This is a genomic window from Actinomyces sp. oral taxon 180 str. F0310, assembly GCF_000185285.1.
Taxonomy (GTDB): domain Bacteria; phylum Actinomycetota; class Actinomycetes; order Actinomycetales; family Actinomycetaceae; genus Pauljensenia.
Genome location: NZ_GL622194.1, coordinates 454029 through 510513, shown reverse-complemented (window position 1 = coordinate 510513; position 56485 = coordinate 454029). Strand labels below are relative to the sequence as shown.

The 56485-nt window shown below is 66.6% G+C and carries 57 protein-coding genes and 1 tRNA gene (1 of these 58 running past the window's edge); 47 read left to right on the top strand and 11 right to left on the bottom strand.

The genetic code is table 11. The features are described from left to right. A protein-coding gene (locus HMPREF9006_RS02280) for an HAD-IIB family hydrolase (RefSeq protein WP_009211919.1) crosses the window boundary here: on the top strand, positions 1–722 show its 3' portion. Its footprint begins 25 nt before the window's first position; the window shows 722 of its 747 coding nt (coding positions 26–747); its start codon lies beyond the left edge, outside the window; the stop codon is at positions 720–722. Between the two features lie 76 nt (positions 723–798). On the opposite strand, the gene HMPREF9006_RS02275 is transcribed toward HMPREF9006_RS02280, so the two are convergent. The 4 genes from HMPREF9006_RS02275 to HMPREF9006_RS02260 form a co-directional block, all read right to left on the bottom strand. Further along, positions 799–1668 carry a TrmH family RNA methyltransferase gene (locus tag HMPREF9006_RS02275; protein ID WP_009211918.1) on the bottom strand — a complete coding sequence of 290 codons (870 nt, stop codon included), beginning with the start codon at positions 1666–1668 and terminating at the stop codon, positions 799–801. Between the two features lie 10 nt (positions 1669–1678). Continuing rightward, complete coding sequence (locus tag HMPREF9006_RS02270; protein WP_009211917.1) at positions 1679–2743, bottom strand: quinone-dependent dihydroorotate dehydrogenase; 1065 nt, start codon at positions 2741–2743, stop codon at positions 1679–1681. 18 nt (positions 2744–2761) lie between these two features. Further along, positions 2762–3418: a hypothetical protein gene (locus HMPREF9006_RS02265; RefSeq protein ID WP_009211916.1), complete on the bottom strand. Its 657-nt coding sequence runs from the start codon at positions 3416–3418 to the stop codon at positions 2762–2764. 191 nt (positions 3419–3609) lie between these two features. Next, complete coding sequence (locus tag HMPREF9006_RS02260) at positions 3610–4230, bottom strand: DUF3043 domain-containing protein (protein ID WP_009211915.1); 621 nt, start codon at positions 4228–4230, stop codon at positions 3610–3612. 58 nt (positions 4231–4288) lie between these two features. Between HMPREF9006_RS02260 and HMPREF9006_RS02255 the strand changes: the two genes are divergently transcribed. From HMPREF9006_RS02255 to trpD, 6 genes are all read left to right on the top strand, one after another. Further along, on the top strand, positions 4289–5662 hold the full coding sequence (locus HMPREF9006_RS02255) for a M20/M25/M40 family metallo-hydrolase (RefSeq protein WP_198002534.1): 1374 nt from the start codon (positions 4289–4291) through the stop codon (positions 5660–5662). After that, positions 5659–6618 (top strand): glycerate kinase, encoded by a 960-nt coding sequence (locus tag HMPREF9006_RS02250; RefSeq protein WP_009211913.1) that lies wholly within the window; start codon positions 5659–5661, stop codon positions 6616–6618. Before HMPREF9006_RS02255 ends, HMPREF9006_RS02250 begins: the two co-directional genes overlap by 4 nt. A gap of 85 nt (positions 6619–6703) precedes the next feature. Beyond that, positions 6704–7057, top strand: coding sequence for an iron-sulfur cluster insertion protein ErpA (gene erpA, locus HMPREF9006_RS02245; RefSeq protein ID WP_034230869.1), 354 nt, complete (start codon positions 6704–6706; stop codon positions 7055–7057). 19 nt (positions 7058–7076) lie between these two features. Then, the gene (locus HMPREF9006_RS02240) at positions 7077–8066 is read left to right on the top strand and encodes an FKBP-type peptidyl-prolyl cis-trans isomerase (protein WP_009211911.1); all 990 of its coding nucleotides are present in this window, start codon (positions 7077–7079) and stop codon (positions 8064–8066) included. A gap of 114 nt (positions 8067–8180) precedes the next feature. Beyond that, on the top strand, positions 8181–8573 hold the full coding sequence (locus tag HMPREF9006_RS02235; protein ID WP_009211910.1) for a response regulator: 393 nt from the start codon (positions 8181–8183) through the stop codon (positions 8571–8573). Then, entirely contained in the window at positions 8573–9628 is a 1056-nt protein-coding gene (gene trpD, locus HMPREF9006_RS02230; RefSeq protein WP_009211909.1) for an anthranilate phosphoribosyltransferase, read from the top strand. Before HMPREF9006_RS02235 ends, trpD begins: the two co-directional genes overlap by 1 nt. Before the next feature lie 9 nt (positions 9629–9637). On the opposite strand, the gene HMPREF9006_RS02225 is transcribed toward trpD, so the two are convergent. Further along, the gene (locus HMPREF9006_RS02225; RefSeq protein WP_156794379.1) at positions 9638–11353 is read right to left on the bottom strand and encodes an exonuclease domain-containing protein; all 1716 of its coding nucleotides are present in this window, start codon (positions 11351–11353) and stop codon (positions 9638–9640) included. A gap of 59 nt (positions 11354–11412) precedes the next feature. On the opposite strand from HMPREF9006_RS02225, the gene HMPREF9006_RS02220 reads away from it, so the two are divergent. The 3 genes from HMPREF9006_RS02220 to HMPREF9006_RS02210 all read left to right on the top strand — a co-directional run bounded on the left by HMPREF9006_RS02220 (position 11413) and on the right by HMPREF9006_RS02210 (position 15088). Next, a complete protein-coding gene (locus tag HMPREF9006_RS02220) occupies positions 11413–12234 on the top strand; it encodes a lysophospholipid acyltransferase family protein (protein WP_009211907.1) in 822 nt (273 codons plus the stop codon). Between the two features lie 186 nt (positions 12235–12420). Continuing rightward, the gene (locus HMPREF9006_RS02215; RefSeq protein WP_009211906.1) at positions 12421–13638 is read left to right on the top strand and encodes a pyrophosphate--fructose-6-phosphate 1-phosphotransferase; all 1218 of its coding nucleotides are present in this window, start codon (positions 12421–12423) and stop codon (positions 13636–13638) included. Positions 13639–13648: 10 nt separating this feature from the next. Continuing rightward, on the top strand, positions 13649–15088 hold the full coding sequence (locus tag HMPREF9006_RS02210) for a class II 3-deoxy-7-phosphoheptulonate synthase (protein ID WP_009211905.1): 1440 nt from the start codon (positions 13649–13651) through the stop codon (positions 15086–15088). 95 nt (positions 15089–15183) lie between these two features. On the opposite strand, the gene pknB is transcribed toward HMPREF9006_RS02210, so the two are convergent. Beyond that, positions 15184–17127: a Stk1 family PASTA domain-containing Ser/Thr kinase gene (gene pknB, locus HMPREF9006_RS02205; RefSeq protein ID WP_009211904.1), complete on the bottom strand. Its 1944-nt coding sequence runs from the start codon at positions 17125–17127 to the stop codon at positions 15184–15186. A gap of 83 nt (positions 17128–17210) precedes the next feature. Here pknB and HMPREF9006_RS02200 point away from each other — a divergent pair, with 83 nt between their 5' ends. Further along, entirely contained in the window at positions 17211–17564 is a 354-nt protein-coding gene (locus tag HMPREF9006_RS02200; RefSeq protein ID WP_009211903.1) for an Rv2175c family DNA-binding protein, read from the top strand. A 60-nt stretch (positions 17565–17624) separates the two neighbouring features. Here the strand turns inward: HMPREF9006_RS02200 and HMPREF9006_RS02195 are convergent, their stop codons facing one another. Then, positions 17625–18728 carry a polyprenyl synthetase family protein gene (locus tag HMPREF9006_RS02195; protein WP_009211902.1) on the bottom strand — a complete coding sequence of 368 codons (1104 nt, stop codon included), beginning with the start codon at positions 18726–18728 and terminating at the stop codon, positions 17625–17627. A gap of 145 nt (positions 18729–18873) precedes the next feature. Between HMPREF9006_RS02195 and HMPREF9006_RS02190 the strand changes: the two genes are divergently transcribed. From HMPREF9006_RS02190 to HMPREF9006_RS02110, 17 genes are all read left to right on the top strand, one after another. Next, entirely contained in the window at positions 18874–20424 is a 1551-nt protein-coding gene (locus HMPREF9006_RS02190; RefSeq protein WP_009211901.1) for an RNA polymerase sigma factor, read from the top strand. A 132-nt stretch (positions 20425–20556) separates the two neighbouring features. Beyond that, positions 20557–20949: a hypothetical protein gene (locus HMPREF9006_RS02185; protein ID WP_034230865.1), complete on the top strand. Its 393-nt coding sequence runs from the start codon at positions 20557–20559 to the stop codon at positions 20947–20949. A gap of 60 nt (positions 20950–21009) precedes the next feature. Continuing rightward, positions 21010–22248, top strand: a complete 1239-nt coding sequence (gene ftsY / locus HMPREF9006_RS02180; RefSeq protein WP_009211899.1) for a signal recognition particle-docking protein FtsY — start codon at positions 21010–21012, stop codon at positions 22246–22248. 99 nt (positions 22249–22347) lie between these two features. Continuing rightward, positions 22348–23931 (top strand): signal recognition particle protein, encoded by a 1584-nt coding sequence (gene ffh, locus HMPREF9006_RS02175; protein WP_009211898.1) that lies wholly within the window; start codon positions 22348–22350, stop codon positions 23929–23931. 3 nt (positions 23932–23934) lie between these two features. Further along, complete coding sequence (locus HMPREF9006_RS02170; RefSeq protein ID WP_009211897.1) at positions 23935–25041, top strand: amidohydrolase family protein; 1107 nt, start codon at positions 23935–23937, stop codon at positions 25039–25041. A gap of 219 nt (positions 25042–25260) precedes the next feature. After that, the gene (gene rpsP / locus HMPREF9006_RS02165; RefSeq protein WP_009211896.1) at positions 25261–25704 is read left to right on the top strand and encodes a 30S ribosomal protein S16; all 444 of its coding nucleotides are present in this window, start codon (positions 25261–25263) and stop codon (positions 25702–25704) included. A gap of 2 nt (positions 25705–25706) precedes the next feature. Continuing rightward, on the top strand, positions 25707–25946 hold the full coding sequence (locus HMPREF9006_RS02160) for an RNA-binding protein (RefSeq protein WP_003795306.1): 240 nt from the start codon (positions 25707–25709) through the stop codon (positions 25944–25946). A gap of 89 nt (positions 25947–26035) precedes the next feature. Further along, a complete protein-coding gene (gene rimM / locus HMPREF9006_RS02155) occupies positions 26036–26545 on the top strand; it encodes a ribosome maturation factor RimM (protein ID WP_009211895.1) in 510 nt (169 codons plus the stop codon). A gap of 1 nt (position 26546) precedes the next feature. Further along, positions 26547–27923, top strand: coding sequence for a tRNA (guanosine(37)-N1)-methyltransferase TrmD (trmD, locus tag HMPREF9006_RS02150; protein ID WP_009211894.1), 1377 nt, complete (start codon positions 26547–26549; stop codon positions 27921–27923). A 148-nt stretch (positions 27924–28071) separates the two neighbouring features. After that, positions 28072–28428 carry a 50S ribosomal protein L19 gene (rplS, locus tag HMPREF9006_RS02145; RefSeq protein ID WP_009211893.1) on the top strand — a complete coding sequence of 119 codons (357 nt, stop codon included), beginning with the start codon at positions 28072–28074 and terminating at the stop codon, positions 28426–28428. 109 nt (positions 28429–28537) lie between these two features. Beyond that, positions 28538–29284, top strand: a complete 747-nt coding sequence (lepB, locus tag HMPREF9006_RS02140; protein ID WP_009211892.1) for a signal peptidase I — start codon at positions 28538–28540, stop codon at positions 29282–29284. Beyond that, positions 29281–29976 carry a ribonuclease HII gene (locus HMPREF9006_RS02135; RefSeq protein WP_009211891.1) on the top strand — a complete coding sequence of 232 codons (696 nt, stop codon included), beginning with the start codon at positions 29281–29283 and terminating at the stop codon, positions 29974–29976. Before lepB ends, HMPREF9006_RS02135 begins: the two co-directional genes overlap by 4 nt. Before the next feature lie 27 nt (positions 29977–30003). Beyond that, positions 30004–30303: a DUF2469 domain-containing protein gene (locus HMPREF9006_RS02130; RefSeq protein WP_009211890.1), complete on the top strand. Its 300-nt coding sequence runs from the start codon at positions 30004–30006 to the stop codon at positions 30301–30303. 130 nt (positions 30304–30433) lie between these two features. Then, positions 30434–30874 carry a YraN family protein gene (locus HMPREF9006_RS02125; protein ID WP_009211889.1) on the top strand — a complete coding sequence of 147 codons (441 nt, stop codon included), beginning with the start codon at positions 30434–30436 and terminating at the stop codon, positions 30872–30874. Further along, positions 30871–32418, top strand: a complete 1548-nt coding sequence (locus tag HMPREF9006_RS02120; protein WP_009211888.1) for a YifB family Mg chelatase-like AAA ATPase — start codon at positions 30871–30873, stop codon at positions 32416–32418. Before HMPREF9006_RS02125 ends, HMPREF9006_RS02120 begins: the two co-directional genes overlap by 4 nt. Next, positions 32411–33577 carry a DNA-processing protein DprA gene (dprA, locus tag HMPREF9006_RS02115; protein WP_050786716.1) on the top strand — a complete coding sequence of 389 codons (1167 nt, stop codon included), beginning with the start codon at positions 32411–32413 and terminating at the stop codon, positions 33575–33577. The genes HMPREF9006_RS02120 and dprA overlap by 8 nt, the downstream gene beginning before the upstream one ends. A gap of 145 nt (positions 33578–33722) precedes the next feature. Beyond that, positions 33723–34634: a tyrosine recombinase XerC gene (locus tag HMPREF9006_RS02110; RefSeq protein ID WP_009211886.1), complete on the top strand. Its 912-nt coding sequence runs from the start codon at positions 33723–33725 to the stop codon at positions 34632–34634. 3 nt (positions 34635–34637) lie between these two features. On the opposite strand, the gene HMPREF9006_RS02105 is transcribed toward HMPREF9006_RS02110, so the two are convergent. Further along, a complete protein-coding gene (locus HMPREF9006_RS02105) occupies positions 34638–35165 on the bottom strand; it encodes a M23 family metallopeptidase (RefSeq protein ID WP_083806936.1) in 528 nt (175 codons plus the stop codon). A 403-nt stretch (positions 35166–35568) separates the two neighbouring features. Between HMPREF9006_RS02105 and rpsB the strand changes: the two genes are divergently transcribed. From rpsB to aspA, 17 genes are all read left to right on the top strand, one after another. After that, entirely contained in the window at positions 35569–36390 is an 822-nt protein-coding gene (rpsB, locus tag HMPREF9006_RS02100; RefSeq protein WP_009211884.1) for a 30S ribosomal protein S2, read from the top strand. 25 nt (positions 36391–36415) lie between these two features. Further along, positions 36416–37243 carry a translation elongation factor Ts gene (tsf, locus tag HMPREF9006_RS02095; protein WP_009211883.1) on the top strand — a complete coding sequence of 276 codons (828 nt, stop codon included), beginning with the start codon at positions 36416–36418 and terminating at the stop codon, positions 37241–37243. A 128-nt stretch (positions 37244–37371) separates the two neighbouring features. Further along, positions 37372–38082, top strand: coding sequence for a UMP kinase (gene pyrH, locus HMPREF9006_RS02090; protein ID WP_009211882.1), 711 nt, complete (start codon positions 37372–37374; stop codon positions 38080–38082). A 38-nt stretch (positions 38083–38120) separates the two neighbouring features. Beyond that, on the top strand, positions 38121–38678 hold the full coding sequence (gene frr, locus HMPREF9006_RS02085) for a ribosome recycling factor (protein ID WP_009211881.1): 558 nt from the start codon (positions 38121–38123) through the stop codon (positions 38676–38678). Beyond that, a complete protein-coding gene (locus tag HMPREF9006_RS02080) occupies positions 38678–39589 on the top strand; it encodes a phosphatidate cytidylyltransferase (protein ID WP_009211880.1) in 912 nt (303 codons plus the stop codon). Before frr ends, HMPREF9006_RS02080 begins: the two co-directional genes overlap by 1 nt. Then, positions 39586–40854 carry a 23S rRNA (adenine(2503)-C(2))-methyltransferase RlmN gene (rlmN, locus tag HMPREF9006_RS02075; protein WP_009211879.1) on the top strand — a complete coding sequence of 423 codons (1269 nt, stop codon included), beginning with the start codon at positions 39586–39588 and terminating at the stop codon, positions 40852–40854. The genes HMPREF9006_RS02080 and rlmN overlap by 4 nt, the downstream gene beginning before the upstream one ends. Positions 40855–40984: 130 nt before the next feature. Beyond that, complete coding sequence (locus HMPREF9006_RS02070; RefSeq protein WP_009211878.1) at positions 40985–41533, top strand: DivIVA domain-containing protein; 549 nt, start codon at positions 40985–40987, stop codon at positions 41531–41533. Further along, the gene (gene dxr, locus HMPREF9006_RS02065; RefSeq protein ID WP_009211877.1) at positions 41533–42804 is read left to right on the top strand and encodes a 1-deoxy-D-xylulose-5-phosphate reductoisomerase; all 1272 of its coding nucleotides are present in this window, start codon (positions 41533–41535) and stop codon (positions 42802–42804) included. The genes HMPREF9006_RS02070 and dxr overlap by 1 nt, the downstream gene beginning before the upstream one ends. After that, a complete protein-coding gene (locus HMPREF9006_RS02060; RefSeq protein ID WP_009211876.1) occupies positions 42805–44046 on the top strand; it encodes a M50 family metallopeptidase in 1242 nt (413 codons plus the stop codon). A 124-nt stretch (positions 44047–44170) separates the two neighbouring features. Continuing rightward, the gene (gene ispG / locus HMPREF9006_RS02055) at positions 44171–45337 is read left to right on the top strand and encodes a flavodoxin-dependent (E)-4-hydroxy-3-methylbut-2-enyl-diphosphate synthase (RefSeq protein ID WP_009211875.1); all 1167 of its coding nucleotides are present in this window, start codon (positions 44171–44173) and stop codon (positions 45335–45337) included. 36 nt (positions 45338–45373) lie between these two features. After that, entirely contained in the window at positions 45374–45877 is a 504-nt protein-coding gene (locus HMPREF9006_RS02050; RefSeq protein WP_009211874.1) for a hypothetical protein, read from the top strand. Positions 45878–45981: 104 nt separating this feature from the next. Next, a complete protein-coding gene (locus tag HMPREF9006_RS02045) occupies positions 45982–46401 on the top strand; it encodes a hypothetical protein (RefSeq protein WP_009211873.1) in 420 nt (139 codons plus the stop codon). 64 nt (positions 46402–46465) lie between these two features. Next, the gene (locus HMPREF9006_RS02040) at positions 46466–48274 is read left to right on the top strand and encodes a proline--tRNA ligase (protein WP_009211872.1); all 1809 of its coding nucleotides are present in this window, start codon (positions 46466–46468) and stop codon (positions 48272–48274) included. A gap of 1 nt (position 48275) precedes the next feature. Beyond that, positions 48276–48767: a peptide deformylase gene (gene def / locus HMPREF9006_RS02035; protein ID WP_009211871.1), complete on the top strand. Its 492-nt coding sequence runs from the start codon at positions 48276–48278 to the stop codon at positions 48765–48767. Between the two features lie 171 nt (positions 48768–48938). Then, the gene (locus HMPREF9006_RS02030) at positions 48939–49442 is read left to right on the top strand and encodes a DUF3145 domain-containing protein (protein ID WP_009211870.1); all 504 of its coding nucleotides are present in this window, start codon (positions 48939–48941) and stop codon (positions 49440–49442) included. Continuing rightward, positions 49442–49807, top strand: a complete 366-nt coding sequence (locus tag HMPREF9006_RS02025) for a phosphopantetheine-binding protein (protein ID WP_009211869.1) — start codon at positions 49442–49444, stop codon at positions 49805–49807. Before HMPREF9006_RS02030 ends, HMPREF9006_RS02025 begins: the two co-directional genes overlap by 1 nt. Before the next feature lie 135 nt (positions 49808–49942). Further along, a complete protein-coding gene (gene aspA / locus HMPREF9006_RS02020; RefSeq protein ID WP_034231942.1) occupies positions 49943–51355 on the top strand; it encodes an aspartate ammonia-lyase in 1413 nt (470 codons plus the stop codon). 62 nt (positions 51356–51417) lie between these two features. Here aspA and HMPREF9006_RS02015 read toward each other — a convergent pair whose 3' ends face one another. Both HMPREF9006_RS02015 and aceE read right to left on the bottom strand, forming a co-directional pair. Next, complete coding sequence (locus tag HMPREF9006_RS02015) at positions 51418–51987, bottom strand: flavin reductase family protein (RefSeq protein WP_009211867.1); 570 nt, start codon at positions 51985–51987, stop codon at positions 51418–51420. Between the two features lie 203 nt (positions 51988–52190). After that, positions 52191–54935 (bottom strand): pyruvate dehydrogenase (acetyl-transferring), homodimeric type, encoded by a 2745-nt coding sequence (gene aceE, locus HMPREF9006_RS02010; protein ID WP_034230854.1) that lies wholly within the window; start codon positions 54933–54935, stop codon positions 52191–52193. A gap of 336 nt (positions 54936–55271) precedes the next feature. On the opposite strand from aceE, the gene HMPREF9006_RS02005 reads away from it, so the two are divergent. Further along, positions 55272–55673 (top strand): DUF3052 domain-containing protein, encoded by a 402-nt coding sequence (locus tag HMPREF9006_RS02005; protein WP_009211865.1) that lies wholly within the window; start codon positions 55272–55274, stop codon positions 55671–55673. Positions 55674–55775: 102 nt separating this feature from the next. Continuing rightward, a tRNA-Val gene (locus HMPREF9006_RS02000) sits at positions 55776–55849 on the top strand. 56 nt (positions 55850–55905) lie between these two features. On the opposite strand, the gene HMPREF9006_RS10200 is transcribed toward HMPREF9006_RS02000, so the two are convergent. Next, positions 55906–56485 (bottom strand): tetratricopeptide repeat protein (locus HMPREF9006_RS10200; protein ID WP_156794420.1); only part of this gene is annotated, 580 nt, incomplete at its 5' end.

Below are 56485 nucleotides of genomic sequence, written 5' to 3'. Positions count from 1 at the left end.
ACGACACCCTGGCACCCTCGAAGTCGCCGCTGCCCGCACGCATGGATGTGGCTCTGCGTTCCCTGTTGGATCACGTGGAAGTGTGCATCATTTCCGGCGGCCAGATGGGCCAGTTCCGCGCCCAGGTGCTCGACAACCTGCACGCAACGGACGAGGAACTCTCTCGTCTGCACCTGATGCCCACCTGTGGAACTCGCTACTACCGCTTCGAGGGCGGCGCGTGGGTTGAGCGCTACGCTCACGACTTGGATCCCGAGGTGGCTGCCCGCGCGATCGCCTCGCTTGAGCGCCACGCGCGTGAGCTCGGCCTGTGGGAGTCCAACCCGTGGGGCAACATCATCGAGGATCGCGGCTCGCAGATCACCTTCTCCGCGCTGGGGCAGGAGGCACCACTGGAGGCCAAGCGGGCGTGGGATCCGGATGGGACGAAGAAGGCCGCCCTGCGCGACGCCGTCGCGCCCGACGTTCCGGAACTGGACGTGCGGGGAGGAGGGTCGACCTCGGTTGATGTCACGACGCGCGGCATCGACAAAGCGTACGGAATGGGCAAGCTCGTGGAGGAGACGGGCATTGCCGCCTCCGAGATGCTCTTCGTCGGGGATCGGCTCGACCCCGAGGGCAACGACTATCCCGTCAAGGCCGCGGGCTACGCGACCCGTGGCGTGTCCGGTTGGGAGGAGTGTGTGGACGTCATCGACGAGATCGTGGCCGCCGTGAGGTGACGCCAAAGATGCGCATCATCGAGGCCGGGGCCGGGGGAGCGGCCCCGGCCTCTTCCGCCTCTTCGCGACGGGGCGCCTAGGCTCCGACGCCTCGCGTTGCCCAGAACACCACCGCTGAGGCGGCCGCCACGTTGAGCGAATCGACTCCGTGGTCCATCGGAATCTTCACGGTGTAGTCGGAGGCCGCGATCGTGTGCTTGCCCAGGCCATGCCCCTCGGTTCCCATCACGATCGCCAGGCGCGCATCGGGGCCGCGCAGGGCGGGGAGGGCGGCGAAGTCGTCCAGTGAGATGGAGTCTTCGCACAGGGCCAGGGAGGCGAGAGTGAATCCCGCATCACGCAGGAGCGCGATGTCGCCGGGCCACGATTCGAGGCGAGTCCACGGAACCTGAAACACGGTCCCCATCGAGACGCGGACGGAGCGCCGATACAGGGGATCTGCACACGAGGGCGTGACCAGCACCGCGTCGATCCCGAGCGCCGCGGCGCTGCGGAATGCCGCTCCCACGTTGGTGTGATCCACCAGGTTCTCCAGGACGACGACGCGGCGGGTCGGCTGCGGGGGCTGGGCACTCGTCAGGAGCTGCACCACCGAGGGAAGCTGGGGGCGCTGCATGGCGGCCAACGCGCCGCGATGCAGATGAAAGCCCGTCATGCGTTCCAAGACCTCTTCCGGGGCAACGAACACGGGAACCTCCCCGTCTTCGAACGATCCGGTTGCCGCGGCGATGAGCGGGCGCAGGGTGGGAAGCCACCGTGCGCTGACCAGGAAGGAACGAGGCCGATGGCCCGCGGCAATGGCGCGCTCGATGACGGTGGCCGACTCCGCCATGTAGAGCCCACGCTCGGGTTCGATGCGGGAGCGCAGCTTCACGTCCTTGAGTCGCGTGTAGTCGGTCAGGCGCGGGTCCTCGCGCAGGTCGGCGTGCGCCAGCTCGATGATCATTGCGTGCCTCTCAGGAGCGCTGGAGGGCGCGGGAGACCTCTCCTGGCCACGACGGTCCCTCGAAGATGAAGGCGGAGAATGCCTCGACGAGGTCCGCCCCAGCCCCGATCATGCGCAGGGCGTCGGCCTGGGAGGACACGCCGCCCGTGCCAATGAGGATCTGGGAGTCGTCCAGGTGAGCCGCCACCAGTGAGATCACCTCGAGGGCACGGCCGAGCAGCGGTGCGCCCGAGACCCCGCCCGGTCCCAGATCGTGGTCGATCGTCGTGTTGGTGGCGACCACGCCAGCGAGTCCGAGCTCCTTGGTGAGTTCAACGATCGCCACGATGTCCTCGTCGGCGAGGTCGGGGGCAATCTTGACGAAGAGTGGCATGGAGCGGTCGGGGGCACCCGCCTCGCAGCCGCACCGTGCCGCCGTGAGAATGGGACGCAGCTGGTCCACGGACTGCAGGTCTCGCAGGCCCGGCGTATTGGGCGAGGAGACGTTGACGACGACGAAGTCCACCCAGCGAGCCAGGACCTTCGCGCAGTACTCGTAGTCGGCGCTTGCGTCCTCCTCCGCGGTGAGCTTGTTCTTGCCGATGTTTGCTCCCACGATCGCGGCGCGCCCCGCGGGGGTGGCACGCAGGGCCCGCAGATTCGCTGCGGCGGCGTCGGCCCCGGCATTGTTGAAGCCCATGCGGTTACGCAGCCCACGCTCGTCCATGAGCCGCCACAGGCGAGGGGCCTCGTTGCCCGGCTGGGGACGCGGCGTGACCGTGCCGATCTCGACGAACGCGAAGCCGAGGGCGCTCATGCCCAGCACGGCCTCCGCATCCTTGTCCATGCCGGCCGCCAGCCCGAGCCGCGAGGGAAGAACGCGCTGGCCGAGCGTGAGGGGTACTTCGGCGCCATCGACGGTGCGCGTGGGGCGACGGAGGGGATCGAGGTGCCCAAGGGTGGCCCGCATGAGGGAGCGCGTGGGAGCGCATCGTCCCGCACGGGAGATGAGGCCGAGACCCAGGTGGTGTGCCTGCTCCGGGTCGGTGAGGGAGATAAAGTGTGTGAATACCCAGTTGTACGCGCGTCGGATCATGACTCCTAGGGTAGATGATTAGTCCCACCATGCCCACCACCAGCGCTCGGACGAGCCGGTTCTGGTGAGGAAGCGAATCTCGTCCGGCGCAGGAGCGTCGGCAGGCACCGCGAGGACCCGGGCGAGAGCGAGCCAATGGAGGTAGCTGGGGCACGCTTGCTCGGGCGCGGGCGAGCCCGTGATGGCGCTGATTGCCGACTCGGGCACGCACACCGTGTCGATGCTGACTCTCTCGTCCCTCCTCGGAGCGCGTATCATGTAGCCCTCAAGGGTGAGTCCGTCGACGCTGGCGGCCGCGCGCAGGAGGGTGGCGATGGTGGGCGCGTTGTTCTGCCGGTCGCCGCGTGCAAGGCGAGGCAAGAGGGACAGGAGGCGCCTGGCGTCTGCGCCCTCCAGGCCCCCGATGCGAGCGTAGTCGTCGCCGCCCCATCCCTCGCTGACGTATGGAGCCAGCAGCGCGGTGATGCCACGGTCGTCCAGCCAGTGCATGGGTCCGTAGAGCCCGTCTCGCGGGTGGTCCTCCTCGAATTGGACGTCGGCGCCTGCGGTAGTGCGAGGCGAGTGGTTGCTTCCCTGGGATGAGGGGGCGGTCACCGGGGCGGCGCGATCTGCTGGTGGGTCGTGGCGGGGCGAATCCTGGGGAAGAGGGATGGTCGAGGCGGTGAGCGTACGCATGGGCTGGGTCCTTTCCAAACGGTGCGGCGCAAAGTGCCGCTGTTCCCAGCATGTGGCCTCAACGCTTTCGAGAAAGGGGCCGTGGGCCCCGCCTGTGCGCCGCGCAGAGGCGGTGAAGGCGCCTGTGGGCAACACAGAAGAGTCCCGGACCCCTGTGGATGGGATCCGGGACTGGGCACGCGAGCGCGGGCCTACGCGGGGAACTCTCCCCGGGCGACCTGGGGGCGCGGCGAACGCCAGCGGCGCGGCATGATCATGCGTGAAAACGTGTAGTAGCCGGTGCCGCTGGGAATGTCCTCGCGGGGGTGGCTGGCCGAGAAGAGGCGTTTAATCTTGCGCCACACGACGATGGCTTCGACGGCCGTCACGATGAAGGAACCGTACATGAGGATCGAGGAACCGTAGAGCATGTAGGCCTGCCACTGCAGCGGCACCCGGTTGGCGAAGGTCGACAGCCCGAGCAGCAGGATGATCGAGACCATCATGAGTGCCATGATCCACTCGGCAAACGATCGGCGCGCGTCGACGTAATCGCGCACGTAGCGGCGGGCACGTCCCTTGTCTCGCGCCGGCAGGAACTTCTCCTCACCGGTGATGAGGGCGCGCTGCTCCGCATCGTAGCGGGCGTTGCGCTTGGCTCGTGCCGCGCGCTTGGCCTCCTTGCGATCGGCGGGCACCAGGGGATGAATGCGGGCCGCCTCGGCCGCCTTGCGCTTCGGCGTGGGCCGCCCTTTCTTGCCGGTGGGCGTCGTCGAGGCCTGCGCGGCGTGAGCCGATTCGTCCTCGCCGTTCTTCTTGCTTCGTCCAAACACGCTTCAAGGCTAGCGGAAAGCCCCGCCGCCTCGCACTTCCATGGTCTACCCTGGGCGTATGGCTGATACTTCACATGCTCTGTCGTCGTCCGTCCTGAAGGAACGCCTGGAGGAGGTCTTCCCATCGCTGCTGGAGGAGCTCACCCAGCTCGTCGCGATTCCCTCGGTCTCCTCCGACCCGGCGCATGCTGCCGACGTGGAGCGCAGCGCCGCCCACCTGCGCGAACGCCTTGAGGCCCTGGGCATGCACGCCCGGGTGCTGAGTGAGACGGCCGCGGACGGAACGCCGGGCAAGCCCGCCGTCGTCGCGCGAAGCCCTCGGATCGAGGGCGCGCCGACCGTGCTGCTGTACGCCCACCACGACGTGCAGCCCGTCGGCGAACTGGATCGATGGACCCTGGACCCCTACAGGGCGCAGGTGCGCGGGGATCGAATCTACGGGCGCGGAAGCTCCGACGACGGGGCGGGAGTGGTCGTGCACCTCGGCTCCCTGCGTATCCTGGGCGAGGACCTGCCGGTCAACGTCGTCGTCTTCATCGAGGGCGAGGAGGAGATCGGCTCCCCGTCCTTCACGGCGTTCCTGGATGCCCACCGCGACGAGCTCGCGGCCGACGTGATCGTCGTGACCGACTCGTCGAACTGGAAGCCGGGGGAGCCCGCGCTCACCACGACGCTGCGCGGTAACGCGATCGTCACGGTTGACGTGACGGTCGCCGATCACGCCGTTCATTCCGGAGCCTTTGGCGGTCCGCTCCTGGATTCGGTGACGATCTCATCCATGCTCATCTCCTCCCTCTTCGACGAGCGCGGGGACGTGGCTGTGCCCGGTCTGGGCGGCTCCGATCACGCCGATGTTGATTGGCCCGAAGATGAGCTGCGTGAGGCCGCCGGCATGGTCGAGGGCATGGAGCTGGCCGGCTCGGGTGACATCGCGGCCCGGATCTGGACGAAGCCCGCGATCTCGGTGATTGGCTTTGACGCCCGCCCCGTGGCCAACGCCTCGAACACGATTGCGCCGCACACGCGGTTCCGCCTCTCGATGCGAACGGTCCCGGGCATGGACCCGAGCCAGGCGCAGGATCGACTCGTCGACTATCTCCTCTCTCACGCGCCCTTTGGCGCTCGGGTCGAGGTGACGCGAGAGGAGGCGGGGGCCGGATACCAGGCGGACATGGATTCGCCGGTCACGGCGGCTCTCCACGAGGCCCTGACCGAGGCCTGGGGCGTTCCGTCGGTCAACATCGGCGTCGGCGGATCGATCCCCTTCATCGCCGATTTCCAGCGCATCTTCCCGGACGCCCAGGTCGTCGTCACGGGAGTGGAGGATCCGCTCACGAACGCTCACTCGGAGGACGAGTCTCAGTCCATCCCCGACCTCAAGGCTGCGATTCTTGCCGAGGCGCTGCTCCTGGAGCGCGTGTCTCGCCTGTGAAGAAAGTCGTTGTCGCCGGCCGCTGGGACGGTAACGGAGAGCGCCGTAGCGGGGGAGCCCTGGAGGAGATACGCCGCGGGATTCTTGACGTCGCGCCGCGCGCCCGCGTCTTTGCGCTGCCCTTCGGTCCGGGGCCGACCTGGGACGAGGCCGTCGTCGCCTCCTCCTCGTCCGCCTCGTTCGTGCGGGTACCCCTCGGCGCGTCCTCGACGAGGCACTACGGCTCCCTCGTGCGCGAACATGCGGCTTCAGGTGGCACGGTTGTCGTTGAGGGCGGTCACGGCGAACACCCCGACTACGGGCTTGGTTTCCTTTCCGGATTGCTCGCAACGCCAGCCGTGCACGCCTCCGACTCCTCCCTGGAGGACGCGCTGAACGCGGCCGAGGAGTTCGTGTCGTGCACGGGAGTCGACCTCATCTGTTCGGCCTCGACCGCGCGCCCGCTCCTCGGGCTTGACTCGGTGTTGGCCGTCGCACCCGATCTGTCCGCCGTCGACGAGCAGGACACCGAGACGACGGCGCTGCTCACCCGCGCGTTCGCGCGACGCCCGCATCGCCGCGAGCTCTTCGCGGGTCCGCAGGTTCACCCCGCCCGGGCGTACGGTTCCGGTGCCGGCGGAGGCGTCGGCGCGGTCGTGGCCGCAATCGGCGGACGCATTGTGGCGACGGGCGACCTGCTGGCGCGCCTGACACCCCTCGAGGCGCAGCTGGAGGAGGCGGACCTCCTGCTCGTCGCGGAACCCGAGTTGGCCTCGCCCCTCCTCGCAGAATCGACCGTGGACGCGCTGACGAACGCCGCCGCCACCCGAGCTCTTCCCGTCGTCGGCCTCACCCGGCGCTCGTCCCTGTCGCATGTCGAGAGAGCACAGTGGGGCCTGCACGGAGTCTTCGAAACAGAGGGATCGATCACGCTCGAGGACGCGGGACGTCGGATCGCGCGCACCTGGTTACGCTGAGCGCGCAGCCCACCCCTCGCGCCGGGCGGGGGCGGGGGAGTAGTGTGTCAAGCGCATACGTCTATTCATGACCGTTAGGAGTGTCATGTCCGAGTCAACAACTCAGGCCCCCGCCCACGAGGTTACCCTCACCGACGTCGCTGCTGCGAAGGTCAAGAGCCTCCTCGAACAGGAGGGGCGCGACGACCTGCGCCTGCGCATCGCCGTCCAGCCGGGCGGTTGCTCCGGCCTGATCTACCAGCTCTACTTCGACGATCGGAGCCTCGACGGGGACGCCGTGCGTTCCTTCGACGGCGTCGAGGTCGTCGTTGATCGCATGAGCGTTCCCTACCTGAGCGGAGCGACGATCGACTTTGCCGACACCATCGAACGTCAGGGCTTCACGATCGACAACCCGAACGCCCAGAATACCTGCGCCTGCGGCGAATCCTTCCACTGAGCCGAAAGACCACGCACCTATGAAGTTCTCCCTGCGCCGCCTCGGCGCCCTCGTTGGATCCGCCACGCTTGCCCTCTCCCTGGCGGCATGCTCGAACGCCTCCTCCACGTCCTCGACTTCCTCGCCCGCATCGATCGACTACTCCGCCTGCGCCACCGATGATTCGGCCGAGCAGGACGCAAACGTTGATCGCAGCGCAAGTGGGAGCTTCCCCGACGTCACGGGTGAGGACAAGCCCGTCATCGCCGCGGGCACGGGCGCCGAGCCGACGACGAAGGCCCTGGTCAAGACGCTGTCCGCCGGGGACGGCGCGATCGTGTGCCCCGGAGCAAAGGTCAAGGTCAACTACGTCGGAGCCCTGTGGAACGGCACCGTTTTTGACTCCTCCTATGAGCGCGGCGAACCGGCCGAGTTCTCGCTCACCCAGGTGGTCAAGGGCTGGACCTACGGGCTCGCGCACGCCCGCGTCGGGGACCGCCTCGAGGTCGTCATCCCCGCATCCCTGGGCTACGGAAGCCAAGCCAAGGGCACTATCCCGGCGAACTCAACCCTCGTCTTCGTCGTGGACATCCTCGGCGTGGGACGCCAGAACATTGCCGATCCATCGGTGCTGAGCAGCGGCGTCGCGACGGGTGAGGAGCTGCCCGAGGGCATCACGGTCGCCGGAGACGCCGGCGTGGAGCCGACCCTGACGATCGACGAGAGCGCTCCCGTGCCGACCGAGCAGAAGATCTACACGATCTACAAGGGCGCGGGAGATCCCCTCGAGGCCAGCCAGACCGTCCTGTACAAGCAGGTGGTCGGCGGATTCGGCGCCAACGGACAGACCCAATCCTCGTGGGCCCAGAGCCCGCTTGAGGCTCCCGTCGGATCGGCGGAACTGACCGGCTACACGATCGGTTCGCGTCTGCTCGTCGTTGCCCCGATCCAAGGATCCGGGCAGTCGGACGGCCAGGCCCAGGCCAACGTCTTCGTCGTCGACATCGTGGGGACTTCCTCCATCGAGTAGAGCCAGAGGCGTCAGTATCGCGATGCGGGCGGTTTCCCGGGTGAGGGAGCCGCCCGCATGCCGTTAGAATGGGTGCCATCGCGTCGAACTCACCGACCCACGCAAGGAGAAGCCATGAGCGACACATCCGTCAAAGTCCTCGTCTTTAGTGACGATTCACACAAGCGTCGCGCCGTCATGAACGGCATCGGGCTGCGCGCCTCCAAGGACACGCCGCGCATCGAGTGGGTGGAGGCAGCCACGGCGTTCGGGGTGCGCGACGCCGTTGACGCACAGGACTTTGCGGCGCTCATCCTCGACGCGGAAGCCAAGAAGGAAGGCGGCATGTCGGTCGCCCAGGACCTGCGCGAGACCCGCGACGACGTGCCCCCGGTGATCTTCCTGACCGCCCGAGTCCAGGACGACTGGCTCGCCACGTGGGCCGGCGCTGCGGCCACGGTCGCCGACCCGTTGGATCCGATCATTCTTCAGGAAACCCTCGCCGACGTGCTCGCGGGAGCTCACTGATGAGCGAGCGCCAGTGGGGTCCCATCATCGCGTCCGCGTTGCGCGGGCAGGCCCTCGACTACGGCCAGTCCTATTGGCTCATGGATCAGGTGATGAGCGGAGAGCTCGGTGAAGCAAGGCTGGCTTCCTTCCTTACGGCGATGGCCATGAAGGGAGCCACTGTCGAGGAGATCCACGGTCTCGCGGACGCCATGCGGGATCACGCCCTGACCGTGGACCTGCCGAGCCGCGCCCTGGACATCGTCGGCACCGGCGGAGACGGACACAAGACCGTCAACATCTCCACCATGGCGGCCGTCCTCGTGGCCGCCCTGGGCGTTCCGGTCGTCAAGCACGGCAACCGTGCGTCGACCTCCCAGTCGGGGTCCGCCGATGTCTTGGAGGCGCTGGGTATCAACCTGAACGGTGATGCGGCGACTCTGCGCCGGGTGTTCGAGCAGGTGGGTATCGCTTTCCTGTTCGCCAACCACATGCACCCCTCCATGCGTTTTGCGGCTCCCGTGCGGCGTTCCATCGGTTTCCCGACCGTCTTCAACATCCTTGGTCCGCTCACCAACCCCGCGCGCGTACAGGCGTGCGCGATCGGGTCAGCCCGTGAGGACAACGCCCGCCTCATGGCCGGCGTGTACGCCTCGCGCGGCGCCTCGGCCCTCGTGTTCCGCGGGGCCCACACCGGACTGGACGAGCTGACCACCGCGGACCTCAATCAGGTGTGGATCGTCGCCGACGGAAACGTCACCCCCACCGAGTTTGACGCGCGCTCGGCCCTGGGAATGGCAGCCTGCACGATCGACGACCTCGCCGGGGGCGAGGCGCAGGACAACGCCGCGGTCGCCCGCGACGTGCTTGCGGGAGCAGGCCCGCAGCCCGTGCGCGACGCGGTCGCTCTCAACGCTGCGGCCGGGATTCTGGCCTGGGAGGGCTTGGACGCTCCCGTGACGCCGCGCGACTTCGTCGATCGCATGCGTGACGCGGTCGAACGCGCCCGGAGCGGCCTGCGTGCCGGAGCCGGTGCCGCCCTCATCGAACGCTGGAAAAAAGCCTCCGCGAAGTAGAGGGGCGCGTTATCTCCCCCGCCTACCGGGGTGCGAGCTCGCCTGTGCCAGTAGATCACGCAGGCTCGCGTCACGAAGCGGGCTGAGCGCGGGTTGCGCCCACGGCAGCGCGCCGCGCCACTCGATGAGCCGAGTCCCAGGCGCGCTCAATTCGGCGCAGATCAGCGCGGTTTCAGCCCACGCGGCTGCCTCGGCCGCTCGCGTCGGTTGCTCCAGCGTCGCCTCGGAGAGCACGTCGATCCACGGGGAAGGATCCGTACGGGCCGGCACGACGACGGAGGACACATAGCGACCAAACGACGCCGCGTGCGCGACCCAACCGGCCTCGCCGTGCTCGCGGCGCGTCGCCCACACGATGCGTTCGGCAACCAGGATGGGGCGCATCGTCGCTCGCTCGACTCCGGTCATATAGGCGCTCAGGTCGTCGCGCGTGCGCGCGGCCGACTCAAAGAGACCACTGCTGGCCAGTCGCGACATGATCCGAGTCAGTGCCAGGGGAACGGCGCAGGACGAGGCCGCGATCGCCTCATCGATGCTCACCCGGTCGCACTCGCCACGGGCTTGAGCGATCGCGTTGGCCGCGCGAGTGGCGTGCGCCCGAGACCCGAAGGGACCCAGGGAGCGAGCCACCTGACCCAAACCAATGCGTGCCTCGACGCGCGGAATCTCCCCGTCGCTCACGACCCAGTACTGAGACCCCTGCCGCATGGACGCCGAATTGTAGGGCGGAGACAGGGCCGATATGTCGCGAAGCTCGCGGATCCGGGCCTCAATGACGGAGGCGGTGGGAAACGAACGAACACCGGCGGCCAGCGAGACCATTCGTTGGACCTTGGAACGCTTCTCCGAGCGCGAATAGTAGCTGGCCACGCGCGAACGCAGCGACGAGGCTGAGCCCACGTAGAGGGTGTCGCCGTCGGTGTTGATGAAATGGTAGACCCCCGGGGAGGGTGGCAGATCCGCCACGAAAGATGGTGTCTTCGGGGAGACATTGGGTGCCTGGGCGCTGAGCGCCACCAGGTCCTCCACGTCGCTCGCCCCGGCACCGGCCAGGAGGTCCACAAAACCGAGGAGAACCTCCGCCGTTGCGCGCGCATCACCCAGGGCGCGGTGCCCCGGAACGGTCGCAGTACCGAAGTAGGAGGCGACCGTGGCGAGCTTGTGGTTGCGAACGATGGGGCGCGGCAGGGCCAATCGCGCGAGAGCGAGCGTATCGACGACCCTCACGCGCGGCCAGGGGAGCGAGCACGCCGCAGCGGCTCGACGAAGAAAACCGATGTCGAAGGGTGCGTTGTGTGCCACCAGGACGACGGGGTCCTTCGCCTCGAAGCCCGCCCACGTCAGGAAGCGGTCGAGCACGGTGGCGATGGGATCGGCGCCGCGAACCATGGCGGGCGTGATACCGGTCAACGCGGTGATGGCGGGAGGGATGGGGCCGACGGGGCGCACGAGTGAGGAGAACTCCTCGCACAGGCGCCCCTCGCGTACACGCACCGCCCCGATCTCAGTGATCTCGGCACGCGCACCCAGGCCCGTCGTCTCCAGGTCGACCACCACCCAGCTGCCCGTGGACGCGGGCGTTCCCACCGAGTCCAGGCTCAGCTGTATCTGGGGCGCGGCCGCCCTCAGGAGCGCTCCCGACACGGCCGAACGAGCAAAGGGACGAGGCGACTCGCCAGGCGATATGGTTTGCCCACAATCGCGCATGGGAGTCTGTTTCGTCATACAGTTGATACTAATTCCTCCGCGCTCGCGCGCGCCCGTCGACAGTTCGAGGAGTGACAGTGGCGTTCTACCAGGCTCTCAAAGCGACCGGCAGCCCCATACTCAAGGCGGCCTACCATCCGTGGATCCGCGGCAAGGAGAACATTCCGAGCGAGGGAGCCGCGATTCTGGCATCCAACCACAACGCGGTGTGGGACTCCGTCTTCCTGCCGATGATGCTCGACCGCGAGGTCGTCTTCATGGGAAAGGCCGACTACTTCACGGGAACCGGCGTCAAGGGGTGGATGACCAAGGAATTCATGCGGGCCGTGGGCACCATTCCCGTGGATCGTACGGGGGGCCGAGCCTCCGAGGCGGCGCTCAACGCCGGACTGAAGCGCCTGAAGGACGGACAGCTCTTTGGCATCTACCCCGAGGGGACGCGTAGCCCCGACGGGCGTCTCTATCGCGGCAAGACCGGAGTCGCGCGCCTCGCCCTGCTCTCCGGTGCGCCCGTCATTCCGGTGGCCATGATCGGCACCCACGCCGCCCAGCCGATCGGCCAGAAGATCCCGTCGCGGACGAACATCGGGATGGTCATCGGTGAGCCCCTTGACTTCTCGCGATACAAGGGGCTGCACAAGGACCGCTACGTGCTGCGTGCGATCACGGACGAGATCATGTACAACCTGATGCTTCTGTCGGGCCAGGAGTACGTCGACCTCTACGCCGCAGACGTGAAGGCCCAGCTGGCCGCCGAGGGATCCTTCGAGGGCCCGGTTCCCTCCAATGGCCGCGCCGCGCCGGGAGGGCGAACCGCACCCGACGTCGCCGTGCCGACGGCTCCCACACACGATGGCGAGGAGGACGGGCGAGAGGAAGGCCAGGAACCGCGCGGGTGAGCCCGCACTCCGGCGGATTCCGCGGGACGGGCGTCCCGGGCGAAAGCGCGCGCGGGACGCGTAGAATGAGTGTGCCCTGCGCTCACGCGCGGTTGTGCACGGGCCAGCCCCGCCGGGTCGGCCGAGTCACGCCCCGCCCGTGCGAGCGCGGGACCGTACCTAACCAACCTGAGAAAGGTGACATTCATGTCGGTCCGTCGTGTTGCCCTGCTGACCGCAGGTGGCTTCGCCCCGTGCCTGTCCTCCGCCGTCGGTGGACTCATCGAGCGTTACAACGAGATTGATCCCACGGTCGAGATCATCGCCTACCAGAACGGCTACCACGGCCTGCTCACCGGCAACTACGTGCTGGTGGATGAGGAGGCACGCAAGAACGCTGCGGTCCTGCACCGCTTCGGTGGATCCCCGATCGGAAACTCGCGCGTCAAGCTGACGAACAAGAAGAACCTCGTGGAGCGAGGTCTCGTGGCACAGGACGAGGATCCCCTGCAGAAGGCGGCCGAGCAGCTGCGCACGGACGGTGTCGACGTGCTGCACACGATCGGCGGCGACGACACGAACACGACGGCAGCCGATCTGGCCGCCTACCTGGAGGAGCACGACTACCACCTGACGGTCGTGGGGCTGCCCAAGACCATCGACAACGACGTGGTGCCGATCCGCCAGTCCCTGGGTGCGTGGACGGCCGCTGAAGAGGTCTCCGAGTACTCTCAGAACATCATCGGGGAGCACCGTTCCAACCCGCGCATGCTCATCATTCACGAGATCATGGGCCGCCACTGCGGGTGGCTCACCGCGGCCGGTTCGCTGCGCTACCACGAGTGGCTCAAGACCCAGGAATGGGTGCCCTCGATTGGCCTGTCGAAGGAACGCTGGGACATTCACGCCATCTTCCTGCCCGAGATGAAGATCGACCTGGATGCTGAGGCGGCCCGCCTCAAGGCGATCATGGACGAGCAGGGCAACGTCAACATCTTCCTGTCGGAGGGCGCCGGCGTGCCCGAGATCATCGCCGAGATCGAGGCCGCGGGTGGCGAGGTGCAGCGCGATCCCTTCGGCCACGTCAAGCTCGATACGATCAACCCCGGTCAGTGGTTCGCCAAGCAGTTCGCCGAGAAGATCGACGCCGAGAAGGTCATGGTTCAAAAGTCCGGCTACTTCTCGCGTTCCTCGCGAGCCAACGCCGACGACCTGCGCCTCATCAAGTCGATGACCGACCTGGCTGTCGAGTGCGCTTTCAAGGGCGAGTCCGGCGTCATCGGCCACGATGAGGAGGACGGCGACCGTCTCAAGGCGATTCCCTTCCCGCGCATCGCGGGCGGCAAGCCCTTCGACATCACCGCATCCTGGTTCGTCGAGATGATGGCCGAGATCGGCCAGTCCGTCGAGCCCGCTGGCGAGTGAGTCTGCCCGCGTGATTCCTTCCTTCACTCCCGGACGCGGCGGAGAGCCCGTGCGTAAGCCTCGCTCCCGCCGCGTCCCCGAGCGCCTGTGGTCGCCCGAGTCCGGGGAGCGTGCCCCCTGGGATACGTGGCGTGGTTTGGATGCTTCCCAGCAGCCCTCGTACGCCGATCGCGAGAGCGTCGGTGAGGTCACGGCTCAGCTGCGCCGCCAGCCGCCGCTCGTCTTCGCCGGTGAGGTCGACGACCTACGCACCTGGATGGGCGCCGCCGGGCGCGGCGAGGCTTTCGTCCTGATGGGCGGGGACTGCGCGGAGACCTTCGCGGAGGCGACGGCCGACCACGTGCGGCTCAAGATCCAGACGCTCCTGCAGATGGCCGTCGTCTTGACCTACGGAGCGTCGCTGCCCGTCATCAAAGTGGGGCGCATCGCCGGACAGTACGCCAAGCCCCGGTCGGCCGACACGGAGACGCGAGACGGGGTGACTCTTCCCAGCTACCGCGGCGACGCCGTGAACTCCATCGAGTTCACTCCCGACGCACGTGAACCCGACCCGCAGAGGCTCCTGTCGCTGTACAACCATGCGGCCTCGACGCTCAACCTGATCCGCGCGTTCACGAAGGGCGGATACGCGGATCTTCGCCAGGTGCATCGCTGGAATCAGGGGTTCATGTCCAACCCCGCGTACGCGCGCTACGAAACGCTGGCCAAGGACATTCACCGGGCCATCAAATTCATGGGGGCGGCGGGAGTCGACTTTGAGACCCTGCGCGACGTTGACCTCTATTCCTCTCACGAGGCACTCCTCCTGGAGTACGAGTCGGCGATGACGCGCATCGACTCGCGCACCGGCGAACCCTACAACACGTCCGCCCACTTCCTGTGGGCGGGAGAGCGCACCCGCGAGGAGGAAGGCGCTCACATTGAGCTGCTGTCTCGCGTGCGCAACCCCATCGGCGTTAAGCTCGGCCCCTCGACCACGCCCGAGCAGATGTGTTCGCTTATCGACCGTCTCAACCCGGACGGCGAGGACGGGCGCCTGACCTTCATCACCCGCATGGGGGCATCGCGCATCCGCGAGGCATTGCCACCCCTGCTTGAGGCTGCGCGCGACGACGGACGCCCCGTCACGTGGGTGACGGATCCGATGCACGGCAACACGATCACCTCATCCACGGGATATAAGACCCGCCGCTTTGAGACGATCATGGACGAGGTGCGTGGATTCTTCGATGCGCACGAGGCCTGCGGGACGGTTCCCGGTGGCCTGCACGTCGAGCTCACGGGCGACGACGTCACCGAGGTGATTGGCGGGAGCGAACACATCGACGAGGAGACGCTGCGCAAGCGCTACGAAACGCTCGTGGATCCGCGTCTGAACCACCAGCAGAGCCTGGAGATGGCCTTCCAGGTCGCCCAGTACCTCGCGAAGGGTGCCGCCGAGGAACGCTGATCCCAGGCAACACGCGTGTGCCCGGCCTCGCTATGAGGCCGGGCACACGCTTCAGGCGACGACCGCATCGAATGGGACCGGTCTGGCGAGTTCGCTTAGACGACGGTGATCGTCACGACGGACCCCTTCTTCAGCATCGTTCCTCCCGCCGGATCGGTGGCACGCACCGTGCCGAAGAAACCGCCGAGAATCGACTCCTCCTGCACGGTGAATCCCGCTCCCTCGAGCGCGGCCCGGGCCTCGTCCCTCTGGCGGCCGACAACGTCCGGGACCGCGACCTTCTCCGGTCCCTTCGACACGGTGTAGGCCACCTGATCCCCGCGATAGAGGGTGCTTCCTTCGGCGGTCTGCTGAGAGATGACCTGTCCTTCGGGGACCGTGTCGGAGTAGGCTTCGGCGACGTTCGCGGCCAGGCCGAGGGCTTCGACGGCGTTCTTCGCGGCCTCCGCGCTCATGGCGGCTAGGCGTGGGACCGAGCGGGGCTCACGTCCCTTGGACAGGACGAGATCAACGGAGGAATCGTGTCGGACGGCGGATCCGGCCGGCGTTCCCTGGGAGAGCACGTGCCCCGCGGGGATGTCCTCGGAGTAGGCGTTGCTGATTGCTCCGACCTGCAGTCCCACCTCCGACAGCGCCGCCTCAGCCTCATCGCGGGGGAGGGAGACGACGCTGGGCACGGTCCTCATATCGACGCCCTTGGAGACGTAGAGCTGGACCTCGGCGCGCTTGTGCACGGAGGCGCCATCCTCGGGATCGGAGCGCGTCACGGAGCCCGCTGGCGTGTCGTCGGAGAACTCCTCGTCCACGACGGAGGGCAAGCCTAGCTGCTGAAGTTCGGCTTGAACGTCGGCGAGGGGTCGACCCGTCGTGTGCGGCATCGTCAGGTAGGAACCCGGGCCGTACTCGGTCCACCACCAGCTGCCGCCCACGCCCGCCGCGACCAGGAGGAGCGCGACGAGCGTCGCCCACAGCACCACGCGTCGCGGTGCTCTGGAAGGCGGGGCCGCGGCGACGGAGAGATTCGGGGCGGAGGTGTGGACGGTGGCGGCATTCGTTGGAACGGAGGGAGGCAGGGGCCTGGTGAACTGCGCGGAGAGCACCTCCGTGTTCAACGCGCTGGTTCGGGTGCCATCGTTGCGCTCGCCGGGGGACACGTCGGCGCGGCGGCTCGCAAGTTCGGCGGGGATCGCGGCGGCCGTGCGCGCGACCAGGTCGATGGCCTCGGACGCGTCTGCCGGGCGCGACGCGGGTTCTCTCGCGGTCAGGGCGGCAACGAGGTCGTCGATTTCACGGGGAATCCACGGCTGGGAAGCCGACGGGCTGGGAACGTCGTCGGCGACGTGATGGGAGGCAATCTGGAGGGGTGACTCGCCCGCCCACGGCACCGTGCCCGTGAGCATTTCGTAGAGCATGATGCCCACGGAGTAGATGTCGGAGCGCGCATCTGCGCGTGCGGTGGTCGCGATTTCGGGAGCAATGTAGGCCACGGTGCCGAGCATGTTGCCAGTGGACGACATCGACACCTCGGAGGCGGCGCGAGCCAGCCCGAAGTCTGTGACCTTCGCCGGCCCGTCCGTGGGAACCAGGATGTTCTCGGGCTTGATGTCGCGGTGGATGACTCCCATGCGGTGAGCGGCTCGTAGCGCCTCGAGGGTATCGGAGGCGTAGCGCAGCGCCTGGGGGATCGTGAAGGCCCCCTGCGCGCGAAGAAGCTGACGAAGATTTGTCCCGTCGATAAGCTCCATCACCAAGAATCCTTGGCCCGTGACAACACCCTGGTCGAAAACGGAGACGACCCCTGGGTGAACGATTCGCGCGGCCGCGCGTGCCTCTCGGCGAAAGCGCGCGACGAAGTCCTGGGAATCGGCAAGGTGGGGATGCATGACCTTGAGGGCAACGGGACGGTCAAGGCGCTCGTCCTGCGCGATGTACACCGTCGCCATGCCACCGCGGGCAAGCCGACGCACGACCCGGTATCGTTCGTCGACCAGGAGGCCGATCAGCGGATCGGTCTGGTCGAATGACTGTTCATCGCTCACTTGGTTGATTCTATGGGATCTTTCGCTCAATCTACGGAGATGCGGGTGTCGGAGCGCCGCCGCCTTGGGGTAGTCTTGCGGTCATGACGAGTGCTGACATGACCCTGGCAAGCATGGACGAGGCCTGCCGACTCCTCGGCATCGAGGAACGCCGCCTGAAGCAGCTGATCCGTGATCGAGTCCTCATTGAGGCGCGCGGAGCGGACGGGAGTCGAGGGATCCCGCGCGACGTGATCGTCAAGGGCGCCAACGGCTGGGAGCCCCTTGCGGTCCTGCAGGGAACGCTCACCCTGCTGGCCGATGACGGGTTCACGTCCGACGAATCCCTGGAATGGCTGTACACGCTCCAGGAGAAACTGGGGGAACGCCCGATTGACGCGCTCGTGTCGGGGCGTCACCACCGCGTCAACCGCATCGCCTCCACGCTCGCCTTCTAGGCGCGGCTGCCCATCCGGGAGCGGCCACCGTGGCTCCCTTGAATCGGCGCGGGAGGGGTGCTACGAGCGCCGTGCGGTGAGAAGAGAGCACAGCTCGGCGAGCACGCGTCGGGCCTCATCGCCCACGTTCGCCCGCTGAAGGGCAGCGTGCCCGTCGGCGACGAGACGAGCAATCGTTTCCTCGTGTGCGTCGCGGCCGTTGCGTGCGACGATGCGTGTCGCGGCGCCGATCTCGCTCGGCGAGGCGGTGGGCACCGCGAGAACACGAGTCAGCTCGCGCCGTTCGCTCGGCGTGGATGCCTCCCACGTGAGGGCCAGCAGCACGGTCCGCTTGCCCTCCCTGAGGTCGTCTCCCGCGGGTTTGCCCGTCACCTGAGGATCCCCAAACACGCCCAGGTCGTCGTCGCGCAGCTGGAAGGCGAGCCCCCACGGCGTCAGCACAGAATCGAGGATCGCCAGGAGGGTGCTCACCTGCCCGGGCGGGGCGGACGCACAGATCGCGCCGAGCGCCGCGGGATGCACGACCGAGTAGTGTGCCGACTTGTGGAGTGCGACATCCAGAGCATCGGCGCCGCTGACCGCGTCGTCGCGATGCGGGTCGAGCGGGGTTTGCTCGGCGACGATGTCGAGATACTGGCCCAGAGCAACCTCGGCGTGCATGTCGGCGAAGCGGCGGGTGAAGGACTGGGCGGCGGCCTCGTCAAGGAGGAGCGCCTGCGCATCTGCCGCATCGGTGGCGGCAGAGAAGAGGAAGTCGCCGACCAGGATCGCCGCGTGCTCGCCGAAGTCGGTGGGGCTGCCCATCCACCGCCTGCGGCCGTGGTGATCGGCTAGGAGACGATGAGGCGTGGGGGCTCCCCGACGCTCGTTTGCGCGATCGATAATGTCGTCGTGAACGAGGGCGCTGGCCTGGTAGAGCTCGAGTGCGGCACTCAGGTGGGGAAGAAACACCTCGCCCAGCGCAAGCCCGGCGCCCAGACAATAGCCGACGTGAGCCATGAGGGCGCGAAAGCGCTTGCCGCCCGACGCGGCTGAGAGCACCGCCTGAGTGAACTCTTCACCGCGGGTGGAGGCCCCCGCGCGCACGAGGAGGCCGCTCAGGTGCTCGGACGTGGCCTCGTCGATGAGGGGACGCAGAACGGAGAAACTGTCGCTCAGACTCATGGTGCAACTCTAACCGACGGCGGCTCCCGGGCGTGGCTTCGCGGGGGGGCAGGCTCACATCGACCACCAGGAAAACTCCCAAGCGAGGCACTAGACTGGCGGTGGTATGCCGATTTGCAATCGGCTCAACTGTGCATGCCCATCAATGAAAGGGACCCGTGTGAGTGCATCGCGCGCTTCGGTAAAGGACTCCGCGACAAACGAGGAGATCACGGAGGTGACACCCGCCGCGAAGAAGAACACCCGCGGCAAGAAGGCGTCCTCCGCGTCCAAGAAGACGCCCGCGGCCGTGCCTGAGGGTGGGGAGAAGGAGTCTGCCGACCGCAAGCCCGCCGCGAAGAAGGGGAGCGCGAAGAAGACGAGTGCGAAGAAGGCCGCCCAGGCGGCCTCCGACGCGGGCGCGGACAAGCCAGCCAAGAAGAGGAGTGCGAAGAAGGCCGGCGCCTCGGACGCGGGCGGGGACAAGCCCGCTAAGAAGACGACGCGAGGACGCAAGAAGAAGGAAGCCGAGGTCGCCGAGGAGGTCATCGACGACATCGAGACCGGTGACGATGAGGACTTCGAACCCACGGGGGAGGATCTGAAGGATCCGGACCTGGAGACCGACGCCGACGACGAGGAAGAGAGCGACGTCGAGGAAGAGGCCGAGGAGGAGGATCCCAAGGCCTTTGAGGGAGCGGCTCTGCGCGAGCGCACCAACGCGGGAATCCACGTCAAGGGCGGTTTCGTCGTCTCCGACTCTGACGAAACCGACGAGCCGGTCCAGCAGGTCACGGTCGCGGGAGCAACCGCAGACCCGGTGAAGGACTACCTCAAGCAGATCGGTAAGGTCTCCCTGCTGAACGCCGAGCAGGAGGTCGACCTCGCCCGACGCATTGAGGCCGGCCTGTATGCGGAGTACAAGCTGAAGAACCAGGCCGACGAGATGACCAGTCGCGAACGCCGCGAATTGCACTTCCTCGCCCAGGACGGACAGCAGGCCAAGAACCACCTCCTCGAGGCAAACCTGCGCCTCGTCGTGTCCCTGGCCAAGCGCTACACGGGGCGCGGCATGCAGTTTCTCGACCTGATCCAGGAGGGCAACCTCGGCCTCATTCGAGCGGTCGAGAAGTTCGACTACACGAAGGGCTACAAGTTCTCCACCTACGCGACCTGGTGGATTCGCCAGGCCATCACGCGCGCAATGGCCGATCAGGCGCGCACGATTCGCATTCCCGTGCACATGGTCGAGGTCATCAACAAGCTCGCCCGCGTGCAGCGTCAGATGCTGCAGGATCTGGGACGCGAGCCCACGCCAGAGGAGTTGGCCAAGGAACTTGACATGACGGCCGAGAAGGTCGTTGAGGTCCAGAAGTACGGTCGCGAGCCCATTTCGCTGCACACCCCCCTGGGCGAGGACGGCGACTCCGAGTTTGGTGATCTCATTGAGGACTCCGAGGCCATCGTTCCCGCCGACGCCGTCTCCTTCACGCTCCTGCAGGAGCAGCTCCACCACGTGCTCGACACCCTGTCGGAGCGAGAGGCCGGAGTCGTGTCCATGCGCTTTGGGCTCGGCGATGGTCAGCCGAAGACACTGGACGAGATTGGCAAGGTCTACGGCGTGACGCGCGAACGCATCCGGCAGATCGAATCCAAGACGATGTCGAAGCTTCGTCACCCCTCGCGCTCGCAGGTGCTGCGCGACTACCTCGACTAACGCGCCTCGCGTACCCGGCGGCGCGGCGGTCGGGACGCGTGTCTTTCGACCGCCGTGATTATTCAGCTCACAAAGATGCGTGCGACGGGAGGCCTCGTCGCGCACGGACGGTCCATAGGGCAGGATGGGAGCATGCTTGAGGGTTCGCTGATTCTGGTCCTGACTGTCGTCCTCGTTCTGCTCGTGGCGGGCGCGGTTGTCGCCGGGTTGGCGTTGTCTCGGCGCAGCGCTGACGAATGGAAGGGCGTCATCAAGCGTGAGGGCGAAGAGATTGTGGATGAGGTGCGCAATCACTCTGTGCCGCGCCGATCCTCCCCGTCCAGCCTCCGCCCGGTGGTTCCCGCTTCCTCCTCGCTTGACGCGTTGCTGCAAAGCGGTGACTCTTCCAGCGCGTACTTCGACGCGGATCGGCTTCCGGGAATAGACCGTCTCGAGTCGGTCACCGGGCGCGTGAGCGACAGGCTCGACCGGGGTCGGCGCGGTCGCGACGGTGGTTCTCGGCCGGGCGAGGATACCGCGCGCTAGCGGGAGGTGACGCGTTGCTCACGCTTCCTTGTCGGGGCGTCCATGGGGGATAATGTACCCATGGACGCTTTCGTTTCTTTCCTTCAGACGCCCTGGGCGATCGTCATTGCACTGGCGATCGCCGTGGTCATCGGGATGGTCATCCGCCTCGTGGTTTCCTCCCGCCGCTCCTCCAACGAGGTCACCTCGAGGCCGCGCGAACAGGTGCCCGCCTCCGGTGACGTCGCCGCTCCTGCCGAGGCCGAGGGCGAGGCAACCGACCAGCCGCGTGACGGCCCGGCGACCGAAGAGTCGCCGACGGGCGACGCCGAGCCATCGCCCGACAAGGCCGCACCCGCGCTCGTCGAGCGCCCCGAATCCGTTGGCGGGCGCATGGAGCGCCTGCGTAGCCGCCTGGCCTCCTCCGGCGCCCTCGGGCGCGCGATCCTCGGGGTCCTCAGCAGAGGCAAGCTCAGCGCGGCAGACTGGGAGGAGATCGAGGAGTCGCTCCTCGTGGCCGACCTTGGCTTGGAGGCGACCGACTCCCTGATGGAGGCGCTCAAGCGCCGCGTCGCCGTCGAATCAACGACCGACGAGGTTCGCGTCCGCGAGATCCTGCGAGAGGAGCTCCTTGCGCTCGTCGGCCCCGACATGGATCGATCCCTCGATCTTGCCAGGCCGACGGTCGATGGCTGCGTCAAGCCGGCGGTGATCCTCATGGTCGGCGTCAATGGAACCGGCAAGACGACAACCGTCGGCAAGCTCGCCCGCATTCTCGTGGCCGACGACAAATCCGTGCTCCTGGGGGCCGCTGACACGTTCCGCGCCGCGGCCGCCGACCAGCTGGCCACATGGGGCGAGCGCGTGGGTGTCGACGTCGTCCGATCCGAGAGGGAGGGAGCCGACCCCGCCTCGGTCGCTTTCGAGGCGGTGCGTGAGGGCATCGAACGCGACGTTGACGTCGTTCTCGTCGACACCGCTGGCAGGCTCCAGAACAAGTCGACCCTCATGGACGAGCTCGGCAAGATCAAGCGCGTCATGAGCAAGCAGGCCCCCGTCGCCGAGGTTCTCCTCGTCCTCGACGCGACGACCGGCCAGAACGGCATGAAGCAGGCCGAGGTGTTCGCCGAGGCCACGGGAGTCACCGGCATCGTGCTCACCAAGCTCGATGGCTCTGCCAAGGGGGGCATCGTCGTGTCCGTCCAACGCTCCCTCGGCGTTCCCGTCAAGTTCGTCGGACTCGGGGAGGGCGCCGACGACCTGGCACCCTTCGATCCGCGGGGTTTTGTCGACGCGATCGTCGGCACCGCCTCCGCCTGACGCTCCCGCGATCAACGCGTTCCTCGGCCCCGGTCTCACCACCGGGGCCGAGGTGCGCTAACCTGTGCCTTGTAGAGCAGCCATCTTGGGAGTGAACACGTGTTTGGAAACCTGTCAGATCGTCTGACCCAATCCTTCCGCACCCTGCGCAGCCGCGGGGTCCTGACCGAGTCGGACGTCGATCATGCGATTTCTGACATCCGTCGAGCCCTCATCGACGCCGACGTCGCACTGCCCGTCGTCCGGCAGTTCACCACCCAGGTACGTGACAAGGCCTATGGCGCGGCGCGCTCCAAGGCGCTCAACCCCGGCCAACAGGTTGTGTCCATCGTCCACGACGAGCTCGTGGAGATTCTTGGCGGAGCGACCCGTGAGCTGAACTTTGCCGAGTCGGGACCCACCGTCTTCATGCTGGCGGGCCTCCAGGGCGCCGGTAAGACGACGCTGGCCGGTAAGCTCGGTAAGTGGCTGCGCGAGGAGGGCAAGACCGTTCTCCTGGTAGCCTCGGACCTGCAGCGCCCCAACGCCGTCCAGCAGCTCCAGGTTGTCGGCGAGCGCGCCGGTGTGAAGGTGTGGGCGCCCGAGCCGGGCAATGGCGTCGGCAATCCCGTTGAGGTTGCGCGCTCCGGCGTCGACTTCGCTCGCAAGAGCGGCATCAACGTCGTCATTGTCGATACCGCCGGTCGCCTGGGTGTCGACCAGGAGATGATGGATCAGGCCATCGCCATCCGCGACGCGGTCAGCCCGCACGAGATCATGTTCGTCCTTGACGCGATGGTCGGCCAGGACGCGGTCTCGACGTCGACGGCCTTCCGTGACGGCGTTGGCTTCACCGGCGTCGTCCTGTCGAAGCTGGACGGCGACGCGCGAGGCGGAGCCGCGCTGTCCGTGCGAGGCGTCACGGGCGCACCGATTCTCTTCGCCTCCACCGGTGAGGGCCTCGACGACTTCGAGCGTTTCCACCCCGATCGCATGGCCGGGCGCATCCTCGACATGGGCGACATCCTCACGCTCATCGAACAGGCCGAAAAGAAGATGGACGCCGAGGAGGCGGAGAAGGTCGCCGCCAAGGCGATGGCCGGGGAGCTGACCCTCGGCGACTTCCTCAGCCAGCTCCAGCAGATCAAGAAGCTGGGCTCCATGAAGAAGATGCTCGGAATGATCCCCGGAGCGGCGCAGCTGCGCGATCAGATCGACAACTTCGACGAACGAGAGGTCGATCGCGTGGAGGCCATCGTTCGCTCGATGACGCCCGCCGAACGCGACGACGTCTCCATCCTCAACGGCTCGCGCCGGGCGCGCATCGCCCGGGGATCGGGAACCAGCGTCACCGACGTCAACCAGCTCGTCCAGCGCTTCGAGGCCGCGCGCGAGATGATGGGACAGATGGGACAGATGGGTGGGGGAGTGCCCGGAATGGGGGCCCTGCCCGGTCGCGGCGGAAAGGCCAAGCAGAAGGCCAACGCCCGTAAGGCCCAGGCTCAGCGCGCCCGCCTGAAGAAGAAGGCGCGCTCGGGTAACCCCGCGAAGCGCCGCCAGCAGGAGCTGGAGGCGATGCTCCCCCCGTCGGAGCGTAGCTCCGCGCCGGGCTCCTCCTTCGGCGGGCAGCAGAGCGCCCCCGCCCCGCGTCCCACGCTTGACGACCTCCCCGACGACGTCAAGCGCATGCTCGGTCAGCTCTGAGCCATGCTGATCGCGGGCGTGTGCCTGTGGGCGCAGGAGGCCTCGGCGCGCCCCCGCTGGGTGAGGGGCACCTGGCGCGTCGACGACGGGGTGATTCGCAGGGTATCCGAGCGCTACGAGGACGGAGCTCGGCGTGTCTCCTTCCTCGTCCCGGCCATGGCGGACTCGCACTGCCACATCGGATACTCCGAGAAGGGCAGCGTAAGCGGCAACGAGATGGTGCGCCAGGCGAGGCACACGCTCGAGAGCGGCGTGACCCTGGTGCGTGACTGCGGGGTCCCGGTCGACAACTCCGTCGTCGCCGGCCCGACCGGGCTGCGCCTCGTTCGGTGTGGCAGGCACGTCGCGCGACCCAAGCGCTACCTGCGGGACCTTCCCATTGACGTCGAAGACCAGCGTGACCTCCCGCGTGTCGTCGGCACGTTGGCAGCCCAATCCGACGGCTGGGTCAAGCTGGTGGGGGACTGGATCGACCGTTCGGGCGGCGCAGACGCGGACCTGCTGCCCCTGTGGGACGCGCAGGTCCTGGCCGATGCGGTTGCAGCCGCCCACCACCTCGGTGCGCGCGTCGCCGTTCACGCTTTCTCTCATCGGGTTATCGACTCGCTCATCGAGGCCGGCGTGGACGACATCGAGCACGGAAGCGGCATCGACCCGGACCAGGCCGCAGAGATCGCCTCCCGGGGCATCGCGGTGACCCCGACGCTTCGCCAAGTCGAGCTCTTCGCGGACTTTGCCTCCCAAGCCGCGTCAAAGTATCCGGTGTATGCCGCGACGATGAGCGCCATGCACGCCGAGCGTCGGGAGCACTTCCAGATGCTCGTTGATGCCGGCATCCTCCTCCTGATGGGCACCGACTCGGGCGGCTACCAGGAGCACGGCTCGATTGCCGGCGAACTCGCCCTGTGGACCCAGTGGGGAGCCGACCCAGGCCTCGTCGTGGACGCCGCCACCTGGCAAACGCGCCGCTACCTGGGCTTCGAAGGGCTGACGGACGGAGCTGCAGCCGACTTTCTCGTGCTTGACGAGGACCCGACACGAGATCCGCTCGCGCTCGCGAGACCGCGCTGCGTCTACGTCGGCGGCCACCTGGTCTCCGACCGCCCATGACCGCGCCCGGCCAGGTGATGGATATTACCGTTTCGGGGCGTTAGGCCGACGTCTCCCGCTTGGGAATTGACTGAAAAGTGTGGCATAATCGCTAGCTGTACCCGGCGGAACGTAGACCCTCTCACTGCGCGCCGTCGTGTCCCGGTCCGATGCGACCCCTGTGTTTCCCACCTCGGGACGCAAAGGTCCACACCAATCTGAAATGGAGAGACCACTCAAGTGGCAGTTCGAATTCGCCTGAAGCGCGTGGGCAAGATCCACGCCGCCCAGTACCGCGTTGTCGTCGTCGATTCCCGCAAGAAGCGCGACGGACGCGTCATCGAAGAGGTCGGCTACTACGATCCTCAGCCGAACCCCTCGATCATTCGCATCGACTCTGAGCGTGCCCAGTACTGGCTCGGTGTCGGCGCTCAGCCCTCCGACCAGGTCCGCAACCTGCTGGTCCTGACCGGTGACATCGCCAAGTTCAACGGCAAGGCCGACGCGGTCTCCCGCGTCCAGGTCTCCGAGGCTGACAAGGCCGCTCAGGCCGAGCAGGCCATCAAGGAAGCCGAGGCCGCCGCCGAAAAGTCCAAGGCCGCTGCTTCCGCCAAGAAGGCTGAGGAAGAGGCCGCTGCCGAGGCCGAGAAGAGCGCCGAAGAGCCCGCTGGAGAGGATGCCTGAGCATGCTCGCCGACGCGTTGGAGCACCTGGTCAGCGGCATCGTTGACCACCCCGAAGATGTCGAGGTGACGCCTCGCTCAATGCGGCGCGGCCAGCTTCTTGAGGTTCGGGTGAATCCGGAAGACCTGGGACGCGTCATTGGACGCGGTGGCCGGACGGCTCGCGCGCTGCGCACCGTCATGGGTGCACTTTCGACGCGCGGCGCTGTCCGCGTTGACGTCGTCGACACGGATCGCGAGTAGGGCTCGCGCACGTCGCGAAGGGGTCCGGCAGTGCCGGACCCCTTCGTTGTATGCTTCCGGTAGATTCCGGCGCACGACAAGGAGGACACATGCAGCTCACAGCAGCCATCATCGGACCCGCTCACGGTCTGCGCGGCGAGGTCATTCTAGACGTTCGCAGCGACGACCCCAGCGTTGTGGCGCCCGGGATGCGCCTGGACGTGGAGGGGGCCTCGCGCGTGCTGACGGTGCGTTCGGTGAGGGTACACAAGGAACGAGTGCTGGCCTCCTTCGAGGAGTGCGAGAGCCGCGAGGATGCCGAAAGGCTGCGGGGGGCGCGGCTGCTCGTTGAGGAGCATCCGGAGGAGGATGCCTGGTATCCCCACCAGCTCACGGGACTCACGGCTCGCACACCCGCCGGCGACGTCCTCGGCACGGTCAGCGGCCTGAGGCTCGGAGCGGCGCAGGATCTTCTTCTCGTGGACACCCCCGCTGCAACTGTCATGGTTCCCTTCGTGAGCGCCCTCGTTCCCACCGTCGACGTGGACCGCGGCGTCGTCGTCATTGATCCGCCCCCCGGGCTTTTCGACGATCACGGTGACGACGAGGGAAACAACTAGCGTGCGCTTCGACCTCATCTCAATCTTCCCGGACTATTTCGCGCCCCTGAACCTGTCCCTCATGGGCAAGGCTGCACAGGCCGGCCTCGTGCGCGTCGGCGTCCACGATCTGCGCGGGTGGGCAAGCGGGCGACACCGCAGCGTCGACGACACTCCCTACGGTGGGGGCGCGGGAATGGTCATGCGACCCGACGTGTGGTGCGCGGCCCTCGATGAGGTGCTCGCGATCGCGCCGGGCCCCCACGACGCGCCGCGGGGTGGCGAGCAGGCCCGACGTATCCTGGCGATACCCACCCCCTCGGGAACGCCGCTCACCCAGCCCCTCGTGGAAGACCTTGCCGGTGCGGACCAGATCGTTCTCGCGTGTGGGCGCTACGAGGGAATCGACGCGCGCGTCGGGGAGTACTACCGGTCCGCGGGCGTGGAGGTCCTGGAGTTTTCGATCGGTGACTACGTGCTCAACGGGGGAGAAGCCGCCGCACTGGTGCTCACGGAAGCAGTTGCCCGGTTGCTTGACGGCTTCATGGGCAACCCCGACTCACTCGTCGAAGAATCCCACTCGGGGGCGGGGCTTTTGGAGTATCCGGTCTACACCAAGCCCGCTCAGTTTCGTCAGCTCGCAGTTCCCGAGGTCCTCCTGAGCGGTAACCACGCCGCGATTGGGCGCTGGCGTCGTGATCGCGCCATCGAGAAGACCACCAGGGTCCGACCCGATCTCGCCCTCGCGCTGCATGCGGCGGACCTTAACGGGCAGGACCGTGCCACACTTGCCGCCTGCGGCATCGCCTATCCGCGCAGCGGGCCCGCACAGCACGTGACGATTCGGCAAGCCGAGGCCGCGGACGCGGGGATGATCGCCGTGCTCGCAGAAAGAACCTTTCCCGATGCGTGCCCGAAGAGCCTGGGGCGCGACGCTATCGCCGCCTACGTGGTGAACGAACTCAGCGCCGAGGCCTTCGCGCGCATGCTCGCCGCGCCGGATCGCTTCCGCGTCTTCGTCGCGCAGGTCGGTGGCGAGCTTGTCGGCTACGTGCTCACGATCGTCGGTCGGGACGCTCTTCCACGCGACATGGTGCGACCCGGGCGGGTCGCGGCGGACAGCGCATACCTGTCCAAGTGCTATGTTGACCAGACCTGGCGGGGAAGCGGCATCGCGGATGCCCTGGTGGAGCGAGCATGCGCCGACAGCGTAAGCCTTGGGCACAGCGCGATCGTTCTGGGAACCAACCGCGCCAACAGGGTGGCTCGGGCGTTCTACAAGCGGCACGGATTCCGTAAGCGCGCCACCCGCAGGTTCAACGTCGGGGGAATCGACAACGACGATGTCGTGATGGTGCGCGATCTCACCGCCGCAGACGGGTCACCGCTCGCCCGTTGAGGGATCGGTATGGGATAATCGTGAGGATTGTGCGCGGTTCATCCTGCCGCAGGGGGACACCGAGGCGCGCGATCAACCGTCAACTGAGCGGGTTCGGCCCGTCCAACCAGACGCCCCCGACCTGCGGCAGAGGCGTCAAGGAGAAGAAATGCAGAAGCTGGACGCTGTTGATGCGGCATCGCTGCGCGATAACATCCCCTCGTTCCGAGCTGGCGACACCCTCAAGGTGCACGTCAAGGTTATCGAAGGCAACCGCTCCCGTATCCAGGTCTTCCAGGGTGTCGTGATCGCTCGCCGCGGTCACGGCGTGTCCTCGACGTTCACGATCCGCAAGATTTCCTTCGGCGTCGGCGTTGAGCGTACCTTCCCGGTCCACGCCCCCACGATCGACCACATCGAGGTCGTCACCAAGGGCGACGTTCGCCGCGCGAAGCTCTACTACCTGCGTGAGCGCCACGGCAAGGCCGCGAAGATCAAGGAGCACCGTTCCGGCAAGGCCGAGTGAGGCCAGTCGCTCCGCACCTTGGCATTTTTCACGGTGAGGCCCGACACCGCGCGCCGGTGTCGGGCCTACCCCTATCCTTGTGACGATGGGACGTTCTGAAGGAGAAGCCATGACCTCGACCGCAGGCCCGCCGCTCGGACCGACGCATGCGCCGTCCTTGAAGGACCGCGATCGGGCGGAGGCTCGCAATCGTCGTAACCCCCTCGTGTGGCTGCGTGAGATCCTCATGATCCTCGTCGTCGCGCTCGTCATCTCCTCCCTCCTTCGGGCCTTCGTCGTCCAGGTCTTTTGGATTCCCTCTCCGTCCATGCGCAACACGCTCGTGGAGGACGACCGCATCGCGGTCTCGCGCGTTGACGCGCTGCGGGCAAACATCCACCGCGGAGACGTCGTCGTTTTCGACGATGCCCTCGGCTGGCTCGGCGCCAAGCAAGAGACCGCGCCCTCCATCGCGCGGCGCCTGGGTGAATTCACGGGCTTCGTGCCCGGGGGCGGCGAGCAGACTCTCGTCAAGCGCGTGATCGGAGTCGGCGGGGACCGCGTCACGTGTGCGACCCCCAGCGGCAAGGTGAGTGTCAACGGCGTCGCGCTCGACGAAACCTACCTGCCGCCCGGCCAGGTGCCCTGCGGAGAACGCACCTTCGACGTTGTCGTCCCGGAGGGACACCTGTGGGTCATGGGGGACAACAGGTCGAATTCTGCGGACTCGCGCTATCACATGGGCGCGGGTCAATCCCCCTACGTGCCGGTGTCCGCGGTCGTGGGCACGGTGCAGGTCATCATCTGGCCGGTGTCGAGGTGGTCCACCGATATCGCTCACCCGGAAGTCTTCGCCGCCCTGCCCTCCTCATCGTGATGACCGCATCAAGAGAGCTGGAATACTCCCTGGCCCAGCGGTGGGGAGTGGTTGCCGGGATGGATGAAGTCGGGCGCGGTGCCCTCGCTGGACCCGTCGCGGTCGGCGTTGCCCTCGTTGGCGCGGATGCGCCCGCAGTGCCCGGTGGACTCACCGACTCCAAGGCCCTCTCTCCCCGGCGGCGTGAGGCCCTCGTCGAGCCGATTCATTCCTGGGTCCTGGCCTCGTGCGTCGCCTACGCGTCTGCGGCCGAGATCGACCGATGGGGTATCGTGTGTGCGCTACGGCTGGCTGGACGCCGCGCGCTAGCCGGCGTCGTCGCGAAGGGGCATGCGCCCGGGGGAGTGCTCCTTGACGGCTCCCACGACTGGCTGTCCATCCCGGATGATCTCTGTGCGGCCGACGGCCCGGACTATCCCGACTGCGGCGCTCTGCCCGTGCACACTCAGGTCAAGGCCGACGCCTCCTGCGCGGTCGTCGCGGCGGCCTCGGTGCTGGCCAAGGTTGCCAGGGACCGCCTCATGCGCGAGGCCGAGGACCCCGGCTACGGATGGGCATCGAACAAGGGCTACGGCTCTGCCGCCCACGCCCAGGCCATCGCTCGGCTCGGCGTCAGCGACTTCCACCGACGCACGTGGAGGATGCCGCAGGTACGGACAAACGAGGGCACGCCGGGGTGGCGCGGCGCGTGAGCGGCATGCTTTCGGCATGATTGGTCTGTGAACGAAGAGATTGAAGGCTACGAGAACAAGCTGGAGCTAGAGCTATTCAAGGAATATCGCGACGTCATAGGCTTGTTCAAGTATGTCGTGGAGACAGAGAGGCGTTTCTACCTCTGCAATCACGTTGACGTGCAGGCCCGCCCCGTGGGAGGCGATGTCTTCTTCGAGCTGACGCTGTCCGACGCGTGGGTGTGGGACATCTACCGCTCTTCTCGCTTCGTGCGCTCGGTCCGCGTCGTCACCTACAAGGACGTCAACGTCGAAGAGCTGTCCAAGCCCGAGCTCGACATCCCCTAGGCAGCGCGCTCGCAGGCGCGAGCGAGTATCCACAGCACACCCAGCATGCCGTCGCCTGTCCACAGGCGGCGGTTTTCGCATTGAGCGTGCGCCATCGCGGCGAGCATCGTGGTGGTGGAGGTGAACCGACATGACACGCTCAACACGTCCCGATCGACGCGCGCTCGGGATAGCCGGGGAGAACACTGCGTGCCTCGTCGTCGAAGAGGAGGGACTTCGCGTTATCGAGCGCAACTGGCGAGACGGGCGCCGCGGAGAAATCGACATCATCGCATGCGACGAGACGGACCCATGCGATCCTCGCACCGTCGTGGTGGAGGTGCGCACCAGGGTGGGACGTCGACACGGAAGCGCTCTGGCGTCGATTGACGAACGCAAGGTCACGCAACTGAGAAAACTGACCGGAGCGTGGTGCCGCGCTCGGGGGCCTCTCGGGTCACGAGTGCGCATCGACGTCGTGGCGATCACCCTCGATGCCGCCCAGCTGCGACTATTCCCCGGCCACGGGTGCCAGGACGTGGATCTTCGCGATCTCGGAGCACGCGTCGCGTGGTTGCGAGGCGTGCAATGAACGCTCCCGGACTGGCCCGCACGTACTCGATGAGTATCGTCGGCATCGAAGGACACCTGGTCGACGTCGAAACATACGCGGGATCGGGGCTTGTGGCCTTCACGCTTGTTGGACTACTCGACACCTCAGTTCGGGAGGCACGCGATCGAGTCCGCGCCGCCTTCGAGTCCTGCGGGCTGGATGTTCTCGACCAGCGCATCACCGTCAACCTGTCGCCGGCGGGGATCCCCAAGTCGGGGTCCGCCTTCGACCTCGCTATCGCCGCGTCGGTCGCACTGGCGACCGGCCTGGTCTCGCCCCTCGCATTCGAAGACACCGTGATCATTGGGGAACTGGCTCTCGACGGAAGCATTCAACCGGTGCGCGGAGTCCTCCCCGCGGTGCTCGCGGCGCGCTCGCGCGGGGTGCGCCGCGTGATCGTCCCGACCGCGTGCGCGCGTGAGGCATCCCTCGTGTCGGGGATTGAGGCCGTTCCCTTTGCGCACCTTGCGGACCTCATCGCGTGGGCCGGGGGAGAGGCGGTGAAGGCACCGTTCCACGGTCGCCTCGACATCGACAGTCGGACGGGAGCCGCGCACGCGGAGCACGCGGTCGACATGTCCGACGTGAGAGGCCAGCCCGAGGCGGTGGCGGCAATGGAAGTGGCGGCGGCGGGCGGACACCACGTGTTCCTCCTCGGTGAGCCGGGGTCGGGAAAGACAATGCTGGCATCGCGACTGCCGACAATCCTGCCAGACCTGGATCCGGACACCGCCCTCGTGACGACGTCCCTGCACTCGGTGGCCGGCTTGGTTCCCGCGGGACTCCAGCTTCTCACTCGCCCGCCCCTACAAGCCCCCCACCACAGTGTCACGATGCCGGCGTTGATTGGCGGTGGGTCGAGGTCGCTCGCCCCCGGCGCCGCCTCTCTCGCCCACGGAGGTGTTCTCTTCCTTGACGAAGCCACGGAGTTTGCCCCCTCGGTGCTCGACTCCTTGCGGGAGCCGCTCGAGTCGGGGCACATCCACCTGCATCGATCGGGGGTCCACGCCACCTATCCGGCGGCATTCCAACTCGTCATGGCCTCGAATCCGTGCCCGTGCGGGGGCGGGAGGGGCGGACGCGGGTGCTCGTGTTCCTCGCTCAATAGGCGTCGCTACCTCTCCCGATTGTCCGGACCGCTGCTTGACCGGATGGACATCAGGATCGACATGCACACGCCCAGCCGCGCCGACATGGCCACGGGGGCAGCGCAGGACTCGGCGTCGATGCGCCAGCGCGTCTGCGAAGCCCGCGAGCGCGCACGCCACCGACTGCGCGACACCCCGTGGGTGGCCAATGCGCAGCTTCCCGGCGCGTGGATCCGCAGGTGTTCGGGCATCGCATCCGACCTGGTCGAGCAGATCGATCGTCTCGTTGAGGCTGGCCGTGCCTCGATGCGCGGCGCCGATCGAATGCTGCGCCTGGCCTGGACGCTAGCCGACCTGGAGGGCACGAAGAGCGTGACCTTGGACCACATTGTTGCCGCTGAGCAGTTACGGAATGGAAGTGATCACCGTGAATGACCAAGATGTTCGTGACGCCGCGTGGTGGTCGGCGGTCGCGGAGCCTGCGGATCGGGCAGCGCGAATCGTGCGCACGAAGCTCGGAGACTGCCAGGCGCGCCAGTGGCTGTTGGGGCGATGGCACAGCTCTCCCGAAGCGCTTGCCGAGCACCCCGAAATCGACTGGCGGCGACAGTGGAACAGGTGGCGGGAGCGAGCGCTGGCGGTCGACATTGAGCGCGAGTGGGAGCGCGCAAAGCGCGCGGGAGGTGGCTTCATCACGCCGTCTGATGCGCGGTGGCCCGCGCAGCTCGGGTGCCTGGGTGACGAGGAACCGATGGGACTGTGGTTCCTTGGGCGCCTCGAGAAGAACCCCGAGGTCGACAGGCACGTCTCGATCGTGGGGGCTCGCGCATCGACGGGATCAGGGGAGCGTTGCGCGCGCAACATGGCTCACTACTTGGCTCGCGCCGGCTACACCGTCGTTTCCGGGGGAGCGATTGGGATCGACATCGAGGCACACAGGGGAGCAATGCTCGCCGGCGGTCGAACAATCTGCGTGCTCGCCGGTGGAGTTGCCAACCCCTATCCGGCCTGTCACGGGGCGGTCTTCCGTGACGTGCTGACCTCAGGGGGTGCTCTCGTGTCCGAGGTCGCTCCCAGCGCCAGGCCGGCTAAGTGGCGCTTCCTGACGCGCAACAGGCTGATCGCCGCGTGGAGCGGCGCCACCGTCGTCGTCGAGGCCGGGGCGCGCTCGGGTGCCTTGGCGACCGCGCGGTGGGCGATGGAGTGCGGACGACAGCTCGGTGCCGTGCCCGGAGCGGTTGATGCGCCCATGTCGGTGGGGTGCCTCGAGCTCGCTCGCAATGGTGCGACGATCATCCGCGACGGACGAGATGCTGCGGAACTCGCCGGACCCATCGGTGCTGACGAGAGTGTGCCGCTGTTTGGCATGCCCGTGGAGGAAGACCGCGGAGCCGATGCCCTGGCGCCCGTCCCCCGTCGCGTGTGGGAGGCGCTTCCGCGAAGCTCTCCCGCCGACGTCACCTCCATATGCGTTGCCGCCGGCCTTGGTCGCGATGAGGTCAACCGGGCGCTCCTCGAGCTGTCCGCGGCCGGGATGGTCACGGGTTCAACGCGCGGGTGGTCGCGAGCACGTATCGGGAACGGGCGCACGTGACCGACGGAGCTTTCGCGCGGGCCCTCGAGCGGGGACGCGCTGCGCGCGAAAGCGCCTGGCGAGGCGTGGAGGAGGCATGCGTCGGCGTCGTACTCGCCCGGGACGGTGCCGAAGCGACATGCGCTGGACGCCGTAGGATGGCGACATGGAAGCGAGCGTGGGCGATCGGTGGGGCGAGTACCTCAGGCACGGGCGAGGCATGAGCGATCACACGATCGAGGCGTATCTGGGGGACCTTCGCTCGCTTCTCAGCTTCGCGGGGTTGGCGTGGGAAGCCTCGGCGGCCGAGCTGGCGGAGGCGCTCACTCAACGACGTATCCGATCCTGGCTTGCCGACACGCTCGCCCGCGGCGGAGCGCGATCGACGATCGCTCGCCACACCGCGTCGGTGCGCCACTTTACGGCGTGGGCGACACGCGAGGGAATCCTTGCTCACGACCCGGCTGCGTTACTCACGAGCCCGCGCGCCGACCAGCGCCTCCCGGCTCCGCTTGATGAGTCGGAGGCTCGTCTGCTGCTCAACCACGCGCGCGACGAAGCGCGTGGGGGCGGCCCGTCCCAGTTGCGTAACTGGGCGATCCTTGAGCTCATCTACGCGTGCGGACTGCGCGTCTCAGAAGCATGCGGACTCGACATCTCCTCCCTGAACCGTGAGGCGCTCACCGTGCGCGTCACGGGTAAAGGAAACAAGGAACGCGTGGTTCCCTACGGCCCACCGGCAGCCGATGCTCTCGATCACTGGCTGCTGCGCGGGCGTGCGCTTCTCGCGCGCGAAGGCAGCGGGGACGCGCTATTTCTCGGGGACCGCGGCGGGCGCATCGACCCCAGGATTGTTCGTTCGATGGTGCACGCGGCGGCGGCGCGCGCGGGCGTCCACGACGTCGCGCCGCACGGGTTGCGACACTCGACGGCCACGCACCTCCTGCAGGGCGGAGCCGACCTGCGTGCCGTCCAAGAGATGCTGGGCCACGCCTCGCTGGCCACGACGCAGCGCTACACCCACGTTGATACCGCTCGCCTGAGCGCGATCTATCAACGCGCCCATCCGAGGGCGTGATGATCACGAAGGCCCCTGCCGCTCGTCGCCGTCCCAGGGAAGCAGGCGAGGCGGACCAACGGTCAAGCGCAGGGGGTTGACGTAGGTTGTCCGGCCGGTCTTGGCGCCCCAGTGGAGCGTCGTCGAGTCCTGAGAAACCGTCCCGATCTCGTCTCCCTTCTCGACGGTGTCTCCGGCTTTGACGCGCGGGTCGATCGGCAGGTACGTCGACCATATCGAGCGGTCGCCCATCGTGTGTCGAATCGATACGACTCCCCGCCCGCCGACGCGGCCCGCAAAACTGACTGTTCCCTGCGCGCAGGCGTAGACCGGACGTCCCGGCCCGTATGCGAGCGTGACTCCGCGCCTGCCGGGAAGCCAATCGTGGGCGGGCGGGGCAAAAGACGACACGACCGGCACGGGGTCCCCGGTGGGCCACTGCCACACGCCGGGGCGCTCGGCGACGCTCGGCGACGGCGCCGACGCCAGGGCCACGCACGCAAGGGCGACACCCAGGAACGGGTGACGACAAGAGGAGAGAGAAAGGGCCATAGCCCCACGATGCCCGCCGAGGCCTCGTCGCGCCAGAGGTCCTCAACCGCCTGTGGATACGATGCGCGCTCGCTTCCCGCCTGTGAACTCGGTCGCAGGCCGACGAATGAGCCTCGGCCATCCGAGCATGCGGCCAGCGCGCAGTCGGCAACCTCTCACGCGCTGTGGCTGACACGGGAAGGCCTGTGCGGTACGATTACCGGGCGCTTGCCTTGTGCAAGTGACTTCGCGTGCCATTGTCGCAAGCCCGGGGAGAGCTTCCCGGAAGGCGAGGCGCGGCAGCCTCGGTCCCCTCGGGGATGGTTGCCGGTCATGGCACCAGGGTGCGCCCTCGCGCACAGACAACCGATAACACGGGGGAAACCCCACCGATCACTCGCGACTTGCGGGGAAAGGACGAGCCATGGCAATCGTTACCATGCGTCAGCTCCTCGAGTCCGGTGTCCACTTCGGTCACCAGACTCGCCGTTGGAACCCGAAGATGAAGCGCTTCATCCTCACCGAGCGCAACGGCATCTACATCATTGACCTGCAGCAGACCATCGCCGACATCGACATCGCCTTCGATTTCGTCAAGCAGACCGTTGCCCACGGCGGCACCCTGCTGTTCGTCGGCACCAAGAAGCAGGCCCAGGAAGCGGTTGCCGAACAGGCTCAGCGTGTCGGCATGCCCTACGTGAACCACCGTTGGCTCGGCGGCATGCTCACCAACTTCTCGACTGTTGCCACGCGTCTGCAGCGCCTGAAGGAACTCGAGCAGATCGACTTCGACGATGTGGCCGCCTCCGGGCACACCAAGAAGGAACTGCTCATGATGCGCCGCGAGAAGGACAAGCTCGCCCGCACCCTCGGCGGCATCCGCGACATGACGAAGGTTCCCTCCGCCGTGTGGATCGTTGACCCCAAGAAGGAGCACCTGGCGGTTTCCGAGGCACGTAAGCTGCGCATCCCGATCGTCGCCATCCTCGACACGAACGCCGATCCGGACGAGGTCGACTACCGTATCCCCGGCAACGACGACGCGATCCGCGCTGTTGCCCTGCTGACCCGCGTGGTCGCAGACGCCGTCGCCGAGGGCCTCATTGCCCGCTCCGACGTGCGTAAGGGCAAGGGCGAGGAGACCGACGCGGAGCCTCTGGCCGAGTGGGAGCGCGAGCTCCTTGAGGGCGAGGTCAAGGCCGACGAGGCTGCCGCCGCCGAAGAGGCCGCCCCCAAGCAGGACTGAACGTTTTACTGAGAGGAATCATCCGATGGCGAATTTCACCGCTGCCGATGTGAAGGCGCTGCGTGAGCAGACCGGCGCCGGCATGATGGATGTGAAGAAGGCCCTGACCGAGGCCGATGGCGACGCCGAGAAGGCGCTGGAGATCATCCGTCTGAAGGGCCTGAAGTCCCTGTCCAAGCGCGAGGGTCGCCAGGCGGCCGCAGGCCTGCTCGCGGCCACGACCGACGGCACCGTCGGCGTGCTCGTCGAGGTCAACTCCGAAACGGACTTCGTGGCCAAGAACCAGAAGTTCATCGACTTCGCGAACGAGGTCCTGGACGCCGCCGTGACGTCCGCGGCCGCCGACCTGGATACCCTGCTCGCCGCCCCCATGGGCGAGGGCACCGTGAAGGACCGCTTGGACGCCTTCGCCGCGATCATCGGTGAGAAGCTGCAGATCGGCCGCATCGTGCGCGTCGAGGGCGAGAACGTCGACCTCTACCTGCACCAGACGAACCCCGACCTGCCCCCGCAGGTGGGTGTCTTCGTCGTCACCGATGCGGCCGGCAAGGCGGTCGCTCACGACATCGCGATGCACGTTGCCGCCTACATGCCGGCCTACCTGGATCGCGACGCGGTGCCCGCCGACGTGCTTGACAAGGAGCGCGCGACCCTCGAGAAGATCACCCTCGAGGAGGGCAAGCCCGCCAACATTGTCCCCAAGATCGTTGAGGGTCGCCTCAACGCGTTCTACAAGGACAACTGCCTCGTCGATCAGGCCTTTGCACGTGACCCCTCGAAGTCCGTGGCTCAGGTTCTGAAGGAGGCCGGCGCGCATGTGACCCAGTTCGTGCGCGTCCACGTCGGCGCCTGATTGACTCGGTCGTCGCCTTGGCGACAGTTGGCAGCGGCCCCGCCTCACGGCGGGGCCGCTCCTGGCTTTACGGGTAGTATGGTCACTAACCGTTTCGCCCTGCCGGGCCGTCACTAAGGAGAAGCGTCATGTCGACCCACCGCCGCGTTTTGCTCAAGCTATCTGGAGAGGCATTCGGAGGTGGAACGATTGGGCTGGATCCGTCGGTTGTGCGCGATATCGCCGAGCAGGTGGCGCGCGCGGTTCGCGAAGGAGTACAGGTCGCCATCGTCGTCGGCGGTGGTAACTTTTTCCGCGGCGCTCAGCTCGCCCGAGAAGGCCTCGAACGCTCGCGCGCCGACTACATGGGGATGCTCGGAACGGTCATGAATGCCCTCGCGCTGCAGGATTTCGTCGCTCAGGCGGGCGTTCCCGCTCGCGTGCAGACGGCGATCACGATGGCTCAGGTTGCCGAGCCGTACCTGCCGCTTCGCGCGATTCGACACCTGGAGAAGGGGCGGGTCGTCGTCTTCGGAGCGGGCGCGGGTTTGCCCTACTTCTCGACGGACACGGTCTCTGCCCAGCGCGCGCTGGAGATTCACTGCGATGAGCTCCTCGTTGCGAAGAATGGCGTGGATGGTGTGTACGACGACGACCCGAACCGCAATCCCGATGCGCGGCGATTCGATACCCTCACCTACTCGGAGGCGCTGCGGCGGGACCTGAAGGTGATCGACGGCTCCGCGTTGGCGCTGTGCCGCGACAACGGCCTGACGACGCGCATCTTCGGTATGGGGGGCGAGGGTGCGGTCACCCGCGCGCTCATGGGCGACGAAATCGGTACGCTAGTGACAGCGTGATATAACCTTCAGAGACGACCTACGTTAAGGAGCACACAGTGATCGACGATATTCTCCTCGAGGCAGAGGACAAGATGGATAAGGCTGTCGACTCGGCGAGCCACGAGTTTGCAAACATCCGGACCGGACGTGCGACCTCTTCCATGTTCGAGCAGCTCATGGTTGACTACTACGGCGCGCCGACGCCGATGCAGCAGCTGGCGAGCTTCCAGATCCCGGAGGCGCGCACCGTCCTGATTTCTCCCTTTGATCGCACGGCGACCCAGGAGATCATCCGCACGCTGCGCGAATCGGACCTGGGTGTCAACCCCACCGACGACGGCAACGTCGTGCGCGTGGTGCTGCCCGCCCTGACCGAGGAGCGCCGTAAGGAGTACGTCAAGCAGGCCAAGAGCAAGGCCGAAGACGGGCGTGTCTCCGTGCGCGGCGTGCGCAGGAAGGCCAAGGACCAGCTGGACCGCCTCAAGAAGGACGGGGAGGTATCGGAGGACGACACCGCGCGTGCGGAGAAGTCTCTCGACGCGATGACGAAGGCTCACACCGACAAGATTGACAAGATGCTCGCCACGAAGGAAAGCGAACTGCTGACGATCTGATGGCCTCACCGGATCAATCGTTTCTTGCCCGTGTCTTTTCCCCGGGGCCCACTCGCGTGCACCAGCCGACGAGTGGGGCGACGGGGAAGGCGGGGCGCAACCTCCCGCAGGCGGTTACGACGGCCATCGTCCTCATCGTCGCGGTTGCCGTTCCGCTGTTCACCTCGCTGCCTGCCTTCGTCGGGGTCATCGGCTTCGTGTGCCTGATCGGCATCTGGGAACTGGCGGGAGCCTTTGCGCGCATGGGCGTCACCCTCGCGGTGACGCCGCTGTACGTCGGCGCCATCGGCATGGTGACATGCGCCTGGTGGTTGGGCAGCGAGGGCATGCTCTTCGCCCTGTACATCACGGTCTTCGTGTGCGCCGCGTGGCGCCTGCTTGACCGCAGACAGGAATCGCGCATGAGCGACGTCGTCTCCTCGGCATTCACTGCACTCTACGTGCCCTTCCTGGCCTCGTTCGTCGTGTTGATGCTGGCCGCCTGGCGCTCGCCGTGGGTGTTCGTCGTCTTTGAGTTGATGGTCATTGCCAACGACACGGGTGGATGGGCGCTCGGTGTCCTCTTCGGTAAGCACCCGATGGCTCCGGCTCTGTCGCCGAAGAAGTCGTGGGAGGGCTTCGCCGGGTCCGCGCTCACCTCGACCGCCGTGGGCGTCGTCGGCCTCTGGCTTCTCGGCGCCTCCTGGTGGTGGGGAGTCGTCGCGGGAGTCGCCATTGCTTTCGTTGGCACGATGGGCGACCTCACTGAGTCGCTGATCAAACGCGAGGCCGGCCTGAAAGATATGTCGCAGATCCTTCCCGGGCACGGCGGTGTTCTCGACCGGGTCGATGCACTGCTCATGAGCGCACCGGTGGCCTACTTCATCTTCGCGTGGGCGCTACCGGGTATTTCGTGGGAGTCGAGCCATTGATCCAGTCCACGAGAAGAAGCCGTCGTGACGGTGGACGTCGCGACCCGCGAGTCTCCCTCGCCGGGGAGTCGGCGCGCCGGGAGGTTCGGCCCACCGACCAACCCCCGGAGGGCGCCACTCACAGGGACGCCAAGCCGGTCCTGTCCTTTACGGCCAAGCGCCGAGGCAAGGCACCATCTCACCTGGCTGACCTTGACAGCGCCGCGCGCAAGCAGGTCGTGAAGGACCTCGGCTTCCCGGCCTTTCGAGCCGATCAGCTCTCCCGCCACTACTTTTCTCATTTCGAGGCCGATCCGGCGCGGATGAGCGACATTCCAGCCGGGATGCGCGAGGCCGTGGCCGAGGCGCTCCTGCCACACCTGGTGACGAAGGTCGTCTCGCTCGAGGCGGACGGAGGGCGCACGATCAAGGACCTGTGGCGACTCTACGACGGAGCTCAGGTCGAGTCGGTGCTCATGCGCTACCCCCAGCGTACGACTCTGTGCGTCTCTTCCCAGGCGGGCTGCGGCATGGCCTGTCCTTTCTGCGCGACGGGACAGATGGGTCTGACTCGCAACCTCTCGACGGCTGAGATCGTGGATCAGGTGCGGGCCGCGCAGGCATCGTGCCGCGACGGGGCGTTGGCGGGAGGGCCCACGACCCTGTCCAACGTGGTCTTTATGGGGATGGGGGAGCCGCTGGCCAACTACAAGACGGTTGTCGCTGCGCTGCATCGGTTGATCGATCCTGCGCCCGAGGGCTTCGGCATGAGCGCACGCAACATCACGGTGTCGACCGTCGGACTGGTTCCCGCGATCAAGAAGCTCGCCGGCGAGGGAATGCCGGTGACGCTCGCCGTGTCGTTGCATGCGCCGGACGATGATCTCAGGGACGACCTGATTCCGATCAATTCGCGTTGGAAGGTCGGCGAGCTTCTCGATGCCGCTCGCGGTTACTTTTTGGCAACGGGGCGCCGAGTTTCGATCGAGTACGCGTTGATCAAGGACATGAACGATCAGGAGTGGCGCGCTCAGCTGCTGGCGGACGAGCTCAATAGGCGCGGGCACGGGTGGGTACACGTCAATCCGATTCCTTTGAACCCGACCCCCGGCTCGATTTGGACGGCGTCGACGCGGCGTGCCCAGCATGCGTTCGTGTCGCGGCTGCGTGACAACGGCATCGCGACCTCCATTCGTGACACGCGAGGCTCGGACATCGACGGCGCCTGCGGCCAGCTGGCGACGGCGCACTCCGGGGGTGCCTCGATGCGACAGGAGAAAGCGTGAGTGAGCGGCGAGCGTTCCGGCGCGAGAGAAGCGCGGGCTTTTGGCCTACGCTATCGGGTAGCCTCTGGTTGGGGACTGCGGGCGCGGTCGATGAGTATCTTTGTGCCAGGACAGAGAATTAGGAGTAGTGATGACTGAGTTTCCTACGGTGAGTATCTTCTCGAAGGGCTATGACCGCGCTCAGGTTGACGCGTTCTTTGAAGATGCGCGGCGCGCGTACGAGGGTGGGGTTCCGCCCGAGCAATTCAGTGCCGAGCAGGTGCGCCTGGCGACGTTTGAGCTCAAGAGCCGGGGCTACAGCATCGACGCTGTTGACGGTGCGATGAATCGCCTTGAGGCTGCCTTCGTCAACCGGGATCGAGCGGATTCGGTCGCGGCCGACGGCGAGGCCGCCTGGTATGACCGAGTTGCCGACCGTGCGACCACCCTCTATCCCAGGCTCCAGAGACCGCGCGGTGAGCGCTTCTCTCACCCGACGTCGGGACGCGGGTACGCGTGCGAGGAGGTTGACGACCTGTTGGATCGTATCGCGGCCTACTTTGACGAGGCCGCAGAGTTGACCGCGGACGAGATCCGCCACGTGACCTTCCGTCCCAAGCGCGGCAAGAAGGCGTACGCGGAGGGGCCGGTGGATGCCTACCTGGGGCGTGCGGTCGAGATTCTTCTCGCGGTTGACTGATGAGTGATTCGTGCTCTCCTCACGGCGAAACGATCCCCGTCGTCCTGCTGGGCTCGACCGGATCGATAGGAACGCAGGCACGCGAGGTCATTGAGGCTCACCGCGGGCGCTTTGACGTCGTGGGCTTGAGCGCGGGCGGATCGACGCTGGGTGAGCTCGCCGCGCAGATTGTCGCGTTGAAACCGTCGTTCGTCGCGGTGGCGCGTGATGTGCGCAGCCAGCTGGAGGCGGCCGTGCGGGAGCTGGGGGCACGGTGCCCCGAGGTGTTCGTGGGCGCGCAGGCATCGGTCGAACTGGTGCGGGCGAGCGCCGAGCTCGTCGGCACCGACCCGGGTCGCCCTCGCCTCGTCGTTCTCAACGGTATCACCGGCGGCGTGGGACTGCCGGCGACGCTTGCGGCCCTGCAATGCGGAGCACGCCTGGCGCTGGCGAATAAGGAATCCCTGGTCGTGGGCGGAGCGCTCGTGCGGGACGCGATGCGTTTCCCGGGCCAGATCGTCCCCGTCGACTCCGAGCATTCGGCCATCGCGCAGGCGTTGGCGTCGGGCGTCCACGAGAAGGGGCTGACCTCGCCGCGTTTGTCGGGGCGTTCGGAGGTTGCGCAGATCGTCCTGACTGCGTCGGGTGGGCCCTTCCGCGGACGAAGCCGTGCCCAGCTGCGGGGCGTGCGTGCCGAACAGGCCCTCGCCCATCCGACGTGGCAGATGGGTCCGGTCGTCACGATCAACTCTTCGACGCTGGTCAACAAGGGGTTGGAACTCATCGAGGCACACCTCCTGTTCGACGTCGAGCCGAGCAACATCGTTGTGACGATTCACCCGCAGTCGATTGTTCACTCGATGGTTACCTGGCAGGACGGGGCGACGACGCTCCAGGCCTCACCTCCCGACATGCATCTGCCGATCGCGCTGGGGTTAACGTGGCCGGAACGCCTGGTCGGCGTTGAGGAACCGCTCACGTGGCGCGATGCGTCGTCGTGGACGTTCGAGCCGATTGATGCCGAGACGTTCCCGGCGCTCGAGCTGGCACGTTTCGCCGTGGGCGCGTCTGCGACCCACCCGGCTGTCCTCAATGCGGCAAACGAGGTCCTCGTCGACGCGTTCTTGGCCGGTGCTGTCCCGTGGCTCGCGATCGTCGACACGGTGTCGGCGGTTCTCCAGGAGCACGAGGGAGTTGCCGCCCCCTCGCTTGATGACATTGTGGCGGCGCAAGAGTGGGCGGTTCGTCGCGCACACGAAGTGGTGCGCGCTGGCCGATGGAAGGATATGTGAGTGGGTTCGGTTTTGGGCATCGTCGTTATCGTTGTCGGCATTCTCGCCTCGGTGGCGCTGCACGAGCTGGGACACATGATTCCCGCGAAGACGTTCGGCGTGCTCGTCCCCGATTACGCGGTGGGTTTCGGTCCGGCCCTGTGGAAGAAGAAGATCGGGGAGACCACCTACGCGCTGCGTGCCATCTTGTTGGGCGGATACGTCAAGATCATCGGCATGTATGCCCCCGCCCGTGCGGGCACGCGCCTGGTGGGGCGTAGCGGTAAGCCGACGCTCGCCCAGGAGGCTCGGCAGGGCTCCGCGGAGGAGATCCCAGCGGGGCAGGAGTCGCGCGCCTTCTACCTGCTGAGCGCGCCGAAGAAGATCGCCGTCATGCTGGGCGGGCCCCTCATGAACCTGCTGATCTGCGTCGTGCTCTCGGCCGTCACCATGATGGGAATTGGCGCACCCACTCCGTCGCGTACGATCGCCGATGTGCCGACGACGGTGAGCACGCCGGGCGGCGAACTGGCGTCGCCGGCGCATGAGGCCGGGGTTCTGCCCGGCGACACCGTCGCGGCGTGGAACGGCACGCCCGTGTCCTCCTTCTCCCAGTTGCAGCAGCTGATCGGAGCGACCCCCGAGGGCGAGGCCGGCGTCCTCAGCGTCGAGCGCGAGGGAACACGCCTTGACCTGACTCTCACCCCGGTGACGGGGGCAAGCGGCGGACGCATCGTGGGGATTACGGCCGGTTACGAGTACGTATCAGCGTCGGTGGGCGAGGTAGCGAGCGCGAACTGGCAGATGTTGACCGGCACGCTCGCGGTTGTCGGCAGGTTGCCGGTGGCCGTGTGGGAGGTTGGTCGCTCGGTGTTCACTGATGCGCCGAGGGATGCCTCTGGTGTCGTCTCCGTCGTCGGTGTGGGGCGCTTGGCCGGGGAGGTGACGGGGGATTCCCAGGCGTTGGGCCTGCGCGATACCCGCCAGGTCGTGGCCGTCCTGTTGAGCCTGTTGGCCTCGCTCAATATGGCGCTCTTCGTTTTCAACCTGATCCCCCTGCCGCCCCTGGACGGAGGACACATCGTGGGCGCGCTCTTCGAGGGAGCGCGGCGCCAGGTGGCGCGCCTGCGAGGCGCGAGCGACCCCGGGCCCGCGGACACCGCTCGTCTGGTGCCCCTGACGTGGGCGGTTGGCTCCCTCCTGGTGGCCATGAGCGTGATCCTCATCGTCGCTGATATCGTCAAGCCGATTAGCCTGGGCTGATCGGGTGGCGTCCGGCCGGACGTGGCGGGGCGCGAAAGCGACTCTGACCACGTGATCGTTGTCCGCGTGGGACTGTTCGTCCCGTGTGCGCGATAATGGGCCGGTGAGTGAAATCAATCTTGGTATGCCCGGCGCCTCTTCGGCTCCCTTCCCGCGCAAGCCCACGCGCCAGATCATGGTCGGCGACACGCCTGTGGGTGGAGGCGCTGCGGTGTCGGTGCAGTCGATGACGACGACGAAGACGCACGACATCGGTGCGACCCTGCAGCAGATCGCCGAACTAACGGCCGCCGGCTGCGACATTGTTCGCGTGGCTTGCCCGACCGATAAGGATGCCGATGCGTTGGCGGTCATCGCCAAGCAGTCGCGCATCCCCGTCATCGCCGACATTCACTTCAAGCCGAAGTACGTGTTCCAGGCGATCGAGGCCGGCTGCGGTGCCGTCCGGGTCAACCCCGGCAACATCCGTCGCTTTGACGATCAGGTGAAGGACATCTGCAAGGCCGCCTCCGACCACGGAACGTCCCTGAGGATCGGGGTCAACGCGGGGTCTTTGGACCCGCGCCTGCTCAAGAAGTACGGTCGCGCGACTCCCGAGGCCTTGGTGGAGTCGGCGATCTGGGAGGCCTCCCTCTTCGAAGAGAATGACTTTCATGACTTCAAGATTTCCGTGAAGCATCACGATGTTCTGACGATGATCCAGGCCTATCGAATGCTGTCCGAGGCGGGGGACTGGCCGCTTCACCTGGGCGTGACTGAGGCGGGGCCGGCTTTCCAGGGGACCATCAAGTCGGTGTCGGCCTTCTCGATTCTCCTCGCGGAGGGCATCGGTGACACCATTCGCGTCTCGCTGTCGGCCCCTCCCGTGGAGGAAGTCAAGGTGGGCACGAAGATGCTCGAGTTCATGGGCCTGCGCGACAAGACGCTCGAGATCGTCTCCTGCCCGTCGTGCGGACGGGCGCAGGTAGATGTGTGGACGCTCGCCGAAGAAGTCACCGAAGGCCTGAAGGACCTGACGGTTCCGTTGCGGGTCGCCGTCATGGGCTGCGTCGTCAACGGCCCCGGCGAGGCTCGCGAGGCCGACCTTGGCGTGGCCTCGGGTAACGGCAAGGGCCAGATCTTCATTCGCGGCGAGGTCGTGGAGACCGTCCCCGAGGACCAGATCGTGGAGACCCTTATCAGGCGCGCGGGCGCCCTCGCCGAAGAACTCGGATTGGAACCCGGTTCGGGTAGCGTCGAGGTCGCTCCGGTGAGCGCCCCCCAGGCCAAGCTCCCCGGAATCGACTTCTGAGCCTGCGTCGTCACCCTCGAAGAAAAGGAGCGCAGCATGCGCATTCAGACTCTCGTTGGACTCTCCCTCGTCGCGGGCGCGTGCGCGCTGGCCGCTTCGGGCTTTCCGCGTCGGATCGGCCTGACCGCCTCGCAGGCAGACGTGTCTCTCCCGGGTGACCTGATCCTGCCCGGAGCCAACGTTGTCGTTGACCGAGGGGTGGCGATCGATGCTCCCTCGTCCGTGGTGTGGGACGTGCTGGGGCGCGCCTTCGAACCCGACGACGAGTCGACGATCATCGAGATCCGCGATGAGGATTACATCCTCATGCGCGTCGCGCCGCCCGCCTCCCCGCAGGGCACGCCGGCGTCGGGCACCTGCGTGATCGCCTTGCTTCCCCTCTCGCCGGGCCGCACGCTCGTCCACATCCGAGAACGCCACGAGGTCAGCGGGCGCGAGCGCGCGCTCGTGTGGGCGGGAGTGAGTGCCGAGTCGGCCTCATCGTGGTCGATGCTGCGCGATCTGCGCGACGCCTGTGTGGCGGGCGTCGTCGACGCCTGAGACCGTTTCTTCCGCTCGAATGGACATCATCCCGGGGCGATGCTGTAGTATCGGTGGGTACGCAACGCCAACGGGGATGTTGCTCTCGTCCGAAGGGGGATGGAATGGTCACCAGCTCGACCGCGCCGCTCATCGTTGTGGGATTGTCGATCGCATTCCTGTGGGCGTGGGCGTGGTGCGGGGTGGGAGCCAGCGCGCGGCGGATGTCTCTTCGTCTTGAGCTTTCCGGCGGCGACGCGCCCGGGGAAGTGTTCCGTGTCGTGTGGCCTCTCATGCCCTTCCTGTCGGTCAGCTGGTTCGTGGTAGCCGACATCGTGGGGCGCGAAGCGCGCGGCCTTGACGTGCTGGGTTCGTGCGCGATCCTCGTCTCTATCTTCGCGCTCATGACCCTCCTGGCGATTCAGTCGCTCTACCTGGGTGGGCTTCCTGAGTGGGCCTACCCGGGGTGGATGGCTCGCCGCTACTACCGTGCGCATCCCCAGGCGCGCGAGGCCGAGCTCGGTTCGGTGGCCGACGTGGCCTAGGGGCTGCTTCCCGCGTCGGTGGTGCCACTCGCCCAGCGGGCGCGAAGTAACGTACTCTTGGACCATGCTTCGAAATCTCTCGACTTTCTTCCTGCGAACCCTGCGCGAGGACCCGGCGGACGCCGAGGTTAACTCCCATAAGCTCCTGGTTCGCGCCGGTTACATTCGCCGCACCGCTCCGGGCATCTACACGTGGCTTCCTCTCGGCCTGCGCACGCTGCGCAAGATCGAGGACATCGTGCGTGAAGAAATGGATGCGATGGGCGCGCAGGAGGTTCACTTTCCGGGCCTGATCCCCGCTGAGCCCTACAAGGCAACGAACCGTTGGGAGGAGTACGGGCCGACGCTGTTTAAGCTGGAGGACCGCAAGGGCGGCGACTACCTGCTGGCGCCGACCCACGAGGAGATGTTTACCCTCCTCGTCAAGGACATGTTCTCCTCGTACAAGGATTTGCCGACAACGCTGTATCAGATCCAGACGAAGTACCGCGACGAGGCGCGCCCGCGCGCCGGGTTGATTCGCGGACGCGAGTTCGTCATGAAGGACGCCTACTCCTTCGACGTCACCGAGGTCGGCCTCGACGCTTCCTACCAGGCCGAACGCGACACCTACGAGCGCATCTTCACCCGCCTGGGCCTGCGCTACGTCATTGTCTCTGCGATGAGCGGCGCCATGGGCGGCTCGCGGTCGGAGGAGTTCCTTCACCCCTCGCCCATCGGTGAGGACACCTTCGTCGCCTCCCCGGGCGGCTACGCTGCAAACGCCGAGGCGGTGACCACGGTCGCACCCGATGCGGTGGATGCCTCCGGCGTGCCGTCTCCACTCGAGGTGCCCACGCCCGACGCGCCGACGATCGAGTCGCTGGTTGACCTGCTCAACGCCGAGCATCCGCGCGAAGACCGCCCGTGGCAGGCGGCCGATACTCTTAAGAACGTGGTGCTCACGCTGACCCACCCCGACGGTAAGCGCGAGCTTCTTGTCGTGGGTATCCCCGGAGATCGCGACATTGACATGAAACGGCTCGAGGCCTCTGTCGCCCCGGCCGAGGTTGACATGGCCACCGACAGTGACTTCGCGGGGCACCCCGAGCTGGTCCGCGGCTACATCGGCCCCCAGGTGCTGGGGCCGAACTCCCCAGCGCGCACGGTGGATTCAGAAGGAAACACCAGCGGTAGCGTGCGCTATCTCGTGGACCCGCGAGTGGTCGAGGGAACCGTGTGGGTGACCGGTGCGAACGCCGACAAGCGCCACGTCCTGAACCTGGTGATGGGCCGCGACTTCGCAGCCGACGGCACGATCGAGGCCGCTGAGGTCCGCGAGGGCGATCCGGCCCCCGACGGATCGGGTCCCCTCCACCTCGAGCGTGGCATCGAGATCGGCCACATCTTCCAGCTCGGACGCAAGTACGCGCAGGCCCTGGGGCTGACGGTGCTGGACGAGTGTGGCAAGACGCAGGTGGTGACGATGGGCTCCTATGGCATCGGTGTCACCCGCGTGATGGCGGCCCTCGCGGAGGCCAACTGCGACGAGCGCGGCCTGAGCTGGCCCGCCCAGATTGCCCCCTTCGACGTGCACGTTCTCGCCACCGGCAAGGGGGAGGAGGTGTTCGCTACCGCCGCGTCTCTGGGGGATGAGCTCGACGTAGCGGGACTGGATGTCCTCGTTGATGATCGGCGCAAGGTGAGCGCCGGGGTGAAGTTCAAGGACTTCGAGCTGGTGGGCATTCCCTTCGGCCTCGTGGTCGGACGGTCCCTGGCCGACGGAAAGGTCGAGATTCGCGTGCGGGCCACGGGTGAGACGATCGTCGTGCCGGTCGAGGAAGCCGCCGCGCGACTGCGCGAGCTCCACGGCGCGGCCGTGAAGGGAGAATGAGATGGCTATTCGTCCGATTCGCATCATCGGAGATCCAGTGTTGCGCACCGTGTGTGATCCGATCACGGAGATCACCCCGTCCGTGAAAGCTCTCGTTGAGGATCTCCTCGAGGGAGTCGACATGGAGGGGCGCGCCGGGCTCGCGGCCAATCAGATCGGTGTCAGCCTGCGCGCCTTCTCCTGGAACATCGACGGAGATATTGGCTACGTGCTCAACCCCCGCATCGTGGCGCTGAGCGAGGACGAGTACCAGGATGGGGACGAGGGATGTCTCTCGGTTCCCGACCTGTGGTACCCGACCAAGCGCTCGTGGTACGCCCGCTGCGAGGGAACGGACCTGGACGGCAAGAAGGTTGTCGTCGAAGGTGAGGAGCTGATGGCGCGTTGCATCCAGCACGAGTGCGATCACCTTGATGGTCACATCTACATCGACAGGCTCGACCGGCCGACGCGGAAGAAGGCGCTGCGCGATATTCGCGCGGCAGGTTTCTGAGGCGGCGGTCGCGCCATCACGTGAGCGCGCCGGGGTATTGCAGTGCATTGCCCGGCGCGTTCGTCTATCCTGTAAGCACATCGCACGTGTTGTCGACGGACCGCTCGGCGCCTCCGGTTGCTGGTTAGGACGTAGGGGAAGACGATCCTGAACAAGCAAACAGGAGGAACAATGAGAGGGACATACACCCGCGGTGTACTTTTCGTGCACTCAACACCGCCCGCTCTGTGCCCGCACATCGAGTGGGCGCTGGGCACCGCGCTCGGCCAGGAGGTTCACCTCCAGTGGTCGGATCAGGAGGCGGCGCCGGGCATGGTTCGCTGCGAGTTCTCGTGGGTCGGACCCATCGGCTCGGGCGCCCGTTTGGCGTCCGCTCTGCGAGGATGGGAGCACCTGCGCTACGAGGTGACGGAAGAGGCCACGGCATCGAGTGACGGCGGCCGCTGGTGCCACACTCCCTCGCTGGGCATCTTCCACTCCCAGATGGACACGGCGGGCAACGCCGTCGTGCCCGAAGACAGGGTTCGTGCTGCCCTGGAGGCGGCATCGTCCTACGAGGAGCTGCGCGAGGGATTGAACCTTGCGCTGGGGCAGGCCTGGGACGACGAGCTCGAGTCCTTCCGCTACGCCGGCGTCGGTGCGCCGGTTCGCTGGCTCAACAACCGGGTGGGCTGATGGGGTCCATCGCCGATCTTCTCGGCGATCAGCTGCGCGCGGGCTTAGCGCAGCTGGCCGACGCCGAGGCTCCTCCCGAGGACGACGCACCCTCCTCGGGAGGCGAGAGCGCGTCGGATGCCTCCGAGAGGGCGCGCATCATCGCGATGGAGGCCGCGGCCGACGAGGCCGAGATCGATCCGGCGCGCGTGAGGGGACGGGACAGCCTGCGCGGCGATCTTGACCTCGATGACATCTCCCTCTACGCTCTCGTGGCGCGCATCGAACGCGAGGCGAAGGTGACGCTCGCGGACGCCGAGGTCGAGACGTGGGTGAGCCTGTCGGACCTGTTGGACTCCGTGTCCGAAGCCGCTTCCAATAGCTAGCGAAAGAGCGCGTTAGGGAAGTATCAACGACGTCTCCAATGTTCGTAAAGTGCCGTAATGTCGGGTCTGCCGGGCCTACCATGGAGGCGCATCGCCCGGAACGGACCGGGGAGCGAACTCATGGAAGGAACGATGGTGACCCGCACCGAAGAAGATCTGCTCGGGACCCGCGACGTACCCGATGACGCGTACTGGGGCATTCACACGCTGCGAGCGATCGAGAACTATCAGATCTCCGGACACACGATCAACGAGGCACCCGAGTTGATTCGCGCCTTCGCCCAGGTGAAGAAGGCTTGCGCGATGGCGAACATGCAGCTCAAGGCCATGAAGCCCGCCAAGGCGGAGGCGATCATTGCCGCCTGCGACGAGATCATCGAGGGCGGCAAGTGCATGGACCAGTTCCCCGTCGACCAGTTCCAGGGGGGCGCCGGGACCTCGGTGAACATGAACGCCAACGAGGTGATCGCGAATCTGGCGCTGGAGATCCTGGGGGAGGACAAGGGACGCTACGACATCATCAATCCGAACGATCACGTGAACCGTTCGCAGTCCACGAACGACGCCTACCCGACGGCCTTTCGCATCGCGCTGTGGCGCAAAGTCAACCGCCTGCGCAAGGCGCTGGATGAGCTGGCGGATGCGTTTGACGAGAAGGGAAGCGAGTTCCGCGACGTGCTGACGATGGGGCGCACGCAGCTCCAGGACGCGGTCCCCATGTCCCTGGGCGGCGAGTTCACTGCCTTCGGGCACACCCTGCGCGAGGAGGATGAGCGCCTGGTGAACAACGCGGAGCTCCTCCTGGAAACCAACCTGGGGGCCACCGCGATCGGGACCGGCCTCAACACGCCGGATGGCTATCAGGAGGTCGTCGTGCGCTACCTGCGTCGTATCACGGGCGCGCGCGTGGTGGCCTCTCCGAACCTCCTGGAGGCGACGTCGGACACGGGGGCGTACGTGTCGATGCACGCCACGATCAAGCGCAGCGCGGTGAAGCTGTCAAAGATCTGCAACGACCTGCGACTGCTCGCGTCGGGTCCGCGCGCGGGCCTCAACGAAATCAACCTGCCGAAGATGGCGGCAGGCTCCTCGATCATGCCGGCGAAGGTCAACCCGGTGATCCCCGAAGTCGTCAATCAGGTGTGCTTCAAAGTGATCGGCAACGATCAGACGGTCACGGCCGCCGCGGAGGCCGGTCAGCTGCAGCTCAACGTGATGGAGCCGGTGATCGCCCAAGCCCTCATCGAGTCGATCAATCTGCTGGTCAACGCGTGCGACACGCTGCGTGAGCGCTGCATCAACGGGATCACGGCAAATGCGCAGGTGTGCCGCGCCTACGTGGAGAACTCGATCGGCATCGTCACCTACTTCAACGACGTGATCGGCCACCACCTCGGCGACGTGGTCGGTAAGCGGGCTGCGGCGGAAGGCAAGACGATCCGCGAGGTCATCCACGACATGGAACTCCTGTCGGAGGAGGAGGTGGAGCGGATTCTTTCCCCGGAAAACCTGGCCCACCCCAAGTATGCGGGCACCGAGGAAGAGTAGGCGAAGCACGGATGGGGCCGGGGAGACCACGCAGGAATCCCCGGCCGTCGCCATAGCGGATGCTAGGGGAGGAGCGAGTCCTTGAAGGGGCGCACGAACCTGCCGAAACGCTCCACCCGGTCTGAGAAGTACCGGTAGATGCGCCTGCGCGCATCGCCCACGTACTCGACGGTGTGCAGGTCCTCGTAGCGGAAGCGACCGTTCTCGTCGATGAGGGCAGGGGTGACCAGCCGCTGGATGATCTCGCAGCGAAAATGCGTGTAGCTGCCGTCATCCGTGGCTTCCAGGACACGGCACAGCAGGCTCATCTGAGAATCGTCGAGCACGGGGATGCCGTCGTGGTCGCTTGATGCGACGCGCGTATCGGCGAGCTTGTTCCCGCCCGAAACTGTACCCGCGTACTCGTACAAGCCCATGGCCTCGGCGCCGAAGAGGTTGAGCGAGCAGACGCCGGAGCGCTTGATCGAGCGGGCGGCGTGCGTCGTCGAGTCACAGCCGATCATGACCATCTGTCCCAGCGAGTACGAGGATGATCCCGTCGTGATGCCGACGCCGACGGCTTCGTCCGGGTAGGCCAGGATGTAGACGGGAAAGCCGTAGTAGAACTTCTCGGTGTCATAAGGTAGGTGCATGCCTCCATTGTGCGCCCCACCGGGCATGCGGGCCGAGGCTGAGCCGCGTGTCGGGGGCGGCCCTGGTGACAGCTCGTCGCTTTGCCCGCGATACGGCCGTCCCACGTCTCGGCGATGCGACGAGGCCGGGGACCCCGCGTGGGGACCCCCGGCCTCGCTACGTGGCTAGTTCCGCGAATGGAGGGACGCGGCCCTAGCGTCTCCTACTCCTCGCCGGCGTGGTCGTTGCCCTGGATGGCGTAGTTGAACAGGTCGTACTTGGCGATTGCCTGCTCAACGAGAGAGGGATCGATCTGCCCGGAGTCGGCGAGAGCGGCGAGCGTGCGAACGACCATCGACTCGGCATCGATGTGGAACCAGCGGCGGGCGGCCCGGCGCGTGTCGGAGAAGCCGAATCCGTCGGCGCCCAAGACGTGGTAGTCTCCGGGCACCCACTGGCGGATCAGGTCGGGGAGCATGCGGTCGAAGTCCGAGGACGCGACGAACGGGCCCTCGCGCCCGGCGAGCTTGGCCGACACGAAGGGGGTGCGGCGCGGCTCGGAGGGGTGCAGGTAGTTGTGCTCGTCGGCTTCGAGGCCGTCGCGGCGCAGCTCGTCCCACGAGGTCACGGACCACACGGCGGCGTCCACGCCCCAGTCGCGGGCCAGCAGCTCGCGGGCCTCGCGTGCCCACGGCACGCCCACACCGGAGGCGAGGAGCTGCGCCTTGGGACCACCGAAGTTCTGGTGCTCGTCAAGGTTGTAAATGCCCTTGACGATCCCCTCAACGTCCACGTTCTCAGGCTCTGCAGGTTGGCGGATGGGCTCGTTGTACACGGTGATGTAGTACATGACGTTCGGGTCACGTCCGCCGGCGTCGCCGTACATGCGCTGCAGCCCATCGGACACGATGTGGCGGATCTCGTAGGCGTAGGCGGGGTCGTAGGACACGAAGGCGTGGTTGGTGGCCGCCAGAACCGGGGAGTGGCCATCCATGTGCTGCAGGCCCTCGCCGGCGAGCGTCGTGCGGCCCGCGGTCGCGCCGATGACAAAGCCCTTGGTCAGCTGGTCGCCGGCCGCCCAGAACTGGTCGCCGGTGCGCTGGAAGCCGAACATCGAGTAGAAGATGTAGATCGGCACCATCGGCAGGTCGTGCGTGGAGTAGGCGGTGCCAACGACCTGGAATGCCGCGGCTGATCCGGCCTCGGCGATGCCGGTGTGCATGATGCGGCCCTGCTCGGACTCGCGGTAGGAGAGCATCATGTCGGCGTCAACGGGCGTGTAGGACTGGCCGGTCGTGTTGAAGATCTTCGCCGACGGGAAGATCGCGTCGAGGCCGAAGGTGCGCGCCTCGTCGGGGATGATGGGCACGAAGTACTTGCCGACCTCCTTGTCCTTCATGATGTCCTTGATGAGGCGCACGAGCGCCATCGTGGTGGCGACCTCGAGCTTGCCCGATCCCTTGGACAGTGCCTCGAAGGGGCGGGTCGGGAGGGCGGGGAGTTTGGGCTGACGCTCGGGGCGACGCTCAGGCACCCAGCCGCCGAGGATCTCGCGGCGCTCCTTCATGTACTGCAGGGCCGGGTGGTCGGCCGGCGGCATGTAGTAGGGAGGCTGGTAGGGATCGCGCTCGAGCTCCTCGTCCGTGATCGGGATCTGGAGGCGGTCGCGCAGCTGCTTGGCGTCCTCGAGGGTCAGCTTCTTCATCTGGTGCGTGGAGTTGCGTCCCGCGAAGTGGCTGCCCAGCGCGTAGCCCTTGATGGTGTGGGCGAGGATGACGGTGGGTTGGCCCGTGTGCTCCGTAGCGGCCTTGTACGCCGCGTAGACCTTGCGGTAGTCGTGGCCGCCGCGCTTGAGCTCCCAGATCTGCTCGTCCGTCCAGTTCTTCACCATCTCCTTGGTGCGCGGGTCGCGACCGAAGAAGTGCTCACGCACGTACGCGCCGTCGTTGGCCTTAAAGGTCTGGTAGTCGCCGTCCAGGGTGTCGTTCATGAGGTGAACGAGAGCGTCGTCCTTGTCGGCGGCGAGCAGCTGGTCCCAGCCGCGTCCCCAGATGACCTTGATGACGTTCCAGCCCGCACCCTTGAAGAAGGCCTCAAGCTCCTGGATGATCTTGCCGTTGCCACGCACGGGGCCGTCGAGGCGCTGCAGGTTGCAGTTGATGACAAAGGTCAGGTTGTCGAGGCGCTGCTGGGCCGCGAGCTGCAGCATGCCGCGCGACTCGGGTTCGTCCATCTCACCGTCGCCGATGAACACCCACGTGTGCTGCTGCGAGGTGTCCTTGATGCCGTTCATGAACAGGTAGCGGTCGAACCAGGCCTGGTAGATACCTTCCGCGGGACCCAAGCCGAGGGAGACCGTGGGGTACTCCCAGAAGTGGTCGAGCTGGCGAGGGTGCGGATAGGAGGGCAGGCCGTGGGCGGTGGACACCTGCTGACGGAAGCCGTCCATCTGTTCTTCGGAGAGACGACCTTCGAGGAAGGCGCGCGCGTAGGGGCCGGGGGAGGCGTGACCCTGGAAGAACACGTGATCGCCGCCGCCGGGGTGGTCCTTGCCGCGGAAGAAGTGGTTGAGGCCGACCTCGTAGAGGGTGGCAACCGAGGCGTAGGAGGAGATGTGTCCGCCGACCTTGACGCCGGGGCGCTGGGCGCGCGTGACCTGCACGGCGGCGTTCCAGCGGATCCAGCGGCGGTACTCGCGCTCCATGGCTTCGTCGCCGGGGAAGTAAGGCTCCTGATCAACGCTGATCGTGTTGACGTAGGGGGTCGTGTACTCCTGGGGGAGCTGAACGCCGTTGCGCCGGGCCTCATCAAGCATATGCAGCAGGATGTAGCGCGCGCGGGGACCGCCCTTTTCGTTGATGAGTCCGGACAGGGACTCGACCCATTCGGCGGTCTCCTGGGGGTCGTTGTCGGGAACCTGGGGGACCAGCCCGTTGACGACGGGGTGGAACTCGTGGAGTTGGCTCACGGTGTACCTTCTCGCTTGACTCGGTGCTGCTGGCGCAGCCTGCGTGGGCGGTGCCCTGTGGCGACACCGCACATATCGGGACCATTGTCCCACTATTGGCGGTGCTGTGCGAGCGATTTGCGTGGCCGCGCACTATGACGTGCGTATCACCGAGGCGCGTGCACCTAAAGGATTGGGCGCGGTGGCTCGGTAAACCTGCTGGTCAGCCTCCTTCGCCCGCATCGTTGCCTCGTTGAGAGGCGCCCCTTGCGTTTGATGGTGCCTCATGCCCTAGGATGAAGGCGTGAACGTTGATATGACACTGAGCTTCGGCTCCATGAGGGGCGGTGCTGCACGATGGCAGTGAGCCTGGGTTTTGCTTCCGGCGCGATCGTGCAGGAGTTTTACGTCGATGACGACGTGGACCGCTCGATTCGCGACTCCGTTGAGGCTGAGACCGGCCAGGCCCTGGTCGATGTGGACTACGGCGACGTGGTGGACGGGGCGATCGTGTGGTGGAGGGCCGAGGACGCCGAGGAGGAGGACCTGGCGGACGTCCTGGTGGATGCCATGAGCAACCTGGACGACGGGGGGCTGATCTGGGTGCTGATCCCCAAGGCGGGTCGCCCCAATTCCGTGCGCGTGGGAGACGTGGAGGAGGCCGCGGGGATCGCTGGCCTGCACGCGACGACCTCAACGGCGCTGGGGCAGAACTGGGCGGGGGTGCGCCTGACCGCGCGTCCGCGTTCGCGCCGCTAGTATCACCAACGAGGCCTCGGCGCGGCAGCGCTGTCCTGTGCCGTGTCGCTCGGCCTCGGATATGACCGTGCGCGGTGCTTCTGGTAGATTGGCGCGTGCGTGGGGCCTTTAGCTCAGTTGGCTAGAGCGTCTGGTTTACACCCAGAAGGTCATCGGTTCGAGCCCGGTAGGGCCCACAAACGGCTGGGGCCGGAAGCGACAAGCTTCCGGCCCCAACGCGTGTGCTTGTCTGCTAGTCCGGTCGTGGATCTCCTTCCGATGGATCCAGCTTATTCCGGGCTGCAGCGATGCTTGCGCGTAATTTGGTGACAGAAGGATTGTTAGGGTCTAGAACCGTGAGGCAGTCGGAGAGGAATCCATCGAATACCTCGATCGCTTTTGCGACCATTTTCGCTGACTCATATGCGCGTGCAAGGGCAATTCGAGTGTTAAGTGTGACAGCATCATGTGCACCCCGATGACGGGTGTGATCATCAAGAAGTTCCTCGTATAATATGATTGCTTCTGCATGGCGACCAGCCGCTTGGAGTGTGACTGCAAGATTGTTCCGTGAGGCGATAGTATCGAGATGGTACCTGCCTATGATACGGCTCCGATGGTGAACCACCCTCTGGAAGAAGGTGAGAGCTTCATCGATGCGTCCCGCGTCTTGATATGCGCCTGCAAGATTCGCAAGAGCAATATACGTATGGGGGTGATCTTCACCCAGGATACTAAGGCAATCGGCGCTAACTTGTTCATACAAGGTGATTGCTTCATCGATCCGTTCCGCGTCTTGCAGAGCTCCGGCAAGATTGTTGCATGTTGCTAGC

Coding starts and splice junctions, on each gene's coding strand:
- HMPREF9006_RS02255 (WP_198002534.1), top strand. CDS start 4,289: ATGGCTGATACTTCACATGCTCTGTCGTCGTCCGTCCTGAAGGAACGC.
- trpD (WP_009211909.1), top strand. CDS start 8,573: ATGAGCGAGCGCCAGTGGGGTCCCATCATCGCGTCCGCGTTGCGCGGG.
- tsf (WP_009211883.1), top strand. CDS start 36,416: ATGGCGAATTTCACCGCTGCCGATGTGAAGGCGCTGCGTGAGCAGACC.
- def (WP_009211871.1), top strand. CDS start 48,276: ATGGCTATTCGTCCGATTCGCATCATCGGAGATCCAGTGTTGCGCACC.
- HMPREF9006_RS02005 (WP_009211865.1), top strand. CDS start 55,272: ATGGCAGTGAGCCTGGGTTTTGCTTCCGGCGCGATCGTGCAGGAGTTT.
- lepB (WP_009211892.1), top strand. CDS start 28,538: ATGACCTCGACCGCAGGCCCGCCGCTCGGACCGACGCATGCGCCGTCC.
- ftsY (WP_009211899.1), top strand. CDS start 21,010: ATGGACGCTTTCGTTTCTTTCCTTCAGACGCCCTGGGCGATCGTCATT.
- HMPREF9006_RS02195 (WP_009211902.1), bottom strand. CDS start 18,728: ATGAGTCTGAGCGACAGTTTCTCCGTTCTGCGTCCCCTCATCGACGAG.
- HMPREF9006_RS02040 (WP_009211872.1), top strand. CDS start 46,466: ATGCTTCGAAATCTCTCGACTTTCTTCCTGCGAACCCTGCGCGAGGAC.
- HMPREF9006_RS02025 (WP_009211869.1), top strand. CDS start 49,442: ATGGGGTCCATCGCCGATCTTCTCGGCGATCAGCTGCGCGCGGGCTTA.
- HMPREF9006_RS02185 (WP_034230865.1), top strand. CDS start 20,557: ATGCTTGAGGGTTCGCTGATTCTGGTCCTGACTGTCGTCCTCGTTCTG.
- HMPREF9006_RS02270 (WP_009211917.1), bottom strand. CDS start 2,743: ATGATCCGACGCGCGTACAACTGGGTATTCACACACTTTATCTCCCTC.
- HMPREF9006_RS02215 (WP_009211906.1), top strand. CDS start 12,421: ATGTCGGTCCGTCGTGTTGCCCTGCTGACCGCAGGTGGCTTCGCCCCG.
- dxr (WP_009211877.1), top strand. CDS start 41,533: ATGAGTGATTCGTGCTCTCCTCACGGCGAAACGATCCCCGTCGTCCTG.
- HMPREF9006_RS02125 (WP_009211889.1), top strand. CDS start 30,434: ATGACACGCTCAACACGTCCCGATCGACGCGCGCTCGGGATAGCCGGG.
- HMPREF9006_RS02275 (WP_009211918.1), bottom strand. CDS start 1,668: ATGATCATCGAGCTGGCGCACGCCGACCTGCGCGAGGACCCGCGCCTG.
- erpA (WP_034230869.1), top strand. CDS start 6,704: ATGTCCGAGTCAACAACTCAGGCCCCCGCCCACGAGGTTACCCTCACC.
- rplS (WP_009211893.1), top strand. CDS start 28,072: ATGCAGAAGCTGGACGCTGTTGATGCGGCATCGCTGCGCGATAACATC.
- rimM (WP_009211895.1), top strand. CDS start 26,036: ATGCAGCTCACAGCAGCCATCATCGGACCCGCTCACGGTCTGCGCGGC.
- pyrH (WP_009211882.1), top strand. CDS start 37,372: ATGTCGACCCACCGCCGCGTTTTGCTCAAGCTATCTGGAGAGGCATTC.
- HMPREF9006_RS02200 (WP_009211903.1), top strand. CDS start 17,211: ATGACGAGTGCTGACATGACCCTGGCAAGCATGGACGAGGCCTGCCGA.
- HMPREF9006_RS02045 (WP_009211873.1), top strand. CDS start 45,982: ATGGTCACCAGCTCGACCGCGCCGCTCATCGTTGTGGGATTGTCGATC.
- HMPREF9006_RS02235 (WP_009211910.1), top strand. CDS start 8,181: ATGAGCGACACATCCGTCAAAGTCCTCGTCTTTAGTGACGATTCACAC.
- HMPREF9006_RS02080 (WP_009211880.1), top strand. CDS start 38,678: ATGGCCTCACCGGATCAATCGTTTCTTGCCCGTGTCTTTTCCCCGGGG.
- HMPREF9006_RS02160 (WP_003795306.1), top strand. CDS start 25,707: ATGCTCGCCGACGCGTTGGAGCACCTGGTCAGCGGCATCGTTGACCAC.
- ispG (WP_009211875.1), top strand. CDS start 44,171: ATGCCCGGCGCCTCTTCGGCTCCCTTCCCGCGCAAGCCCACGCGCCAG.
- HMPREF9006_RS02050 (WP_009211874.1), top strand. CDS start 45,374: ATGCGCATTCAGACTCTCGTTGGACTCTCCCTCGTCGCGGGCGCGTGC.
- HMPREF9006_RS02015 (WP_009211867.1), bottom strand. CDS start 51,987: ATGCACCTACCTTATGACACCGAGAAGTTCTACTACGGCTTTCCCGTC.
- HMPREF9006_RS02240 (WP_009211911.1), top strand. CDS start 7,077: ATGAAGTTCTCCCTGCGCCGCCTCGGCGCCCTCGTTGGATCCGCCACG.
- HMPREF9006_RS02190 (WP_009211901.1), top strand. CDS start 18,874: ATGAAAGGGACCCGTGTGAGTGCATCGCGCGCTTCGGTAAAGGACTCC.
- HMPREF9006_RS02265 (WP_009211916.1), bottom strand. CDS start 3,418: ATGCGTACGCTCACCGCCTCGACCATCCCTCTTCCCCAGGATTCGCCC.
- HMPREF9006_RS02030 (WP_009211870.1), top strand. CDS start 48,939: ATGAGAGGGACATACACCCGCGGTGTACTTTTCGTGCACTCAACACCG.
- HMPREF9006_RS02170 (WP_009211897.1), top strand. CDS start 23,935: ATGCTGATCGCGGGCGTGTGCCTGTGGGCGCAGGAGGCCTCGGCGCGC.
- HMPREF9006_RS02225 (WP_156794379.1), bottom strand. CDS start 11,353: ATGACGAAACAGACTCCCATGCGCGATTGTGGGCAAACCATATCGCCT.
- HMPREF9006_RS02105 (WP_083806936.1), bottom strand. CDS start 35,165: ATGGCCCTTTCTCTCTCCTCTTGTCGTCACCCGTTCCTGGGTGTCGCC.
- rpsB (WP_009211884.1), top strand. CDS start 35,569: ATGGCAATCGTTACCATGCGTCAGCTCCTCGAGTCCGGTGTCCACTTC.
- HMPREF9006_RS02110 (WP_009211886.1), top strand. CDS start 33,723: ATGGAAGCGAGCGTGGGCGATCGGTGGGGCGAGTACCTCAGGCACGGG.
- HMPREF9006_RS02120 (WP_009211888.1), top strand. CDS start 30,871: ATGAACGCTCCCGGACTGGCCCGCACGTACTCGATGAGTATCGTCGGC.
- HMPREF9006_RS02070 (WP_009211878.1), top strand. CDS start 40,985: ATGACTGAGTTTCCTACGGTGAGTATCTTCTCGAAGGGCTATGACCGC.